Source organism: Paraburkholderia kururiensis JCM 10599 = LMG 19447, assembly GCF_003986935.1.
GTDB lineage: Bacteria > Pseudomonadota > Gammaproteobacteria > Burkholderiales > Burkholderiaceae > Paraburkholderia > Paraburkholderia kururiensis.
Genome location: NZ_RJZE01000008.1, coordinates 56,532 through 114,202, shown reverse-complemented (window position 1 = coordinate 114,202; position 57,671 = coordinate 56,532). Strand labels below are relative to the sequence as shown.

42 protein-coding genes, 1 tRNA gene and 4 pseudogenes (2 of these 47 cut by a window edge) are annotated in these 57,671 nt (G+C 63.6%); 17 read left to right on the top strand and 30 right to left on the bottom strand.

Translation table 11 applies throughout. The features are described 5' to 3' along the window. The 3 genes in view from PKKP23_RS11615 to PKKP23_RS11605 are tightly spaced (at most 58 nt apart) and all read left to right on the top strand, a layout consistent with a single transcriptional unit that may run on beyond the window. On the top strand, window positions 1–431 hold the end of the coding sequence (locus PKKP23_RS11615) for a methyl-accepting chemotaxis protein (RefSeq protein WP_126876992.1). 1,591 nt of this gene lie to the left of the window's left edge; 431 of the gene's 2,022 nt are visible here — the last part of the coding sequence; its start codon lies off the left edge, out of view; it ends in the stop codon at window positions 429–431. Between the two features lie 58 nt (window positions 432–489). Continuing rightward, window positions 490–1,299: a CheR family methyltransferase gene (locus PKKP23_RS11610; RefSeq protein WP_126876991.1), complete on the top strand. Its 810-nt coding sequence runs from the start codon at window positions 490–492 to the stop codon at window positions 1,297–1,299. 12 nt (window positions 1,300–1,311) lie between these two features. Next, window positions 1,312–2,388 carry a protein-glutamate methylesterase/protein-glutamine glutaminase gene (locus PKKP23_RS11605; RefSeq protein ID WP_126876990.1) on the top strand — a complete coding sequence of 359 codons (1,077 nt, stop codon included), beginning with the start codon at window positions 1,312–1,314 and terminating at the stop codon, window positions 2,386–2,388. Window positions 2,389–2,477: 89 nt separating this feature from the next. Here PKKP23_RS11605 and PKKP23_RS11600 read toward each other — a convergent pair whose 3' ends face one another. Continuing rightward, complete coding sequence (locus tag PKKP23_RS11600; RefSeq protein ID WP_126876989.1) at window positions 2,478–3,020, bottom strand: chemotaxis protein CheW; 543 nt, start codon at window positions 3,018–3,020, stop codon at window positions 2,478–2,480. A 16-nt stretch (window positions 3,021–3,036) separates the two neighbouring features. Then, window positions 3,037–4,710 (bottom strand): methyl-accepting chemotaxis protein, encoded by a 1,674-nt coding sequence (locus tag PKKP23_RS11595; protein ID WP_126876988.1) that lies wholly within the window; start codon window positions 4,708–4,710, stop codon window positions 3,037–3,039. Window positions 4,711–5,696: 986 nt separating this feature from the next. Here PKKP23_RS11595 and PKKP23_RS11590 point away from each other — a divergent pair. Both PKKP23_RS11590 and PKKP23_RS11585 read left to right on the top strand, forming a co-directional pair. Further along, on the top strand, window positions 5,697–6,026 hold the full coding sequence (locus PKKP23_RS11590; protein WP_126876987.1) for an EAL domain-containing protein: 330 nt from the start codon (window positions 5,697–5,699) through the stop codon (window positions 6,024–6,026). Window positions 6,027–6,162: 136 nt separating this feature from the next. Then, complete coding sequence (locus tag PKKP23_RS11585; protein ID WP_240658919.1) at window positions 6,163–6,816, top strand: protein phosphatase CheZ; 654 nt, start codon at window positions 6,163–6,165, stop codon at window positions 6,814–6,816. 89 nt (window positions 6,817–6,905) lie between these two features. Here the strand turns inward: PKKP23_RS11585 and PKKP23_RS11580 are convergent. Continuing rightward, window positions 6,906–7,031, bottom strand: a pseudogene (locus PKKP23_RS11580) (MBL fold metallo-hydrolase); the annotation flags it as partial. Window positions 7,032–7,216: 185 nt separating this feature from the next. Here PKKP23_RS11580 and metC point away from each other — a divergent pair. The 4 genes from metC (at window position 7,217) to PKKP23_RS11560 (ending at window position 12,037) form a co-directional block, all read left to right on the top strand. Next, window positions 7,217–8,488 (top strand): cystathionine beta-lyase, encoded by a 1,272-nt coding sequence (gene metC, locus PKKP23_RS11575; RefSeq protein WP_275094568.1) that lies wholly within the window; start codon window positions 7,217–7,219, stop codon window positions 8,486–8,488. Between the two features lie 115 nt (window positions 8,489–8,603). Continuing rightward, window positions 8,604–9,923, top strand: a complete 1,320-nt coding sequence (locus PKKP23_RS11570; RefSeq protein ID WP_126876985.1) for an NAD(P)/FAD-dependent oxidoreductase — start codon at window positions 8,604–8,606, stop codon at window positions 9,921–9,923. 9 nt (window positions 9,924–9,932) lie between these two features. Beyond that, complete coding sequence (locus tag PKKP23_RS11565; protein ID WP_126876984.1) at window positions 9,933–10,775, top strand: VOC family protein; 843 nt, start codon at window positions 9,933–9,935, stop codon at window positions 10,773–10,775. A 110-nt stretch (window positions 10,776–10,885) separates the two neighbouring features. Next, window positions 10,886–12,037, top strand: coding sequence for a branched-chain amino acid ABC transporter substrate-binding protein (locus PKKP23_RS11560; RefSeq protein ID WP_168724557.1), 1,152 nt, complete (start codon window positions 10,886–10,888; stop codon window positions 12,035–12,037). Between the two features lie 370 nt (window positions 12,038–12,407). Here PKKP23_RS11560 and PKKP23_RS11555 read toward each other — a convergent pair whose 3' ends face one another. From PKKP23_RS11555 to PKKP23_RS11545, 3 genes and pseudogenes are all read right to left on the bottom strand, one after another. After that, complete coding sequence (locus PKKP23_RS11555; RefSeq protein WP_126876982.1) at window positions 12,408–13,595, bottom strand: porin; 1,188 nt, start codon at window positions 13,593–13,595, stop codon at window positions 12,408–12,410. Window positions 13,596–14,075: 480 nt separating this feature from the next. After that, window positions 14,076–14,213 (bottom strand): annotated as a pseudogene (locus PKKP23_RS35080) (IS5/IS1182 family transposase); the annotation flags it as partial. A gap of 177 nt (window positions 14,214–14,390) precedes the next feature. Then, complete coding sequence (locus PKKP23_RS11545) at window positions 14,391–16,088, bottom strand: methyl-accepting chemotaxis protein (RefSeq protein ID WP_126877086.1); 1,698 nt, start codon at window positions 16,086–16,088, stop codon at window positions 14,391–14,393. A 460-nt stretch (window positions 16,089–16,548) separates the two neighbouring features. On the opposite strand from PKKP23_RS11545, the gene PKKP23_RS11540 reads away from it, so the two are divergent. Together PKKP23_RS11540 and PKKP23_RS11535 are read left to right on the top strand one after the other, a co-directional pair. Continuing rightward, a complete protein-coding gene (locus PKKP23_RS11540; RefSeq protein WP_126876981.1) occupies window positions 16,549–17,676 on the top strand; it encodes a sensor histidine kinase in 1,128 nt (375 codons plus the stop codon). Window positions 17,677–18,026: 350 nt separating this feature from the next. Then, window positions 18,027–18,632, top strand: a complete 606-nt coding sequence (locus tag PKKP23_RS11535) for a phosphatase PAP2 family protein (RefSeq protein WP_233411412.1) — start codon at window positions 18,027–18,029, stop codon at window positions 18,630–18,632. Window positions 18,633–18,704: 72 nt separating this feature from the next. Here the strand turns inward: PKKP23_RS11535 and PKKP23_RS11530 are convergent, their stop codons facing one another. The 9 genes from PKKP23_RS11530 to PKKP23_RS11490 all read right to left on the bottom strand — a co-directional run bounded on the left by PKKP23_RS11530 (window position 18,705) and on the right by PKKP23_RS11490 (window position 28,823). Continuing rightward, entirely contained in the window at window positions 18,705–19,073 is a 369-nt protein-coding gene (locus PKKP23_RS11530; protein ID WP_126876979.1) for a cupin domain-containing protein, read from the bottom strand. Window positions 19,074–19,106: 33 nt separating this feature from the next. Then, window positions 19,107–20,408 (bottom strand): NAD(P)/FAD-dependent oxidoreductase, encoded by a 1,302-nt coding sequence (locus tag PKKP23_RS11525; RefSeq protein WP_126876978.1) that lies wholly within the window; start codon window positions 20,406–20,408, stop codon window positions 19,107–19,109. 171 nt (window positions 20,409–20,579) lie between these two features. Continuing rightward, on the bottom strand, window positions 20,580–21,794 hold the full coding sequence (locus PKKP23_RS11520; protein ID WP_176048834.1) for a porin: 1,215 nt from the start codon (window positions 21,792–21,794) through the stop codon (window positions 20,580–20,582). A gap of 154 nt (window positions 21,795–21,948) precedes the next feature. Continuing rightward, window positions 21,949–23,397, bottom strand: coding sequence for an APC family permease (locus tag PKKP23_RS11515; RefSeq protein WP_126876977.1), 1,449 nt, complete (start codon window positions 23,395–23,397; stop codon window positions 21,949–21,951). Window positions 23,398–23,784: 387 nt separating this feature from the next. Continuing rightward, window positions 23,785–24,723: a helix-turn-helix domain-containing protein gene (locus tag PKKP23_RS11510; protein WP_017774996.1), complete on the bottom strand. Its 939-nt coding sequence runs from the start codon at window positions 24,721–24,723 to the stop codon at window positions 23,785–23,787. A gap of 99 nt (window positions 24,724–24,822) precedes the next feature. Continuing rightward, a complete protein-coding gene (locus PKKP23_RS11505) occupies window positions 24,823–26,322 on the bottom strand; it encodes an aldehyde dehydrogenase family protein (protein ID WP_126877084.1) in 1,500 nt (499 codons plus the stop codon). Window positions 26,323–26,547: 225 nt separating this feature from the next. Further along, complete coding sequence (locus PKKP23_RS11500; protein WP_126876976.1) at window positions 26,548–26,994, bottom strand: hypothetical protein; 447 nt, start codon at window positions 26,992–26,994, stop codon at window positions 26,548–26,550. A 41-nt stretch (window positions 26,995–27,035) separates the two neighbouring features. After that, window positions 27,036–27,773, bottom strand: a complete 738-nt coding sequence (locus tag PKKP23_RS11495) for a helix-turn-helix transcriptional regulator (RefSeq protein ID WP_126876975.1) — start codon at window positions 27,771–27,773, stop codon at window positions 27,036–27,038. A gap of 183 nt (window positions 27,774–27,956) precedes the next feature. Continuing rightward, window positions 27,957–28,823 carry a MoaF C-terminal domain-containing protein gene (locus PKKP23_RS11490; protein ID WP_126876974.1) on the bottom strand — a complete coding sequence of 289 codons (867 nt, stop codon included), beginning with the start codon at window positions 28,821–28,823 and terminating at the stop codon, window positions 27,957–27,959. A 211-nt stretch (window positions 28,824–29,034) separates the two neighbouring features. Here PKKP23_RS11490 and PKKP23_RS11485 point away from each other — a divergent pair. Together PKKP23_RS11485 and PKKP23_RS34510 are read left to right on the top strand one after the other, a co-directional pair. Beyond that, a pseudogene (locus tag PKKP23_RS11485) lies at window positions 29,035–29,355 on the top strand (transporter); the annotation flags it as partial. A gap of 22 nt (window positions 29,356–29,377) precedes the next feature. Next, window positions 29,378–29,578: pseudogene (locus tag PKKP23_RS34510) on the top strand (amidase); the annotation flags it as partial. Window positions 29,579–29,770: 192 nt separating this feature from the next. Here the strand turns inward: PKKP23_RS34510 and PKKP23_RS11475 are convergent. The 8 genes from PKKP23_RS11475 to PKKP23_RS11440 form a co-directional block, all read right to left on the bottom strand. After that, a complete protein-coding gene (locus tag PKKP23_RS11475) occupies window positions 29,771–31,882 on the bottom strand; it encodes an HlyD family efflux transporter periplasmic adaptor subunit (RefSeq protein WP_126876973.1) in 2,112 nt (703 codons plus the stop codon). A gap of 39 nt (window positions 31,883–31,921) precedes the next feature. Next, on the bottom strand, window positions 31,922–33,385 hold the full coding sequence (locus PKKP23_RS11470; protein WP_126876972.1) for an efflux RND transporter periplasmic adaptor subunit: 1,464 nt from the start codon (window positions 33,383–33,385) through the stop codon (window positions 31,922–31,924). A 14-nt stretch (window positions 33,386–33,399) separates the two neighbouring features. Beyond that, entirely contained in the window at window positions 33,400–34,245 is an 846-nt protein-coding gene (locus PKKP23_RS11465) for an efflux RND transporter periplasmic adaptor subunit (protein WP_033350876.1), read from the bottom strand. Further along, complete coding sequence (locus PKKP23_RS11460) at window positions 34,242–35,807, bottom strand: TolC family protein (protein WP_126876971.1); 1,566 nt, start codon at window positions 35,805–35,807, stop codon at window positions 34,242–34,244. The genes PKKP23_RS11465 and PKKP23_RS11460 overlap by 4 nt, the downstream gene beginning before the upstream one ends. A 50-nt stretch (window positions 35,808–35,857) precedes the next feature. Beyond that, a complete protein-coding gene (locus tag PKKP23_RS11455) occupies window positions 35,858–43,000 on the bottom strand; it encodes a DUF4347 domain-containing protein (protein WP_126876970.1) in 7,143 nt (2,380 codons plus the stop codon). 49 nt (window positions 43,001–43,049) lie between these two features. Beyond that, window positions 43,050–43,664: a phage tail protein gene (locus PKKP23_RS11450; protein ID WP_126876969.1), complete on the bottom strand. Its 615-nt coding sequence runs from the start codon at window positions 43,662–43,664 to the stop codon at window positions 43,050–43,052. 33 nt (window positions 43,665–43,697) lie between these two features. Then, a complete protein-coding gene (locus PKKP23_RS11445; protein ID WP_126876968.1) occupies window positions 43,698–44,012 on the bottom strand; it encodes a DUF6916 family protein in 315 nt (104 codons plus the stop codon). A gap of 162 nt (window positions 44,013–44,174) precedes the next feature. Beyond that, window positions 44,175–44,648, bottom strand: coding sequence for a GNAT family N-acetyltransferase (locus PKKP23_RS11440; protein WP_338120149.1), 474 nt, complete (start codon window positions 44,646–44,648; stop codon window positions 44,175–44,177). On the opposite strand from PKKP23_RS11440, the gene PKKP23_RS34305 reads away from it, so the two are divergent. Then, window positions 44,553–45,002, top strand: coding sequence for a hypothetical protein (locus tag PKKP23_RS34305; protein WP_205703002.1), 450 nt, complete (start codon window positions 44,553–44,555; stop codon window positions 45,000–45,002). The two genes, PKKP23_RS11440 and PKKP23_RS34305, sit on opposite strands and share 96 nt — an antisense overlap. A 387-nt stretch (window positions 45,003–45,389) precedes the next feature. Here the strand turns inward: PKKP23_RS34305 and PKKP23_RS11430 are convergent. Continuing rightward, window positions 45,390–45,485 (bottom strand) — tRNA-Sec (locus PKKP23_RS11430). A 206-nt stretch (window positions 45,486–45,691) separates the two neighbouring features. On the opposite strand from PKKP23_RS11430, the gene PKKP23_RS11425 reads away from it, so the two are divergent. Both PKKP23_RS11425 and PKKP23_RS11420 read left to right on the top strand, forming a co-directional pair. Then, the gene (locus tag PKKP23_RS11425; protein WP_126876965.1) at window positions 45,692–46,705 is read left to right on the top strand and encodes a metallophosphoesterase family protein; all 1,014 of its coding nucleotides are present in this window, start codon (window positions 45,692–45,694) and stop codon (window positions 46,703–46,705) included. A gap of 87 nt (window positions 46,706–46,792) precedes the next feature. Then, complete coding sequence (locus PKKP23_RS11420; RefSeq protein WP_126876964.1) at window positions 46,793–47,188, top strand: cupredoxin domain-containing protein; 396 nt, start codon at window positions 46,793–46,795, stop codon at window positions 47,186–47,188. Between the two features lie 3 nt (window positions 47,189–47,191). On the opposite strand, the gene selB is transcribed toward PKKP23_RS11420, so the two are convergent. From selB to fdnG, 6 genes are all read right to left on the bottom strand, one after another. Continuing rightward, on the bottom strand, window positions 47,192–49,114 hold the full coding sequence (selB, locus tag PKKP23_RS11415) for a selenocysteine-specific translation elongation factor (protein WP_126876963.1): 1,923 nt from the start codon (window positions 49,112–49,114) through the stop codon (window positions 47,192–47,194). Beyond that, window positions 49,111–50,589 (bottom strand): L-seryl-tRNA(Sec) selenium transferase, encoded by a 1,479-nt coding sequence (gene selA, locus PKKP23_RS11410; RefSeq protein WP_126876962.1) that lies wholly within the window; start codon window positions 50,587–50,589, stop codon window positions 49,111–49,113. Before selA ends, selB begins: the two co-directional genes overlap by 4 nt. Window positions 50,590–50,684: 95 nt before the next feature. Then, window positions 50,685–51,620 carry a formate dehydrogenase accessory protein FdhE gene (gene fdhE / locus PKKP23_RS11405; RefSeq protein ID WP_126876961.1) on the bottom strand — a complete coding sequence of 312 codons (936 nt, stop codon included), beginning with the start codon at window positions 51,618–51,620 and terminating at the stop codon, window positions 50,685–50,687. A 141-nt stretch (window positions 51,621–51,761) separates the two neighbouring features. Continuing rightward, window positions 51,762–52,388, bottom strand: coding sequence for a formate dehydrogenase subunit gamma (locus tag PKKP23_RS11400; protein ID WP_126876960.1), 627 nt, complete (start codon window positions 52,386–52,388; stop codon window positions 51,762–51,764). Continuing rightward, window positions 52,375–53,310, bottom strand: coding sequence for a formate dehydrogenase subunit beta (gene fdxH, locus PKKP23_RS11395; RefSeq protein WP_126876959.1), 936 nt, complete (start codon window positions 53,308–53,310; stop codon window positions 52,375–52,377). Before fdxH ends, PKKP23_RS11400 begins: the two co-directional genes overlap by 14 nt. A gap of 10 nt (window positions 53,311–53,320) precedes the next feature. Further along, window positions 53,321–56,392, bottom strand: a complete 3,072-nt coding sequence (gene fdnG, locus PKKP23_RS11390) for a formate dehydrogenase-N subunit alpha (RefSeq protein ID WP_138721036.1) — start codon at window positions 56,390–56,392, stop codon at window positions 53,321–53,323. Window positions 56,393–56,801: 409 nt separating this feature from the next. On the opposite strand from fdnG, the gene PKKP23_RS11380 reads away from it, so the two are divergent. Further along, window positions 56,802–57,671, top strand: the 5' portion of a protein-coding gene (locus PKKP23_RS11380; protein WP_126876956.1) for a YhjD/YihY/BrkB family envelope integrity protein. The gene runs 558 nt beyond the window's last position; 870 of the gene's 1,428 nt are visible here — the first part of the coding sequence; the start codon lies at window positions 56,802–56,804; the stop codon falls past the right edge of the window.

The following is a 57,671-nucleotide window of genomic DNA, read 5'->3' as shown; positions in this document are numbered from 1 at the left end:
GTGTCGAACTCGCGGAAAAGGCGGGACATCTGCTCGACCAGATGGTGCCGAACATCCGCAAGACGTCCGACCTCGTGCAGGAGATCACGGCATCGTCCGAAGAGCAATCCGCGGGCGTCAACCAGATCAACAGCGCTGTTGCGCAACTGAGTCAAACCACTCAGCAAAATGCTTCGAGCTCCGAAGAACTGGCGGCGACGGCGGAAACGATGAATACCCAGACCACGCAACTGCAGCAGACGATGAGCTTTTTCAAGATTCGTTCCGGTAAAACCATCCGCCCCGCTGCGGCACGCCGCACCCCGGCAGCGCCCGTCGCCACGATCGCCAAACCTCGCGCGTCGCTCCGCCAGATGCCGCTGCATGCGGCGCACGAGAGCGACGACGAGCCGGCGTTCCATCTCGACGAAGCGCAGTTCGTTTCCTACTGATCGGCGCCACCGGCATGCGCTCTGCCGCATGCCGGACGACGCGCAATAGCGAGGGCAGATGGAAACCATCACCGATTCCGAGTTCAGGCAGTTCCAGTCGTTCATCTTCGATGCAGCGGGAATCAGTCTCGCGCCGGCAAAGAAGGCCCTCGTCAGCGGCCGGCTGGCCAAGCGCCTGCGGGCCTGCCAGCTCGACAGCTACGGCGCGTACTTCGCCCTGGTTTCCAGCGACGCGCATCGCGCAGAGCGGCAGATCGCAATCGATTTGCTGACCACGAACGAAACCTATTTCTTTCGCGAACCTAAGCACTTCGACTTTCTGGGCACGGTTGCATCCGAAGTCCGGGCACCGGTGTTCCGCACCTGGAGTGCGGCCTGCTCCAGTGGAGAGGAGGCATACAGCATCGCCATGGTGCTGGCCGACCGGCTTGCGGGACGGCCTTTCGAAGTGGTCGGCACAGATATCAGCACACGCATGCTGCAGGCCGCGCAGCGCGGGCATTACCCCGATATTCGCGCGCGCCAGATGCCGGTCGATTACCGGAAACGGTTTTGCCTGCGCGGAACGGGTGCACAAGAAGGAACGCTGCTCGTCGAACGCGGGCTGCGCCAACAGGTGCGTTTCGCACAGGCCAATCTTGTCGCGCCATTGCCCGATCTGGGGCGCTTCGATGTGGTGTTCCTGCGCAACGTCATGATCTACTTCGACGCGGCGACGAAACGCGAGGTGGTTCAGCGCGTCTCATCGCTATTGCGTCCCGACGGATATCTTTGTATCGGGCACTCGGAAAGCCTGCACGATCTCGGGGTCGACCTGATCCCGGTTTCCCCTTCGATCTTTCGCAAACCCGGCCGCGCCGGGCATTGAGGGGAGGCAACGATGACTCGAATCCGCGTATTGATCGTGGACGACTCCGCTGTTGTCAGGCAGGTGGTTTCCGGCATGCTGACAGCGGCCGGCATCGAGGTGATGGACGCGGTTCCGGATCCGATCGCTGCGATGAGCCGTCTCGCGCACGGCTGGCCGGACGTGATCCTGCTCGACGTCGAGATGCCGCGTATGGACGGCATTACGTTCCTGAAGAAGATCATGGCGGAACGGCCGACGCCCGTCGTCATCTGTTCGACTCTCACCGAAAAGGGCGCCCGCACGACCATCGATGCAATGGCGGCAGGCGCCGTGTCGGTGGTCGCCAAGCCGCGGCTGGGTCTGAAGCAGTTTCTGCTGGAAGCCGCCGACGAGCTGACCACGACGATTCGCGCCGCAGCGCGCGTGAATGCGGCGCGGCTCGCCCGCCGGCATCCCCCGGCCGTGCCGGTCCCGAAACATACGGCGGATGTGGTGCTGCCGCCGGGCATGCCGGGCGCGCTGTCGCAAATGACCGAACGCATTGTGGCAATCGGCACGTCGACGGGCGGCACTCAGGCGCTCGAAGTCGTACTGACGGCGCTACCGCGCGTCTCCCCTGGCATCGTCGTCGTGCAGCACATGCCGGAAAAGTTTACGGCTGCTTTTGCCGAGCGTCTCAACCGGATTTGCGAGATCGAGGTCAAGGAAGCCGAGCCGAACGATCGCGTGACGCAAGGACGCGCGCTGATCGCGCCCGGCGGCAAGCATTTGACTGTGCGGCGCAGCGGCGCACAGCATTTCGTCGACGTCATCGACGGGCCGCTCGTCAATCGTCATCGCCCCTCGGTGGACGTGCTCTTTCGCTCGGTCGCCCGCAGCGCGGGCCGCAATGCGCTCGGAATCATCATGACCGGCATGGGCGATGACGGCGCGGCCGGGCTTGCCGAGATGCATGTCGCCGGCGCGCGTACGCTCGCGCAGGACGAAGAAAGCTGCGTCGTGTTCGGTATGCCTCGGGAAGCGATCAAACGCGGTGGCGTCGACAAGGTCATCCCGTTATCCGCGATCAGTCAGGAAATCGTGCTGGTGCAAGCTCACCGCGCTTGAGCGCGGCGCGACGCGGCACACCACTTCACCATGTAAACGCTTCGAGCCGCAACGGCATTCGCCGTTGCGGCTCGATGGCGCCTGCTATTTCAATGTGCGGTTTCGGCCGCGGTCTGGAGCGCTGCAATGTCGTTTGCCGACATCATGTGCTGCAAGGCGAGCAGGACGACGAACCGGCCGCGCACCTTGCCCATGCCTTGAATGAACTCGGTTCGGACAGACGAGCCAAACGCGGGCGGCGGTTCGATGTCCGAGGCCGGGATATCGAGCACCTCGTTGACAGCATCGACCACGATGCCGATGTCCTGCCGTTCGCCTTGAACCTGCACTTCGACAATGACGATGCACGTGCGTTTCGTCACCTCGGACGAGGGCTTGCCGAAGCGCGCCAGCAGATCCATGACCGGTACCACCGCGCCGCGCAGATTGATGACGCCGCGCGCGAACGCCGGCATCATCGGCACAGTTGTCATCGCCGTGTAGCTGATGATTTCCTTGATCGACAAAATGCCAAGCCCGTAGGCTTCGCCGGCCAGCATGAAAGTCAGCACCTGGGCCGGCTCGGCGATGTCCACGGTCTCGGGCGCGTTGACCTGCGCCCGTAGTTCGGCAGAAGCGGAAGTCTGATTCATGATCCGGCTCCCCCCATCAGAACTTCGCGAATTGTGATTCGTCGGGCATCTCCGTGCTGACGAACGCGAGCCCAGGCGCCAACGCCAGGCCGCCGGCCGGCTTTGCGGCGCTGCGCGCACGCGTGTGCGCCGTCGAGCTGCGGGCGCTGCCGGCATCGCTCGCGCGCGTCGTGCTGGCACCCGCTGCCAGGCGGAAGAACGTCATTGCCTGCCGCAACTGCTCCGACTGGCTGCTCATCTCCTCCGCGGTCGCTGCCAGTTCTTCGGAACTGGAGGCGTTCTGTTGCGTGGTCTGGCTCAACTGGCTGACCGCCACGTTGATCTGCCCAACGCCGGACGACTGCTCTTCCGACGCGGCAGTGATCTCCTGCACCAGTTCCGAGGTCTTCTTGATGTTGGGCACCATCGAATCGAGCAGTGCGCCGGCCTTCTCGGCCAGTTCGACGCTCGAGCCCGCCACAGTGCCGATTTCCTGCGCGGCCACCTGGCTGCGCTCGGCCAACTTGCGCACCTCGGCCGCCACCACGGCGAAGCCCTTGCCGTGTTCGCCCGCGCGCGCCGCTTCGATGGCGGCGTTCAGCGCCAGCAGATTGGTTTGATAAGCGATGTCGTCGATGATGCCGATCTTCTGCGCGATCTGCTTCATGGCGCTGACCGTTGCCTTGACCGCTTCCCCGCTGTGCGCGGCTTCTTTCGCGGCCTGCTGCGCCATACCGTCGGTCACTTTCGCGTTATCGGTGTTCTGTGTGATCGATGCCGTCATTTGTTCGATCGACGCGCTCGTCTCCTCGACGCCGGCTGCCTGTTCGCTCGAAGCCTGGCTCAGCGATTGCGCGGTCGCGCTGACCTCCTCGGCCGCGCCTGCCAGTGCTTCCGCCCCGCTATTGACTTCGCCAACCACGTTGGACAGCCTCGCGATCATGTTTTGCATCGCCCGCAGCAGTTGCCCGACCTCGTCTTTGTTCTTCGATTCGATGCGAACCGTGAGGTCGCCCTCGGCGAGCCGGTTGGCGGCCTCCAGCGCCTGCCCCAACGGCTTGCTGACGCCGCGACTGATGAGGAAGCCGAGCAGCACGCCCAACGCCAGAGCAGCCGCAATCGTGCCGATCATCAGCGAGCGGCTTTGCTCGTACAGCGCGGTGGTGTCTTCGGATGCCTGCTTCGCGGCGGCCTCTTTCACCTGAGCGAGGTCGGTCATTGTGTCGTCCAGCACGGTGGACTTTTCGCGCACCGTTGCCATCGCCGCCGTGAGCGCGGGATCGCGCGCGGTCAGTTTGCTCGCGTTGATCAGCGTGACGAGCGTCGCCTGGTCGCGCAGGTAGGCGTCCCAGGTTCGGGAAAAGCTGTCCAGCAGCTGTTTGCCCTTTTCCGAGGTCATGAGCGGGCGCGCCTTGTCCATGTTGTTTTTCAACAAGTCGACCGACTTGTTCATTACGTCGAGATACTTCGCGCGTTCTTCCGCCGTGGTAGCCAGCAGCGCGTTGCCGCGAGCTCGTCCGATGTAAATCAGGTCGATGTTGGCTTCCTTGATGTAAGACACGCCGAGCACTTCGTTGCTGTACATGTGATCGGCAAGATCGTTGATCTTGCCGGCGTTGCTGATGCCTACCATGCCAACGATACCGCTGGCCGAAGCGACGACGAGAAAGGCGGCTACAAGGCGGATGCCTATCCTGATATTGCCAAGCATATGAAAGTGTCCTTGGAAAAGGGATTCAGCAGGGCTTACGTCAGTCGCGACTTCGGGGACGGATTAAATCGCGAGCATCACGCTCATCTCGGTCATGCGAGCCCCGCCTATAAACGTGGATATCGGTTAGAGACAACTACGTCTTAATCCCTGATCCGGAAAATTCTTTGTAACGCCGGGAGGGGAATGATTTACCACCTGTGTTTGCGCAAATTCCCTGGCCGTTGCGTCAGAGGCGATCGTATTGACACCTTTTCCCCGCTCGAAATGCAATCTGCATCATTACGATTTCAATAAGGAAAATAATCAGGCGAGGCTGAAAAACGGCAAATTGGACGCGCGCTCCTTTAGTACGTCCTGTGCGGTCGCCTTTTTATTGAAAATGGCCTAACGGGTTAAAACAAGCGAGTTGCGGCAGCGTGCCGCCACGTTTGGCTTGCGCTGTTATGGACGGCCGCAAGATGGGTCCGCGACACAACCAGACCGTCTCTCAAGCTAATGCGCGAGAGGTTTCGGTTGGAACGTTCCGTGTCGAAAGTCCCTCCAGGTCGGCGAGGAGTTCGTCCGGTATGAAAGAGACAGCTAGCATCCGCCACTTACGTCAGCAACACCCGGAGCAATGAGATTTCGTGCCAGTTCACGCAAAAGGTGCTGTGTCTGCGTGCTCTGGAGTGCCGCTTCCCGGCTGGCCAGCCATCAGATGCCCTCCTGCGTCACGTTCGTCTCAATTGATATGCGTCAAGTTGTTTCCGAATGGTCTCCTGATAATCAGGTGCATCTGGCTGTGTGGGAGATTCCGATCCACCAGCGCTGCATCTTCTGAAGGGTTGTCTCCTCCATATCTCCATAGATATGGTTCGGCTCGCCACGGCGGGCTTTTTTTTGGGCTCCGCACGCTGCTGTCGATGTAAGCGCAAGCGCCGTTCTTCCAGGAATTGCTGAAGTGCCTGGCGGGTGGCGCTTCGAACAAGAGGAAGGCAAGTGTCATGCTAAAGATCGACCGGGCGTTCACGAGCGGGATTGAGCAGCGGCCTGAATCACTCGCCGTCGTACGCGCTGTCACGGGCATGTGCAGCAGTCTCGGCATAGGCAGCACGGCTGAAGGCGTGGAGACCATTGCCCAGTTTGGACTGCTTGGCATCGAACGATGCGACGAAATTCAGGGTTATCTGTTCAGCGAGCCGAAACCGGAGCGTGACCTCCACGGCGTTCTTGCGTCATGCAATCTCGTAGATGTCGTGCCAACGGGCATGCGTTCCGGAAAGCGCGACACGGACGAGGCGCAGGTAATGGCCGTTTCTTTCGCCGAGGGATAACGATGTGTTAGCGTCGAAATCCGCCAACCGCCATGGGCAAAGTCCAGACGCGGCGATGCCTGGGTGACAATCCGAAAAATTCTTGATGTCGCGGCGAAAGCGCGATGTAGAAATGAAACCGTCAATAGAGACTCATATGCAAGGCGCTGCCGATGCTCAAGCGAACGAACGGACGCTTTCCCGGGTTGGGCAGTTGACTCGCGTGCTGCACGATTCGCTGCGCGAACTCGGTCTCGACAGGCGCGTGCTGCTTGCCGCAGAGGTGGTACCCGAAGCCCGTGATGGTCTTCAATACGTGGCCTCTGTTTTCGAGCAGCGTGCCGATTGCACGCTGAACGCGATCGACTCGGCCAGACTGCTTCAGGATGAGCTGGAGAAACTGGCCGCAGCGCTGTGCGCCCGATGGGCGCAGTGGTACGCCGTGCCTGGCGGAGGCGACAAAGTGCCTCGTCTGTTGAACGACACGAGGGCATTCCTCTCGAAGGTGTCGGACACGGCCAGTTCGACCAATACCCAATTGCTCACAGTTCTCATGGCGCAGGACTTTCAGGATCTGGGAGGACAAGTGATCCGCAGAGTCCTGGACATCATCCTTGTGATCGAAAGGGAACTGCTTGCCGTGCTGCTCGAAAACGTGGCGCCTGAAACACTTGCGCGCATCGCCGCGTCGGGTGACGTTCAGCCATCGCCATCGATAGGGGGCGAACCATCTCAGCAACGTGAGCGCCCGGCGCTGGAAAAACTGAACGAATCCGAGGTTGACGATCTGCTCGCAAGCCTCGGGTTCTGACTGCCGTTACATGCGGCGCAATTCAAACGCAGAAGCGGCACTCACGCTCGCATCTTCCGGCATTGCCGAAACCGCAGTGCCATTCATGTGCGTTGCAAGAGGCGACCCTCGAACCATCGGTTTCGGTCCGCTTCGCTCACGTTCGCGGACAGGGTGGAGGTGGGCAACGGCGGAACGCCATCGCTGATCAGCACGACGTCGACGTCACTCGCCCTGCCCGTCGAGGCAGGCATCGCGTTCAGCAACAACGTGGGCGCCGCGTTTGGGACGACTGCATGTTGATCGGCGCGCCCAGCAGCTAGAAAAAAATTCTCCAAAGCGGCGAAGCTATAAAAAATATTGAAATTGGCTTCTCCTGTCAGAGCGATATGATTCCTCCATCGACCGCACTGTCCGATATGTGGGAGACGGGCGAGCACGGCTGCTGGCAGGCAGTCGCTCGCCGGTTGCCCGCCTGCGGGCTTCAGACTCAACAAGGAAACGCATGGCTGTCCACGCAAGCAAATCTTCTGTGCAAACCCGCCTCGTCCATGGCGGGCGGAATCCCGCCTGTTTCTCGGGGATGGTCAACACGCCGGTTCATCGGGGATCGACAGTGGTCGCCGCATCGCTTGCCGAATGGGACAGCCGCAAGGAGCCCGGCAATCCCACAGCGTCTTACGGACGTTTCGGCACGCCGACCACACGCTCCTTCGAGCAGGTGGTCGCGGACCTGGAAGGCGGCTATCGCAGCATCGTGTTCCCATCGGGATTGTCCGCGTGCGCCCTGAGCTTGCTGGCATTCGTCCGGAGCGGCGACCACGTGCTGATGAGCGACGCCGTATACGGACCGACGCGTCAGTTCGCGGAGAACGTGCTGACACGGTTCGGTATCCAAACGACTTTCTTCGACCCGCTGGCGGGCGCCGGTATCCGCGCAGACTTCAGACCGAATACACGCGTCGTCTTCGTCGAGTCGCCAAGTTCATGGACCTTCGAGGTTCTCGACATTCCGGCTATGGCCGAGGTCGCCAAGAGCGCGGGCGCAACGGTAATCATGGACAACACATGGGCTTCCCCGCTCTATTTCAACGCGCTGGGTCATGGCGTGGACGTTTCGATTCAGGCCGCAACGAAATACATCGTCGGCCACTCGGACGCGTTACTCGGTGTAGCGACAGCAACCGAAGCCGCATGGCCCACTCTGGCGAAGGGTGCGCACGACTGCGGCCAGACCGCAGGCCCAGATGATCTTTATCTCGCCTTGCGCGGCATCAGGACACTCGATGTGCGTCTGAGGCAGCATTGGGCCAATGGAGTGAAACTCGCACAGAGTCTGGTCGGGCATCCGTTGATCGAGCGCGTCATGCATCCTGCGCTGCCCGACGATCCGGGCCACAAGCTCTGGACGCGCGACTTCACGGGCGCGAGCGGACTGTTCGGCGTCGCGCTCAAGCCGATGCCACGTGCCGCGCTCGCGGCCCTGATGGACAGCTTCAGACTGTTCGGCATCGGGCTTTCGTGGGGCGGCTTCGAGAGCCTGGCGTTGTTGTCCGAGCCTGTCCTGCGCCGGTCGGTGCGCCCCTGGCCGCACCGCGGCCACGTGCTGCGGATCCACGCTGGCCTGGAAAACGTTGACGACCTCATCGCCGACATGCGCGAAGCGTTGCGCAACGCGCAAGCGCAGCTTTGAGTCTGCTGTAGCAACGGATGCGAACCGGCCTCACGAAAGTTCAGGGAAACGAACCATTTTCCGGAAAACATATTCATGCAAAAGCACCGGAACCCTTCCACACGGGGGATTTGCCATGTCTGACGCGAGTCTCGACCCGAGCCGCATGCCTCCATCGCTGTGGGCGGCCACATCTGCTCCCGCCGTGCCCACCACACCGCTGCCGGCTGGCACGTACTTCGCGGACCTGCTGGTCATCGGCGCGGGTTTCACGGGCCTCAGCGCTGCGCTGCATGCGGCAGAGCGTGGAGCCAGGGTCATCGTGCTCGAGGCAACGGAAATTGGATGGGGCGCGTCGGGCCGCAACAACGGGCAAGTGATTCCGGCCATGACGCGCGCCGATCCGGATGCGATCGTTGCGGAATACGGCGCGGACAAGGGCGAAGCACTCGTCTCGCTGATCGGCGAGTCTGCGAATACCGTGTTCGATCTCGTGCGTCGGCACCGGATAGCGTGCGCGGCCGTGCAGGCGGGATGGATACAGCCTGCACACCGCGCGAGCCGCCTCGGCCTCGCCCGCGCGCGCGTCGACCAGTGGCGGCGTCGCGGTGTCGATGTAGAACTGCTGGATCGCGACCGTACCGCAGAATTGACCGGCTCGTCGTTTTGGCACGGCGGCTGGCAGAACCCGACCGGCGGGCACCTGAACCCGCTCGCATTCGTCCGCGGACTGGCGCGCGCGGCGCAGGACGCCGGCGCTTGCATCCATACGCACACACCCGTGTCGTCGCTGACGCGGCAGGGTGCTCACTGGGTGGCGGCACACGGCGATGCGTCCGTGCACGCGAGCCGGGTCGTGATTGCCACGCACAGCTACAGCGGGCGCTCCACCCGCGCGCCGTGGCCAGGCATCGCGAAGGCACTGCTGCCGATGCGCTCGTATCAGATGGCGACCCAGCCGCTGCCCGCAGATGTGCGCGCCACGATCCTGCCGTTCGATCATGCGATGTCCGATACGCAGTCCGATCTTCACTTCGCACGCTTCGATCACGAGGGACGGCTTGTAACCGGAGGCGCGCTCGTCGTACCAATGGGTTATGAGCGCCGGCTGCCGCTGCGCATTGGTGCGCGAGTGCGACGGATGTTTGGCCAACTAAACGACGTGCCGCTTCGTTTCGAATATCTCTGGCATGGCGACTTCGCGGTCACCCCGGACCGGATGCCTCGCTTCGTGCGGCTCGATGATGGGCTGTACACGTGGTATGGCTGCAATGGGCGCGGCGTCGCACTATCGACCGCGGTCGGCCCCGAGCTTGCGGATGTCGCGCTCACGGGGGACGAGCGCGCATCGAAGCTGCCGTTTTCCACGCTGCGGACGATCACGGCGCACGCGCTCGTCAGGAGAGTTGCGATCGGCGCGATGCTCTATTACCGCTGGAAAGACCACCGCGATTAAGCACCTCCCATGACACGACATCTGTCCGGCATCGATCATTTCGTCATCGCCGTGCGCGATCTCGATGCCGCGCGCGACGACTTCGCGCGGATGGGGTTCTCCCTCACGCCGCGCGGTTACCACACCATGGGCTCTGAGAACCATTGCGCCATGTTCGCCGGCTGCTATCTCGAATTGCTGACGGTTCGCCGGCCACATCCTGTCACGGCGTTCTTCTCGGACTTTCTTGAGCGCGGCGACGGCGCCGCCGCCATGGTGGTCGCGACCGACAGCGCGGACGCGCTGTATCGCGACTGGCGTGCGGCCGGCGTTCCGGCAGAGCCGCCCGTGGGTTTTTCCCGGCCCGTCGCAACAGATAGCGGCACTGCGGATGCGAGTTTCCGGATCACGCAGGTCGACGTCGCATACACACCGGGCGGCCGCGTGTTTGCGTGCGAACACCTGACGCCGGAACTCGTCTACCCGCCCGGCGGCACACAGCATGAAAACGGCGTAACCGGTCTTGCGGGAATCACGATTTCGGTTGAGGCGGCCCAGCTTGCAATGACAGTCGATCGATACGAACGCGTGCTCGCGGCGAGCGCGATGCGCCTCGCCGATACGAGCTGCCTGATCCGCTGCGGGAATGTCGACGTTCGAATCGAACATGCCGCGCACGAAGACGCGTTCCGTGCAGGGCCGAAGTTCTCCGAGCTTGCGTTCACGGTCGAGTCGCTCGACCGGCTCGTCGATGTACTGCACCGTGCCGGCATCGAGTCCACGCGAAGCGCGCGCGATGTGGTGGTGGACGGATCTGTTGCGCACGGAGCGGCACTGCGCTTTGTCGAGCGCGGAAATGCAGCCCATGCCTGAATGACGCAATTCGCGCCCGGAATTCGATCCGGGCCTGGAACCGTTCGGCAGCAAACTCACGACAACAATTAGTAGTCCGATTCTTAACCACTCAAACGGAGTAGTCGACCATGTGTTTCAAACGAAAGTCACGGTTGCTGTCGTCCCTTTTGACGGGCTTTATCGTCGGCGTGTCGGGCAACCTTGCGTACGCGTCGCCCGTCACGGTCAAGATTGGCGTTGTCGGGCCGCTGACCGGCGAAGGCGCCGGCTACGGAAAAGACATCTTGAACGGCGTGACGATGGCGGTTGAAGAAGCGAACGCACGACACCTGAGAATCGGCGAAAACGACGTGCACCTGGAAATTGTTCACGAAGACGACCAGAGCGACCCTCGTACCGCCGTGCAGGTCGCGCAGAAGCTCGTCGATGACGGCGTGGCCGTCGTGATAGGCCATTTCAATTCCGGCACGACGTTGCCGGCCTCGACGCTATACGAACGTGCGGGAATTCCGATGATCACGCCGTCCGCGACGAATCCGGCGATTACGGGACGCGGCTATGCCAACGTGTTTCGCATCATCGCCACCGACGCCCAGAATGCCGGCAACGCGGGTGCTTATGCCGTGAAGGTAACGAAGGCGAAGCGCATTGCGGTGCTCGATGACCGGACTGCGTTTGGTGAAGGCGAAGCAGACGAATTCGTCCGCGCGGTAAACGCCGCCGGCGGCACGATCGTCGACCGCGAATACACGAACGACAAGGCGGTAGATTTCAGCGCGCAGCTCACCCACATCAAGTCATTCAACCCGGATCTGCTGTTCTTCGGCGGGCTCGACACGCAGAGTGCGTTAATCGTCAAGCGTATGAAGCAGCTCGGAGTGGATGCGCAGTTTCTGGCTGGCGGAGGGGTTGCGGACACCAATTTCCTGAAGTTGGCGGGAACGGCAGCCGACGGGGCAATGGCTTGGGAAAACGGGCCTTCGCTGCAAAGCCTGCCCGGCGGCAGTGGTTTCGCGAACGGGTACAAGGCGCGTTTCGGCAGCGACCCGCTTCCCTACTCGCCGTTCGCGTACGACGGCACACGAATGGCGATTGCAGCGATGCTGACAGCGAAATCCGTAGAGCCCGCAAACATCTCTAAGGCGCTGAAGGGGCTCGATTTCAACGGCCTGACGGGAATGGTCTCATTCGACCGCAAAGGCGACCTGAACCATGCGGTCTGCACCTTGTATCAGGTGAAGAACGGCGCGTGGCAAACGGTGACGAGTTCGGCACGCTGACTGGACAGCGCAGAGCCGTACGACCAGACGGCTGAGACGCCCTCAAGAAACGCTACCCGGTGGGGGAGCCTCGGCCTGAGACCGTGCATTTGCTGGCCCGCCTCAATGTCACTCGCCCAGTCGCACTTCGGCGCCAGGCGGAAACTGACGTGCCCTCCGGAATTACTACGCTAACCGCGCAGATCAGTTCCCGCGACGGGCAGTTCCTGGATAAATGCCGCCATTGCAGGCGCTACGATGCATCTGCCCACCGTTGAACGGGAGGTCAACAGGGAGCTGATGATGCAAAACGGGCACGTCTGCCGTGAACCTGGCTGACGTGCCCGTCGCAAGCGCTACGCCGACCCGGGGTAGCGCTGCTCACACCGGTTTAGAAGCGGTGGCGAATGCCGGTGGTCACAGCCACCTGGTTTTGTGTGCTCGAAGACGGAATGATGCCGCCGATCGAGGTCGGGACAGCAAACGAAACGCCGTTCACGTTCTCAGACGACGAATGCTGGTACACGCTCGCCAGATACACGTCGGTGCGCTTGCTCAGCGAATAGTCGGCGCCGAGTGTGACCGAATGCCATTTCGGACTGAGCCCCGTGTCGCCGGACGACAGGCGGCTCCACGTATACGTGTAGTTGCCCACGAGCGCCAGCGCCGGCGTCAATCCATAGGTGCCGTTCACCTCGATGTTGTCAAAGCGCATGTTCACGCCCGAACCGACGCTGCCAAGGTCCTGCAGGCGCGTGTGCGTCCACAGCAGCCCAACCGTTCCCGGACCATACGCGTAATTGGCGCCGACACCGACCGTGCGCTGCACGCCGGCCAGTTGCCCACTGCTCGTACCATTAACAGTGAACAGACCGGAATTGAGTACGGAATTGGATGCGATATTGGCATTGACGCCCGGGTTGCTCATCTGGCTATAAGCGGCGGCAACCTTCAGAGGCCCGCGGTTATAACCCGCGCCGACGCTCCACTGACGACCGTCGGCAAAGGCACCGGCCTGGTTGCTGAAGCTGTACATGCCGCCGAAGCTGAAGCCGGCGTAATTGGTGCTCTGATACTTGAGCGCATTCAGATACGAATACTCGGCACCGATATTGTCATTGTTGAACGGGTGGGCGGCGAGGTTGATGCCACCGGCCTGACCTGCGAGTCCAAGCGGCGACAGGTAGTCGGTGAAGGTGTCGTACTGGCGACCCAGCGTGACGGTGCCGTAGTCACGGCTTTGCACGCCGACGTAAGCCTGGCGCGTGAACATGCCCGAAGACTGACCCGTGAAATAGCCGGGGCTGAACTGGCCGTTATTCAGGTTGAATCCGGATTCCAGCTTGAAGATCGCGTTCAGGCCACCACCCAGGTCTTCCGCGCCCTTCAGGCCGAAGTACGTATTGGACATCAAGCCACTGGACTGCGCCCACAGGCTGTGCCCGCCCGCGTTATTCACATAGGCAAGACCCGCGTCGAGCGAGCCATAGAGCGTCACGCTGCTCTGTGCGTGCGCGGCCGCGCTGAATGCACCCAACACACCGAAGGCGACGAGGGTTTTTTTGAGGTTGCTTTTCATGGGGCTTTCTCCCTGTTATTGAAGTTTCATTGCGTCAACAACCGCATCGGCGGACGGCGAGTATGGTGGCATCGGAGCGGGATCTGTCGGTTGCTGCCGTGCAACGAGGCAGGGCTATCTCAGGCTACCTTGATAAATAGCAACCAATCTGTCGCGAGCGGGAACTTACTGGAAGGTGGGCGCATTGAGGCCATTGGCATATGTCGTGCTGACGACAATCGATGACCGGCAAATCAAGGCGCCACGAGGAACAACTCATGAAGTTTCTCTTCTGCATCGCCGCCCTCTTCCCAAGGCTGCGCCATGACGGTACCGAGCACGATGCCGGTACGGAGGTCGTCGTCGAACATGGGAATGGCGAGCAGCGCCGGCAGCGCTGCGAACGAAAAGACCAGCGAGAAAGACAGCCCATCATGGACAGAACGCGCACGCCGTCGGTTCACGGTCGTCGGTCATGGCGGCAGCGCGCACGTGATGCAATATGCGATTTGCTGCGGCCTGCTGAACCTGACGCGCACGCTCACCAACGTGCGCACGCTCCTGTTCGTTGGCAGGTGTCACATGCACAGCCGGCAATTGCCCCAAGGTATCAACCGCCAGCTGGCCCTGGCGGCGCCGCACGCACGATACAGCGCAACGCATTGAACATCTCGTGCAGTTCGCACTTGCACTGCGGTGCACTGATGTCCGTCAGCATCGGATAAGGTGCCGCGAAACCCCACTTTTTGTCGGACACATCAGTCGGGTAGCGCTGCGGTTGGCTCTTTTCATACCGCCAAAAGTGGCTAACGCACGCTAGAACGCCTGCCAGGCCGGCTTGCTTTCGTTCGCGACAAGCGGCGTCTCGCTTCTGTGCCGGACAGCGTTCCTCGCCGTCGATACCGGCCGCCGCTGTGCCACAGTCGCACGCACAGGCAGGCTTGCAGAACCTGCGATGGAGTCAGGCAGGCGGAAGATCGAAACGAGTTCGCGCAGGGTGCTCGACTGCGATGCCATCGACTGCGCAGCGGCGGAAGCTTCCTCGACAAGCGCCGCATTCTGCTGCGTGACTTCGTCCATCTGTATGACCGCCTGGTTGACCTGCTCGATACCGGTATGCTGCTCGACCGACGCGGATGCGATCTCCCCCATGAGGTCAGTGACACGTTTGACCGAGTCGACCACTTCCTTCATCGTGGCGCCCGCATTGTCGACGAGCGACGTGCCGGCCTCCACCTTGGCCACCGACTGGTTGATGAGCTCCTTGATTTCTTTGGCCGCCGACGCGCTACGCTGCGCGAGGCCGCGCACCTCGCTCGCCACGACGGCGAAGCCGCGGCCTTCCTCGCCAGCCCGCGCGGCCTCAACCGCGGCATTCAGCGCCAGGATGTTCGTCTGAAACGCGATGCCCTCGATGACCGCAATGATTTCGGAAACCTTGGCCGAACTGGCGGAAATGTCGTGCATGGTATCAACCACCTGTGCCACCACCTGCCCGCCTCTGGCCGCCACCTCCGATGCATTGCCGGCGAGCGCGTTGCCCTGACGGGCGTTCTCGGTATTCTGTTTGACCGTCGCAGTCAACTGTTCCATGCTTGCCGCCGTTTCCTCCAGCGATGCAGCCTGCTCTTCGGTACGCTGGCTCAGGTCGGTATTGCCTGCGGCAATCTGGGCGGAGCCGCTAGCGATGCTTTCGCTGCTTGAGCGGACGCGGCTCACAACGTCCAGCAGACGCTCGTTCATGTTTTTCAGCGCGTGCAACAGTTGGCTCGTTTCGTCGGTACCGGACACTTCGATGTCGGACGTCAGATCGCCCCGCGCAACGGTCTCAGCAATGCCGACTGCCCGACCCAGTGGCGTGACGATGGAACGGGTAATCAGCCATGCCACCACAACAGACAACAGCAGCGCAGCCCCGCACAGAACGCCCGTTAAAACGATCGTCGTATGGTAATTGACCTCCGCTTCTGCCTTGGCGTCGGCTGCGCCAGCCCGATTTAGCTTTACGTCCTGCTCGATCAGCCGCAGTGCCTGAGTGAAAAGCCTCGCCGACTCGCCTGTTGCAAGTGTTCTGGCCGCAGCGAACCCGGCATCGCCCGATTCGGAAAGCTCAAGCAGTTTCGCGTCAGACGTCATGTATGCGGACCACGCATTTTTTAGGTTGTCCGTAATTTGCTGTTCTTCGGGCGAGGACACCAGCTTCTCGTACGCGGCCATCGCGGCGTTAAAAGACGACAGATCAGCGTCATGCTGGGCGCGCTGACTTTGCTTTGCCGTTACATCGCTCTCCATAATCGATCGCAAGCTAGCCCGGCGTACGCCGTTCGCCAAGGCTCGGATATCGCCCAGCGTCTGAACACTGGGCAGCCAGTTTCCGGCAATCTCACGCGTCCCTCCGTAGATTCTTGAGGCCTGCAACATGGCGAGGCCGCCTGTCATCAGCAACAGAAGCAGGGCAATGCCAAAGCCCACTTTAAGGCGGGTGCCAATACGTAGCGAACCTAAATATTTCATGTTCATATCTCCAGGGTGACAGTCCATATATCGGTCCTGTCCGGTCTACCTGAACTGCTGCCAGGTTAAACCCTGGACGCCAGAGCGCTGTGCTCATTTACCAGAAATACGGAAGCGCCCGGTTGAAGCGCTGCAGCGGCGCCTGCTACCGATCAAGGCCCGCCAGTAAACGTGTCGGCGCCCAGTGTTCCGAAGACCTGTTCTGGCACTTATCCCACGCCGCAAACGGCGCTGCTGTCGCTTCGCCGCGTGGACGGCTATCGTCCGCGACAGGAAGCCGGCGCCGGCGCAGGCCATGCGATCTGCGGGCTCCGTCGCGCAGGCGTCACAAGCGGTGGCATATGCCGCAGCCGAATATAGGTAAACTCGTATCCCGGAACGGCACGGCTGGGTCGTCCCGAAACGCTCAACCGTGACGCACGACCGTTCGCAACGCGCGTACCTGTAGAGGGGCAGTCAAATGAAACTTGCAGACTTCATTGAGGCCGACCTTGACGGTTTGATCGACGCCTGGGCGGAATACGCCCTGGCCATCAGCCAGGAGGACACGCTTCTTTCCGAAAGCCAGTTACGAAATTCTGCTGCCGAGATTCTGACGGCAATTGCAGCGGACATGCGAACTGCACAGAACGCGGTGCAACAGGAAGCCAAATCCCGTGGCAACGATCGCGCCCCGCAATCGGAGTTCAACCGCGTGGCACACCATCACGCGGAGGACCGCCTGGCGCATGGCTTCGGTATCAACGACGTGGTAGCGGAATTCCGCGCCCTGCGCGCCACAGTGCTGCGTCACTGGCACACGACCTCGCCCGAAGGTGCCGCGGCGTTCCAGGAAATGATCCGCTTCAATGAAGCGATTGATCAGGTACTCGCTGAATCGGTGCGGCACCATGCGGCCCAGACCGAGCGCAGCCGCGACCTGTTTAACGGCGTGCTGGCCCACGACCTGCGCTCGCCGCTGGCGGCGATACTGAATGCAGGCGAAGTGCTGCTGCATGACAACGGTCTGTCTTCCAGCAGCGTACGGGCGATTGCGTTCGTCCAGCGCAGCGCAACGCGCATGAAGCAGATGATCGACGATCTGCTGATTTTCACCCGTGCACGACTGGGCTACACGCTGCCGATCAGTTTTGCGTCGCAGGATATTGGGCGTATCTGTGGCGACGCCGCGGACGAAGTGCGGGCGTCCTTCCCTGACGCCACCATCGACGTGCGTCTTGCGGGCGATCTGCGGGGCCGCTGGGACGGCGCCAGGATCGGCCAGTTGATGGTCAACCTGCTGACGAACGCAGCTCGCTATGGTTCTGGCGGAGTTGTCGTCGAAGCCGATGGCCGCGAGGGACACGTGACCATTGTCGTCTCCAACGAAGGCAACCCCATCCCGGAGAAAGCGCTGCCCACATTGTTCGATCCGCTCACGAGGGCGAATTCGCCGGAGCGGAGCGGAAGCGCTGCGGGCATTGGACTCGGCCTCTATATCTGCCGCTGCATTGTCAGGGCGCATCAGGGAACCATAGCCGTTGCATCATCGGAACGCGGAACCAGCTTCACCGTGCATATGCCGTGCTCGCCTTCGCTTTCCGGTTGAGGGCGATGATCCGACGCAGCGTGGAAGGTCGAGGCGATCCGGTGATGGAGGCGGCTTGCGCGTAAAAGCTTTGCGCGAGCTCGGCGGCCGAGGCGATGACCCGTGTGCCCCCGGTTTAAATGACAACGGGTGGGCACCTGCCTCCTGGAGTCGGTGAAGTCACAGACCAATGGAACGCAGAAAGGTCGCTCATTCGCGGGCGATGCGGCATCGTTGCCTTAATCCGTTCTTAAGGTACGCGCTGTAGGCTTGCCTTCTGTCCAGCGACGGCGCGCCAGGTGTGGACGAGGTTCATTGACCTCGCGATCACCCCAATGACGATGTTCCGTTAACGTATGCTGCGAGAGTCCATGACCGAACCGATCGAAGCATTTAATCGAGCGATTTTTCTTCGGCTCAACGCCACGCCAACCACCCCGCATTGGCTGACCGAAGCTGGTTTGCTGCTCGCCAACTACGCAATCTGGATCGTCCCGGTCACGCTCGCCTGCATGTGGCTGGCGGCAGGCAGCGAGAGGCGTGAAATAGCCGTGCGCGCGAGCCTCGTTGGCTTTGTCGCGCTGGGCATCAACCAATTGATCGGTATGGTCTGGTATCACCCTCGACCGTTCGTGACTGGATTGGGACACACGCTTCTGGCGCATGCGCCAGATTCGTCGTTTCCGAGCGATCACGTTACGCTGCTCTCAGCCGTGTCGTTCACTTTTCTCTACAGCGGGCTGCGACTACCTGGCTTGTTTATTCTTGCCGTCGATATCGCGGTGGCGTGGTCGCGCGTGTTTGTCGGCGTGCACTTTCCGTTCGACATGGTCGGCGCGGCCAGCGTGGCCTGGATCACATACGCTCTGAGTTCGGCACTCTGGAGCTCATGGGGATCGGCCTTTACGCGAGCATGCGTTGTGGTGTACCGCAAAACGCTCGCCTGGCCGATTGATCAAGGATGGCTGCGCCCATAACTGCGCGTCCACGCGAACCCGCTCACTACACTCCGTCATGAACAGGCCGGCCGCCCGCAAAGGCCTGCCCGATCACGAAAACGCCAGATAGTGCTTCGTAAAACTGTCGCTCAACACTTCCCACAGCGTAGGCGTTCCTTTTTCCATAAACCAGGAATCGCCCGCACCGAATAGCGCGCTTTGGCCGGTGGACTCGTCGGTGATACGCACTTCTCCCTGCAGGATCGTTGCCTGTTCGCTGAACGGGTACACAAGGCGGTATGTGCCCTTCGACGTACCGAAATAGCCCGCGTTGATGGCATCGGTGGGCGCGCCGTACGTCGCGTCGCCATACGCCTGCACATCTCCCCCTTCCAGAATTTCGGCACCGAGCTGGCTCAGACTGCCCCACGGATGAAGATGCGCGATCGTCATGTTGCGATCGATGATGGTCAGACTCATGATGAAAATCCTGTATCAGAACAAGGATGGAACTCAACGGCGTCCATTCCAGTAGCCGGACATCTGGTGAAGCGCCTTGCCCAGGCTGACGAGCAAGGCGCGATAGCGGTCTTTACCGCCAATTCCCGCGCGGCTTATTGCGCTGATCAGCCGATAACGCTCCGAGCCGCCCAGGATGCCCTCCGCCAGAATCTTGCAGATGATCTGGCTCGGCGTGACGCCGAAGCCGGAATAGCCCTGTACGAAGAACGCGTTGGCGTGTCCGGGCAGAGCGCCGATCTGCGGAAACAGGTTGCGCGTTGTAGCCATAGGACCGCCCCACGCGAGATCGATACGGACGTCGTGCAGGTACGGAAACACTTCAAGCATCAAGCGCCGGTTCCATTGCTTGAGATCGGTGGGGACGCGTTCGATCACCTGCGTCGACGAACCGAACATCAGCCGGTTATCGTTCGTCACGCGGTAGTAATTGATGATCGGCCGGATATCGCTATACGCGCCGCGAATCGGGCTGATCTGCTCGATCAGTTCCTGGCTCAACGGTTCTGTTACCGAGTTGAACGCGTACACGTTGATCGTGCTGCGATGCAGCTCCGGCTCGATCCGGTTATTGAATCCGTCTACGGCCCACACCAGCTTGCGCGCGCTTACCGATCCCTTTGCCGTTCTGACTCTGATCCGGTCGCCATAAGTCACTTCCAGCGCAGGGCTGTATTCGAAGATCCTCACGCCGTAGATCTCCGAAATCGCCTTCGCCTCGCCAAGCAGCAGATTGAGCGAATGCACATGCCCGCCGCCCATATGCAGCAGCGCAGCCTCGTAGACGTCGGAGCCAATGATCTGCCTGACGTCGCGCCCTTCCATAAAACGTATTTCGTACGGAGAACCGAGCGACTTGAATTCTTTCTCCCAGCTGCGCAAGGTCTTCGCCTGGCGCGCGTTATAGGCGAGATAGCCGTATCCGCTGCGGAAGTCCGCATCGATGTTGTATTTAGCGATACGGTCACGCATGATCTGCGGCCCGAGGTCGCTCAACGCGAATATCGCGTGCAGACCTTCTTCGCCCACGTCGGCCTTGATCGCGTCGAGATCGTGTCCGATCCCGGCCATGACCTGCCCACCGTTGCGCCCCGTGCCGCCATATCCCAGGTAGCGCCCTTCGAGAACGACCGTGTCGGTCACGCCCTGCTCCGCCAGTTCGAGCGCGGTGTGAATGCCCGAGAATCCACCGCCTACGATCACCACATCTGCTTCAATATCGCCCTCGAGCGACGGGAAACTCAAATCGTATTTCCTGGTTGCCGTGTAGTACGTCGGCGTTTCATCCGTGTGCATTGCGTGTCCCGTCTGTTTCGAAAACGTGCGGGCCTGCAATGACCCGCACAATCCTGGTGGCAAACGATCTTAAGCAGACAGAACGCGTGCCGTTATCACAAATCGGCAGCCGCTCGACCGAAACGAACGTGCTCTGCTCGCGTTGTTGTTTCCCGCGCAGGATCCGACGTCTCAGAACATCACCCTCAGTCCCGCCATTAACGCGAGCTGGCGATTCGAATTGCTGTTCACGAGATTCGGAATCTGGGCGTAATTTGCCGTGCCGCCCGTTGCAGGGTTGATGCCCAGTCCCTGCCCGGAGGCCACCTGCCCGATCGCAACGCCGTACAGTGCCGTGCGCTTGGACAGCGCGTAGGTCGCGCCCAGGTTGACCTGATGGAAGCGAGTCGAACCGCCGCCTTCAACGTGCGCACGGTTGAAGATGTACGCAGCCCCGAGCGTCCATGTCGGCGTGAGGTTGTATGTGGTGTTCAATTCGGCGATATCGAACGTCACGTCCGCGCCGTCAGGGCGGGCGCTGCTCGCGAAGTACGCACTGTTTTCAAGCTTCGTGTGCGTATAGACGAGCGCCACCATCGCGTCACCTAGCGTGATCGACCCACCGATACCTGCCGCCTTCATGGCGCGCGCATTCTGCAGGTTGCAGTACATGGCGGCCGCGTTGCTGCAGGCAAAGTCGCCAATGTAGCCGGAGGCTCCGCCCAGTGCCGCATCGAGCGGATTATTGAGATCGAGATAGCCGGCACTCACCGACACGGGACCATGGGTATAGGCCGCAGCAAGCGCGTAGCCGCGTCGTGCACTGAAGTCGCCGGCCTGGCCGCCAAGACTGAACGTGCCGCCGAACGTGAACCCGCTGAAGTCGACGCTCGTGAACTTCACCGCGTTGTTCATGTTGAACGCTTCGTTGAGGTTGTCGACGTCGCCGAAATGCGAGCCGTAGAGCGTCGACCACGCGTTGCTCGACGCATAGACGCCGAGAAAGTCGGAGTACGAATCGTATTGCCGCCCAAGACTAAGGGTGCCGTACCGGTCGTCTCGCAGACCCACCCACGCCTGGCGACTGAAGAGCGCGCCGTTCTGCAGCATCGCGCCGTTTCCGGTCAGGAACTGGTTCTCGAGTGCAAACGTTGCTTTAAGGCCGCCGCCCAGATCCTCGGTGCCCATGAGCCCCCACCTCGACGGCATCAGATAGCCGCCGCCAAGCTGCACGGCATGGCCGCCGTGCACGGTGCCGTTCGCGTCGGTGACCTGCTGGTTGGTCGAATACAGCACCCCTGCATCCACCGATCCATACAGCGTCACACTGCTTTGTGCGTGTGCCTCGTGAACTGCTGCGCCGAACAGCATGACGCACGCGGCGGCATATCTCGCTTTAACTTTCATTTGCTACCTCCTATGTCTTATCAAGAATCCTGTGACCGGGATGCACTGCGATCTGGAGCGTGTCGAACGTCGGGCAACACCCGTCCCTCTGAGCGGCGCAAAGCGCCCTCAGCCGGTGAGGAAAATGTGGGAATGAAACGCGGCTACGCGTGCGCTAGAGCCGCGAGTTGCCGAGTGCGTCGAACGCGCGTGGATTGCGCGCCTTGAGCCGGCGGGCGCTGACGATTCCAGCGACCGCGAAAACCGGCATCAACACGGTGAGCCCATACGAGAGCCCGACGCTTGCGCCCGTCAGAACCGGGAAGTTGATGATGGCAAGCACGAGCACAGCGAGGAGCGCAATGCCCGAAAGCACCGGAAACACGACGACGCGCAACGCGCCTTCCTCGTGCTGCGCCGTCCGTGCGAAGAAGCGGAGCACGGCCGCGGACGACAGCACCATCAGGGCGATGATGCAAAGCGTCGCAAGATTCGTGAGCCACGAGAACAACGTGAGCACAGGGTCCGACTTGCCGACGATGAACGCGATGACGACGCACGCGGCAATGACGGTCTGCAATACTGAGCCAACGTGTGGGCTGCTGTGCGAGGCATGCGTGTGCCCGAGCGATGCCGGCAACAGGCCTTCGCGTCCGCTTGCATAGAAGTAGCGCGCCGCCGAATTGTGGAAAGCGAGAAGACCCGCGTAGACGCTCGTGATGAACAGCACGCTCATCGCGTCGGTCAGCGCATGGCTGGCGTAGTGATCGGACAGCGAATAGAGAAACGTCGTCGGGTCGGACAGTGCGTTCAGGGTCTTCACGATCTCGCCGGCGCCCGCGCCAATCACCATGCACCACAGCGAGAAGGCGTAGAAGCCGCCGATCAGCAGCACCGAGATATACGTTGCAAGCGGCACCGTGCGGCGCGGGTCTTTCGCCTCCTCGCTATAGATCGTGGTGGCTTCGAAGCCGACGAAACTCGCGAAGCAGAACAGGAATCCGATGGCAGGCGTGCCGCTCAGAAATACGTGCGGCGTGAACGACGCAAACGTGATGCCGTGTGCGCCGCCCGACTTGAGGATCGCCACGTCGAGAATCAGCACGACAATGTATTCGCCGAACACGAGCAGCGACAGCAGCTTCGCCGACAGGTCGATTTGCCGGTAGCCCAGCACCGCTATGCTGGCCAGCGCGACGAGCGAACATGCCCACCACGGCACCGTGATGCCGAGCCGCGCAGACAGAAAGCCGGACGCCACTGCGCCAAACATGCCGTAGAGCCCGATCTGCATCGTGTTGTAGCCGAGCAGCGCGAGAAACGCCGCAGCACCGCCCGCGGTTGCGCCGAGCCCGCGGGCCGTGAAGGCATAGAAGCCGCCGGCGTTCGTGACGTAGCGCGACATCGCCGTGTAGCCCGCGGCGAACATCAGCAGGATCAGCACGGTAGCAATGAGCAGCGTCGGTGTGCCGGCCCCGTTGCCCAGCATGATGCCGATGGGGAAGCCGCCCGCAATCGCGACGAGCGGGCCCGCGGCCGAGATGACGAAGAAAACGATGAAGCCGAGGCCGAGCGCGCCCTTGCGTAGCTCGGTCGAAGGTGTAGGGTCCATTGCGACACTCATTTGATTCGCTCCCGATGGAATGGCCTGTCTGCTGTCGTGGTGCACGGCATCGGGGCCGCTCGTCAGCGGTCCGACTGGACCGGACGATAGCCCGCCGTGTGGATGGCAATGTATGAAGCCAAAAGTCGAGTCCGGCAGCACAGATTGGCAAGACGTCGCATGCCTGGGGTTTACGCGTTCCCATGCGAGCGGGCTGCACCATGCCGTAGCGTGATCGAGCGAGGGATGGGCAAGGCGACCCGGCATTCATACGAATGCCGGGCCATGTGAGAGCGCTGGGACACGACACCACATCGCGCCGCGCCAGATGCAATCTTGAAGAAGGGACACCTGGATCATGCAGCGCACTGCGCACGCAGCGTTTCGACGTGCACGCAGCACGTCGCGTCAATTCTTTCGCGGCGTCTGCGAGGGCAATTCGCCGAAGAGGTCGCGGTACTCCCGCGCGAAGTAGCTGAGATGCGTGAACCCCCAGCGGGCGGCGGCATCGCCGATCAGCAATTCGCCCGCCGCTGTCGAGCGCAACAACTGGCGCACCGCGTTGAGACGGATGGAGCGCAGGTATTCGACCGGCGTGACGTTCGCGACGCGCTGAAAGCTCGTTTGAAGCGTGCGGCGGCTACAGCGCAGATGGCGGCACAAGTCCAGCACCGTGAGAGGCTGGTCGGCCTGCTCCTGGATCAGGCGTTCGCAACGCCGCACGATTTCGCTGTAGGTGCTGTGCGTCAGGTCGCGTGTCTCCTCGGTGGCGGCTTCGAGAAGACCGAGCATGAGGCTCACCACCTCATCCTGAAAAAGTCGGGTGGCCGACGGGTTGACGAAGCCGGCCGGATTGCGTGCCGCGGCCTCGAAATAGCGCGTCAGACCTTCGCGCAGAACGGCAACGCGTTCGCCGGGCACGGGCAACACGTGCTTCCTCAACTGACGCACGGCAGCGTCGCCGACCGTGATCCCGACGAGTTCCTCCATCGTTCCGGCCGCCAGGCTGACGACAGCGTAATGCATCGACTCCGGGGTGTAGAGGCGAAACTCCTCGTGCGTGCCGAGCGCCATGATGGCGTAGCCATCGACACGCTGCCCCTGGAACGTGCCCTGCATGGGCGCGGTCAGCGGCACGGCTATAGACGAGAGGCCGTTCGGCGAAACACCCGCCTGCACGACTCGCCGGTTGGTCGCTTCCTGGAAGAACTGGAAGCCCGGGCTGTTCACCTGGAACAGCGTGCCTTCGAAGCGGCCGGGCGTAAGCTGGCGATAAACCTGCTCCCAACCGTTGACGGCATGTGATAGATCGTGGGCGTCGGCGAGGGCGGCAATCCGAAATTCCATCATCCTCTCCTGCGAAACACCAGGCATCGTGCCCGATCAAAATTCGGATTGCGACAAGGTCTTCAGGACTTTCGTATAGCCAATGCCGACGCGCTACGTTCAGTGCGCAATACAGACCGATTTCGTCTCGGTGAAACCCTCGATTGCATGCCGGCCAAACTCGCGGCCAATGCCGGACTGCTTGTAACCGCCAAACGGCATGGCGGGATCGAGCGGCACATGGCAATTCACCCACACGGTACCCGCCTCCATCTGCGGCACGAGGTTCATCGCCGCGCGCAGGTCGTTGGTCCAAAGGCTTGCAGCGAGGCCGTATGGGCTGTCGTTCGCCAGATGCAAGGCTTCGGCCACATCGTCGAACGGTGCGAGCGCCAGCACGGGGCCGAATACTTCGTCGCGCACGATAGCGGCGTCGGGCGGAACATCGGCGATTACGGCGGGCCGCACGTAATAGCCCGGCTCTTCGGCTCGCGCGCCGCCGGCCAGAAATCGCAGCCCCTCGGCGCGGGCGCGCGCAAGGTGGTCTTCCACGCGCGCGCGGTGGTGCGCGGAAACCAGCGGATTGATCTGCGCAGACGGGTCGAGGCCTGGGCCCATCGTCATGGCGTTCGCGCAGTCGGCCAGCCCTTCGGCCACCTGCCGATATTTGCTGCGATGCACATAGATGCGCGACACGGCCGCGCACACTTGCCCCTGGTTCAGGAACGCGCCCGCAAGTGCTCCTTGTACGGCCTGATCGACGTCGATGTCGGCCAGCATCACCGCGGGATTCTTGCCACCGAGTTCGAGCGAAAAACGCGTCATGTTCTGCACGGCCGCCGTGCCGACCCGCTTGCCGGTGGGCGTCGAACCGGTAAACGAAATCTTGTTGACGCCTGGATGCGCCGCAAGCGCCGCCCCGCATTCCGCGCCGCCTGTCACCACGTTGAACGCGCCCGCCGGGATGCCGGCGTCGATGGCCAGTTCGGCAAGCCGCAACGCCGTGAGCGGCGTTTCGGGCGACGGCTTGATGACGACCGAACACCCGGCGGCAAGCGCGGGAACGAGCTTCCAGACCGCGATCATCATCGGAAAATTCCACGGCACGATACCGGCCACGACGCCCACCGGCTCGTGCCGCGTGAACGCCGTATAGCGGGCGCCAGGGGGAAACGGAATCGACACGTCGAGCGTCTCGCCCACGATCTTGGTTGCCCATCCGGCCATATAGCGGACGTACTCCAGCGTGGCCCCCACGTCGATCGCACGGGCAACATTGATCGACTTGCCCTGGTTGAGGGTCTCCAGCTGCGCGAGTTCCTCGGCGTGCGCCTCCAGCACGTCTGCGAAACGCAACAGGATGCGCTCGCGATCGGCGGGCCGCAGCCCGCGCCACACGCGCGCCTCGAACGCGGCGCGAGCGCTCGCCACGGCCTGGTCCACGTCGGTCGCATCGGCATCCGGCACCGTGGTCAGTACATGACCCGTCGCGGGATCGAATACGTTTGACCGGCGCGGCGAATGGGCGAGGCCAATGGCGCCGTCGATGAAGAGGCCGTGTTCCCGTCCGACGAATGCACGGACGGCGTCGCATAGGGCGACTGTCGCATCGCTGCTCATATCGTTGATCTCTCGACTCTGGGGGTGAAGTGGCATGCCCGGTGTACGTTTGGCCCGCAGCGTTCGCGGATCGGACACCGATTGCAGCCCTCCGACTCTAAAGAGCCGGCGCGACGCGCGTTAGCGCAAATCGGCAGATACGCGGGAATTGCGGGTAAACCGCGACGGGCGGCGCGCCGGGGCGGGCCGGGCAACTCAACGATCTGCCCGGCGAGCGGGCCATACTCAACGATCGGCCCGGCGAGCGGGCCACACGCACCGTTCAAACGTGCGGCGCCCGCGGAACAGCCGGCGCGGCAATAACACCGAGTCTGCTGCGTTCACCTGCATGAGCAGGACGAACCGCGTGCCGTCGTCGTGGGCCACGATGGCGCAACTCGCATGCACCAGCCCGCGGCGAAAACGCGGATCGACAGCCAGCACGTCGATTTCGTCGTGCAGACCCTCGCAGCGTGCACCGTCTACGACATTCCAGCTATCCGGCAAGCGCAACAGAATGTCTGCCACGTCCTCCTCGTGAGAGATCACGGCGGCAAGCGCGCCGGGGCAGCGCCGGAACCACGCCGGCACGCCCGCCGGCCTGACCGCCACCACGGCCACCGCGTAGAGCAGCAGTGCCGACTCGTCTGGCCTCCGGCCAGCGGTCGGTTGCCGGGACGAGACGGGGTTCATTGCGCGCAACGCAGAAATACCGGCCGTCGCGGCGGGCTTCGTCAATGGAACAGCACACCGACCAGTTCGGTGCGACTCGATACGCCGAGTTTGCGGAACATGCGCAGCAGGTGCGTCTTGACCGTGGGCTGGGCGAGCGCTAGATCGCGGGCAATCTGCTTGTTCGAGAGACCGTTGCGCACCAGCCGCGCGACCTGTTCCTCGCGATGCGTAAGACGCGCCGCGCGGTCCGCCGCCTCGGGCCCGGCCTGGGAGAGACACAGCGCCGGTTCGCGACGCAGCCTGGACGCCAGTGCGACTTCGAGCAATGGCGCAAGCGCATTCGCGCTTTCCACCTCCCTTCGGGAAAAGGGCGCCTCGGGCGCGAAGCGCAGCAGCGAAAATGCGCCGACCACATGGCCGTCGGCTCGCAAGAGTACTTCCATCACGTCGACCACGTGATGCGGCCGCAAAAAGCGCTGCCAGTAGACAGACCTGCTGCGCAGCGTCTCGGGCAGTTCACCGGCGAGCGTGACCACGCTGCCTTGCTGTTGGACACAGCGCGATGGATGTAACGGGTCGAGCAGGCAATAGCGCTGCAGATAGGTGCGATGCATGCCCTCCGCCAGGCCGAACAGTTCGAAGCCCGATGGCTGGCGATCGCTGCCGATCCGGTAGAACACCGTGGCGCCGGGCCGCACGAGTCCGGCGAGTGTGGCCACGGCGGCTTCGAGCACATGATCCTCGCGCCTGACGTGGCGCACAGCGGGGTAGGGGCGAATACCGGGGTCACAGATCATGACGTCTCCTTCATGAGCCAGTCGAGGCGTTGCCCAACCGATAGTAGTGACCGGCGCCCCGAAGCCGTGAGCCTTAATTGGCAAATCCCCTTCCCTTCGCCAATGGATCGCCTCGCGCTGTGGCGGGTTTCGCGGGCCAGCGCGCGTACCGGCGCCCCTTGCCCACCGGTCAGGACGACGTGTTCATTCGGGATGCCGCGTGACGTTGAGCACCTGGGCGTGCGCACCGACCGGGAAATTGGAGAGCGCGTCGAAGCGGTTGCCGTGATAGCCGAAGATCTTGCCGTCGGTCTTCATGCGTTCGAGGTCGATCATCACGACGCCGAGCGTCGGCACGATCTTCTCGCGCCAGATGAACAGATACAGCGCGGTGTCGATACCGATCGTGTGGCAACGGTCAACATCGCCCAGCCCCGCCTCCACGCCAGACAGACACTGCCACGCGTAGAAGTTGTCGTTCAGATAGATGTGCTCGTAGCGCTCGGTCGCACTGTAGATATACAGGTTGCGCATGCCGATCAACTCCGCGGTGGGCGCATGGAGCGCGGCGCCGTGGGTGCCGGCATCGGTGCCGATGCGGCCATGACGTATCTGCGCCTGCACGCCCGTCAGTTCCATTGCGCGCTCGACGCGCGTGAATGCGTCGATCCGCGTTTCCTTTTCGCCCGGCAGCACGCCCACGACGACCGTGCAAAGCTGTTTGCTCAGGTCCAGCACATAGCTGGTGCTGGACGCTCGCGATTGGCCGTCCGCGTCCACGAGCGGCTCGTCGGCGCCGATGTAATCGACGAAGTAGATGCCCGCGCGCAACGAGGTCACGCGGCACGCATGCCGTTCGCGCGGTTGTGCCGGTTGCGCGGCCCCCGCCGGGACACGTTCGACCTCCACCGATTGCGCGGTGTCGAAATGCAGCGTGTCGACGCCTCCATCTGCGAAGGTCAACACCAGTGTGCGTCCTTCGAGATCGCCGACGGGTGCAAGAATGTGGCTATTGGGCGCAAAGCCGTCGGCGAGCGCGCCGACCTGGATGAACGCGGGTTGGGACGTCATGATGAAGCGGGCTCCTGTGGACGAAGGCTGAACACGCACCGCCCATTGAACGGCGGCACAGGCATCCACTCTACAGACGCGTCGCCGCGCGCGGCATCGACCAGAAGGATGACAACGGCTGCAACGCGCCGTCGATGCAGCCACGAAACGGCGTTCGTGTGTCCGGGGTAAAAACGCATTGCCAACTTTTTTTGTTTGCGCAAGATCGCCGGTGACCATCGCCGACGGCCCGAAAATCCATGCAGCGCACCCTCCTGCCCTACGCCTCGCCCATCGCAGCTGCCGCGCCCGGCCGACGGGCTCTTATCGCGCCACGCGCCTCTTCAACCCGGGCGTCAACCACTGGACCTTCTCGCCGATCATCGGCGCGACGTACATCACCAACAGCGGATTCGAAATCTCGACCAGCATCGAGATCGATCAGAACACGACGAACCACGCAACGAACTACCGCAGCGGCACCGGGTTCCGGCAGGAGTTCGCGATCGGCCAGCACATCGGCCCGTTCACCGCCGGCCTCGGCGGCTACCTCGAGCGGCAGCTGAGCAACGACCACGGCCTGGTTCATTGCGACGGGACAACCGGCGATGTCGGTGCCGCTTTACTGGGACGAAAAGGGGCTGCCCGTCGGCAGTCATTTCGCAGGTGCGTTCGCCGCAGAGTCGCTGCTGTTTTCGCTTGCGGCGCAGCTCGAGCGGGCTGCGCCCTGGTCCGATCGACGACCACCGATCTCCGTTGGCGGTCCGACGTCGTAAGCTATCCGAAGGACGCTCCACCGCGCCGGCATCGCGACGTATGCCGACGCTTCGTGATGATCCTAGCCATACTTCGCGTCAAAGCATCTGCGGCTACCTCGATAAACCGATCCCGGCGTTTACGGGGGAAACCGGGTACTGCATGACAGGCGTTCCGCGCGCCGTGCATCGCGCGCGAATCCTCGGAGGTGCTTACGCTCCCCCTTCCCGCTGAAACACCGACGCTAGATGCTTCAGCGCGCGCCATGCGAAGCTTTGGCGCGCCCCGCCGATGGTTGCCGTGCCGTCGATCTCGCGTGGCCAGGCCTCGTTGGCCGGACATTCGTCGATCCGCACCCGGTAGATGGCCGCGAGCGGCACCAGTTGATGCGTGCCGGGCTGCTGCTGTACGGGCAGCGGGCCGCCGTAGACGCTCGCGAGCGAAGGCGTGTCGAGTGTCGCCACGTTCACGCGGTCGACCGCCGTCACGCGGCAACGCACCGCACCGAGTTCCGGCAACGACGCCACGAAGTCGACGCGGTCGCCGGCCGCGACGCGCGCAGCGTCGTCTTCGCCGACGAATGCCTCCCCCTTCACGCCGATCGGCCCAACGACATCGAAAACGTGCTCACCGCGCGGCAACCAGGTGCCCGGCGCCAGTTCATCGTCGGTTTGCACGACGCCGTCGAACGGTGCGCGCAGCGTCAATTGCGCGACTTGCGCGGTAAGTCCCGCCACGGTTTCGCGCGCGGCGTCCCAGCGCCGTCGCAGCGCCACACCCTGCTCGAGCAAGCGGCCGTCGAACGATTGCTGCTCGACTTGCCAGTTGAGCAGCGCTTCATCGGTCCGCGCCGCTTGCAGCCGATGCGTCAGATCGGGCGACGCCAGCACCGCGAGTACATCGCCAGCATGAACGCGCTGCCCGTCGCGCGCGATCGGCGCCTGCTCCGTCACGTAAGCCGCTTCGGGGGCATAAAGCCCTTGCGCGCGCGACGGCCCGAGCACGGCCGGCGCGCTGACGCCGCCGTGCCACGGCAGCACGAAGAAGCCGAGAAGCAGCACGCCGATGAACGCGGTGCGCCGCGTCTCGCGCCGCCAATGCAGATCGGTGCGGCGACGCCAGCACGCCGCGATTTCGCGCACGATCGGGCGCGCAATGAACCAGCCGAATTCGACGAAGAACAACATCAAGCCCAGCGCCTTGAAAAACGCGTGATAGACAACGAGAGCGATCGAGAAGAACACGACCAGCCGATACAGCCAGGTCGCAAACGAGAAGGCAATCAGGAAGCGCCGGCGCTTGGGCGCGCACGGCTCGGGCTGCGGATCCCGAAAACCGAACAGCCGCTCGCGCATCCACCAGCGGCCGAACGCAAACGCCCTGTCGTGCAGATTCGGCATGTCGAGCCAATCCGACAGCAGGAAGTAGCCGTCGAAGCGCATGAACGGGCTTGCATTGATCGTCAGCGTGCCGATCCATGTCGTCGTCGCAAGCAGGAACGCGCCGGCGCGCAGCGGCCCGTCGGGCAGCACGCTCCAGGCCAACGTCGCCAAAGCGGCCAACGCCAGCTCCGTCAGCATGCCGGCCGCGCCGATCCGCAACCGCTCGGCGCGCCCCGGCACCTTCCACGCTTCGGTCGTATCGGTATAGAGCACCGGCACCATCACGAGCAGCGCGACGCCCATCGTCGGCACGCGGCAACCGTAGCGATGCGCCGTGAACGCGTGTCCGAACTCGTGCAGCACCTTGGCGCAGCCGATCGCCACACCAACCGCGATCAGCCCGCGCAGGTCGGCATACGCATGAAACGTGTGGATGAACTCGTCCCAGCGGCGCGACACGAGCACGAGGCCGGTCAGCGCTATCAGCATCACGGCCATCCAAAACGCCGGCCGATAGGCGATTTCGGCATAGCGAGCGAAGCGCCGCAGGAACGGCATCGGGCGCCAAAGCGGCACGCGGATCATCAGGTAATGCTTGAGCAGCCACATCGCGTGGGAGAGCTTATGCGCCGCGGCGGCGCTCGCGAGCCGGCCCGTATCGGCCGGGCTCGTCGCAACGAGCAAGTGCTGATGGTGCAGCATGCGCACGAGCGACTCGAAGTCGTCCATCGTCAGATGGAGCGTGGTCTCGGCGTTGACCGAAGCCACGATCGCCTCGGGGTCGTCGAGCGGCCAACGCGAGAGCATCTCGAACGCGGGCCAGCCGATCTGGAAGAAACGATTCCCCGCGGGGTCGTGGAGCATCCACGTGGGTGCGCCTTCCGGCGTGGCCGCACCGGACGTGAGGCTCAGTTCCTGGCGTAGGGACGGAAGGCGTGCCATTAGTGCGCTGCGTCAGTGAAAGCGGAGGCCGTGCGCGGCTTACCAGCCGAGCCACTGCCGCGCGGTCGCCAGCGGGCGGCGCAACAGATAGTAGGCGAGCGGCACCCATCGGCCGTGAATGCGCGCAGTGCCCATCACGCCGAGCGGCGGCTTGACGCTGCCCGTGAACGTCGCCTTGAGGCGATACGCGACGACACCCTCGGGCGTCGGCTCGGCGCGATAGGCCACCGTATCGATGCGCGCATCGTATGAGGCGAGCGGAGAGCTCTTCGGATAGAGCGTGACGCTCGCGCCCGGCACGACGTCGACATTGTCCGCGGCAGGCACGTAGGCCGTCAGCTCGACATGCGCCGGATCGGCCAGCAGCATCACCTTTTCTCCGATGGACACCGCCTTGCCGTTCCAATCGTTCGGATCGGAGAAGACGGCGACGCCGGCGCGCGGTGCATTGACGCTCACGCGCGCCAGTTCGCGCGCGGTGTAGTCGAGTTCGACCGCGCTTTGATCGAGCTTGCCCTTGCGCAGCGCCATGTCCAGCCGGTCCTTGTCGTCGGTGACGGCGAGCTGCGCGGTCTGCCGATATTCTTCCTGCGCCGTCGCGTAATTTTTATTCGCCAGCGCAAAGCGCGAAGCCAACGCGGTGGAATCGAGCGCGAACAGCGGGGCGCCGGCTGCGACACGCTGGTTCGGTTGCGCGAACAAATGGTCGATGACGCCGTCGAGCGGCGCGCGCACGACGAACGGGTCTTTCGCCGTGACCTCGGCGGGCGCGAGCACCGTGAGCGGCACCGGCACGACAAGCGCGCAGGCGAGCGCCACGAGCATGCGACGCCGGTATTTACCCACGCTCAGCGCCAGTTTGGCGCGCTGTATCCACGAAGCCCGGGGAGAAAACGCCGCGAGCGCATGCGACCAGACGCGCGCGAGTTCGGCGAGAAGCGCTTCGTCGACAGGCGTCCACGGTTCTTCGCGCGCGAAAACCACCCCACCGAACGAGCGGCCCGTCCGATCGACGAGCGGCACCCACAGCGCGTGCGTCGGCCACCAGGCGTCCCATTCGGCCGCAAGCGCATCGGGCAGGCTATCGGCCGTGAAAACGCGCGGCCATGCGGGCGGCGGCGAGTCGGCGCTCTGCGCCGGCGCGTCCGCGGCCACGTTCACGTGCGCTTCGCCACCGGCCGCCATCGCCGGGTCAGGTTGCGAGGTGGACGCCGCGGGCGACGCAGAATGCACACGCCGTTCCAGCGCTCGGCATACCTCGCCGAGCCATTGCACATACGGCGCGCCCGGATCGCTTTGCGGCAAGCCCGACACCGCGGCCACCGCGCCGGGCACAGGCGCCGGCGCGCGCCACCATGCCGCCTGCCGGTACGGTACGAGCGAAAGCGTTTCGTTGACGACGACGAAACCAAGCGTCTCCTCGCTCGACGCCTCGCGTGCGCGCGCCGACAATTGCCATAGGAGGGCGAGCGCGCTCGCTTCGATCCGCAGCGGGGCGTTCATCGCGCGGCTACCATCTAACGACCGGCGGCGGCAAACCGCGCCCAGCCACTCATGCCAGGCAACAGCTCGGGCGTGTGGGCAGCGAGCGCGGCCGTCACGTCTACCGTCTGCGTAACGGGATCGACGCGCGCGCCGATGCGGGCCACCGTGGCCGGATAGCTCTTGCCGACTTCATCGACGCTGACCGTCAGCGCGTGGCCGGGCTTGAGCCAGGCCAGCCACTTCGACGGCACGATCATCTTCAGTTCGAGGCGGCTCGTGTCGACGATCGTCAGGAGCGGCTTGCCCGGTTCGGCGAACTGCTGGGCCGAGGCGCTGCGCTTGACGACGCGTCCGTCGAACGGCGCGGCAATGCCGCACTTGCGCACCGTCGCCTGCATGTAGGCGACCTCGGCCGCGCTGGCCTTCGCTTTGGCATCGGCTTCCTGCACTTCGATCTCGCCGATCGAATGCAATTGCGAAAGGCGATCGTTGACGCGCTTGAGCTGCACGGCCGCTTCGGCTTCGGCCTGAGCCTTGCGCAGTTGCGCCGCGTAGAGCGAGCAATCGAGCGAGACGAGCGTCTGCCCCGCACGGAACGCGTCGCCGTCGCGAAACGGCATGGAGGCGATCTTCGCGCTGATTTCGCTCGACACGTCGACTTGATCGCGCGCGACCAGCTGAACGCGGATACGGCCGTCGTCGTCGGCGCGAGCGGCCGAGGAAACGCCGGGCGCCGCAGGCGTCGTCGACGCATTCGGCAACGCCGGCGCCGCGGTTGGGGCTTGCGGTCCTGCGGCTCGCGCACTACCGGCCAAACAGCTGAAACCCACTACCATCAAGGCCGCGCTGCGCAGCCCTGCCATGCACCATCGATTCATTGCGTTCTTGCTCCATCCGCGTGGCCGAATTGGGCCCAGCGCGTTTGCTCCTGGTCGATCGATTGCTCGATCGATTTCAAATCGCCCTGGCCGGCTTCGGTCGGCAGCGGGTCGAGGCCGAGCGTCGCCAGCATCTGACCGTAAGCGCTTTCCAGCTCACCGTAGCTTTGATACAGGCGCAGCTCCGACATCATCGCGGATGTCGCCGCTCGAATCTCCTCGAGCTTGCCTTGCGCATTGGCGATCGTGGCGTTGTGCGTGTGCTGCAGGATTTGCCCGTCGACGTCGTTGATCTGCTTGAACAGATCGAACTGGCGCTCTTTCGCGCTCAACTCCGCACGCGCGACATGCACTTGCGTGAGCACCGCCATCGACAGTGCGAGCTGCTGCGCCCGCGCAACGTCGCGCTGAGCGTCGGCCATGCCGCGAATGTTCCTGGCGTTGAGCAAGTTGAGCAAGTTCCAGCTCACGTTGATGCCGGCCGCGCGCCACGCGTGATAAGCAAGGAAGCTGTTGCTGTCGTAGTGCGCGCCCAGTTGGAATTCGATGCCGGGCAACAGCTTGGCGATTGCCTTGTGCGTCTCGTTGATGCTGATGCGTTCGTTGTAGCTCGCTTCGACCAGTTCCGGCCGGCGCTCGAGCGCCGTCTCTTCCATACGGTCCATCGGCATGTCGAACGTCGGAACCGAGAAGCCCTCGGGCGGCGCGAGCGTGATATCGGTGCCGGGGGCGATGTTCATCAGCGAGGCGAGCCGCGGCTTTGCTTCATCGAGCTGGTCGCGCACCGCTTCGAGCTGACGCATGATGTCGAGCAGCGCGTGCTGATAGGCGAGCGTGTCGAGCGGCGAACGCAAGCCTTCCTGCTGCGACTTGCGCGAGTCCTCGAGCGCTTGCCGGGCCTGGCCGAGCAGCGGCCCGACGCTTTTCTCGAGACGCTGCGCGCCTACCGCTTGCCAGTAGGCTTCGCGCACTTGCTGCATCATCAGTTGCACGACCTTGCGCCGGCGCTGCTCGACGACGAGCACGCGGTCGGCTTGCTCCTTGGCCTCGAAGTAGCTGACGCCGAAGTCCAGCACGTTCCAGGAGAAGGTCAGATCGGCGGTGCGGTCGTTCTGATCGGTCGAGTACGACGGCTCCAACGACACCTGGTGCGTTTGCAGCGAAATCGATTCGGAGGCGAGCGGATGATTTCGGTTCGTATAGCCGGCCGCCGTGGTCAGCCGGGGCAGCATGTCGAAGTTCGCCACGTCGAGCTGCTTCTGCGCCAGCGCCTCTTCCATCATCTTCAGGCGATGATCGAGATTGAAACGGATCGCGCGCGCCATGGCCTCTTCGAGCGTCACGGGCCCGGTGATCGGCGGCTGGTCCGCGAACATCGCCGTGCGATCGGCCTGGGCGCTTTGCGCGCGCTCGGCGTCGGTGAACGGCGTCGGTTTGATCGCGCAGCCCGACAGCCACAAAGCGGCCACCGAAATCGCGATCAGCGTCGGACGCATTGCGCGTTTGGAACGGGCTTCGCACGAGGCGTTTGCGGCGGGCGCCAACGCGGGCGTAGGCATCATTTCGGCAACTGTCGGTTGTAGTCTCATTGGTCTAGACGGATGACGGGAATTCATACGCGACGCGCGGCGTCGATCGGATTCGTAACATGCAGCGCCGCGCGCGCCTGCGCGAACTGCTGATCGAGCGAAGGCTTGCCGACGGGGCGCGCCGCACGTGCAACGGTCGGTTCGACCAGCGCTGCATGGCCAGGTGTCTTCGGATGGGCGACACCGTGCGGGCCGTGCGGCGCGAGCACGATTTCGCGGCGCGTTTCGTGGCCGGATGCGTCGCGCGTCTGAACGACGATATGCACGTCCTCGACGCCCGGCGGCAGCTCGCCGCGCAGCACGCCGTTCGCCGCGTCGTAGTGAATCCAACCGGGCAACGAGCGGCCGTTGGCGAGTTGCACCGTGACGTCGGAGCCGCCGTGCATCGCTTCGGACGGCGGCAGCAGCGTCGCGACGTCAACCGAGAACGGGTCGTTCGGCGCAATCGTGATCGAAACGTCGGGCAGTGCGAGCGGCGCGTCGACGGGCGAAATCGAAATCAAAGCGTTGAGCGCCGTCATATCGAAGCGCGGCACCGACGCATGATCGAGCGAATGCATATTCGCCGGCGCGTTCGGATCCATGAACGTCATGGTCGTGACGACCGGCACCGAACCGATCGGCAACGATTGATCGAACTCGTCCAGCACGTCTGGAGGCGCGGTATTGTCGTCGCCCGTGAACTGCGAAGTATGCGATGCCCCCGACGTATCGACGATCGTTGGCGGCGGGGAAGGCAGAATCGGCGGGAACAGGGGCGCGTTGGTGATCGCGATCGTATTGGAGGCCACCGCGCTCGACTTCACGCCGTCGTTGACCGTGAAGGTCACCGTCCGGCTGCTGCCTGCGTTTTGTGCTCGATCGGAGTACGTGACCGCTTGAAGGGCCGCGGTCCATTGCGCGATCGTCGCCGTGCCGCCGGCGGAAGTCAACGTGAGCACACCCGTCGCGGCGTTGTAGCTCGCCGCGATATTGCCCGTCGCCGCGTTGCCCGTGAAGGCAAGCGTATCGTTCGACGAATCGAATCCGCCCGTGATCGACACTTGAGCCGATGCAAGCGTCGTGTTGTCCAGATCGCTGATCGTGACTTGCGGGGCCACCGCCACCGGTGTCGAGCCGATGCCTCGCGCCGTGAACGACACGTTGCCGCTGACGGTCAAGACCGGCGTTTGGTCGGTATCGGTCACCGTGATCGTCCGTGTCGCCGCTACGCTCGTATTGTTCCCGCCGTCGATGGCCTGGAAGCTCACCGTGCGCGTCGTGCGGTCGGGTGTGAGCGCGGTATCGTCATAGGTCACCGACCGCAGCGCGCTCTGCCATTGCGCCAGTGTGGCCGTGCCGCCGACGGAGGTGAGCGTCATGACACCCGTCATCGCGTCGTACGACGCGTCGATGTTGCCCATGGTCGCGCCGTCGTTCGTGAATGCCAGCACGTCCTCGCCGCTATGCAACCCGCTCGAGATGCTGACCGTGACCGAGCTGAGGGTGTTGCTGCTGCCGTCGGTTATCGTCAGACCCGAATCGACGGCGACGGGTGTGGAGGCTGTCCCGTCGCCGGCCACGAAAGCCGCCGATCCGGCATCGGTCGTGATGACCGGCGCAGCGATGTGCACCGTATCGGATGCGACCGCGCTGGTCTTCGTGCCGTCGCTCGTCGCGAACGAAATCGTGCGGTCGCCCGAGGTCGTGTTCGGGCCGGTGGCAAATGTGACTGCCGACAATGCGCTCGCCCACTGGGCGTCGGTGGCGGTCGCACCGACCGACGAGAGTGTCAACACACCGGTCGCTGAGTTATACGAACCGACGATGTTGCCGAACGTCGTCGTGTTCGTATTGGCAAATGTCAGCGTGTCGCCGCTGTGGAAGCCCGTGCCGATCGAAACGGTTGCCGTCGATTGCGTCGTGTTGTCGAGGTCGGTAACCGAAATGCCGCCGTCGATCGTCGCGCCCGACGTGCCCGCCACGTAGTTCGTCGTGCCGCCTGTCGTGGTGACGATCGGCGTTTGATCGGTGTCCGTCACGGTGACCGTGCGCGTCGCCGTATTGCTCGTGACGCTGGCCGTGTCGACCGCCGTGAAGCTGATCGTGCGGGTGGCGGCGTTCGGCGTAACGGCCGTGTCGGTGTACGTCACGGCATCGAGCGCAGCCTGCCACTGAGCCAGCGTCGCCGAATGGCCGGAGGACGTAAGGGTCAACACGCCTGTGGCGGCGTTGTACGAGGCGGCGATATTGCCGTACGTCACCGCGCTCGTGTTCGAGAACGCGAGCACGTCTTCGCTCGACTGGAAGTTGCCGGTGATCGCAACGGTCGCCGAGGACAGCGTGGAGGCCGCGCCGTCAGTGAGTGTCAGCCCCGAATCGATCGCCACCGGGGTGGATGCCGTGTTGTCGCCCGCGACGAATGCGGCCGAGCCCGAATCGGTCACGATCGTGGGCGGACCCACCACGTCCACTGTGTGGGTCGCCACCGCACTGGTCTTCGTGCCGTCGCTCGTCGCGAACGAAATCGTGCGGTTGCCCAGCGTTGCGCTCGACCCTGCCGAGAACGTCACGGCCGACAGCGCGCTCGCCCACTGGGCGTCGCTAGCCGTCGCACCCGAGGAGCTCAGCGTCAGCACGCCCGTCGCTGAGTTGTACGAACCGACGATGTTGCCGAACGTCACCGAGCTCGTGTTGACGAACGTCAGCATGTCGCCTGCGTGGAAACCCGTGCCGATCGAGACCGTCCCCGACGATTGCGTCGTGTTGTCGAGGTCGGTAACTGAAATGCCGCCGTCGATCGTCGCGCCCGACGTGCCTGCCACGTAGCTCGTCGTGCCGCCTGTCGTCGTGACGATCGGCGTTTGATCGGTGTCCGTCACGGTGACCGTGCGCGTCGCCGTATTGCTCGTGACGCTGGCCGTGTCGACCGCCGTGAAGCTGATCGTGCGCGTCGCGTTGTTCGGCGTAACAGCCGTGTCGGTGTAAGTCACGGCATCGAGTGCGGCCTGCCATTGAGCCAGCGTCGCCGAATGGCCGGAGGACGTCAGGGTCAACACGCCTGTGCCCGCGTTGTACGACGCGGCGATGTTGCCGTACGTCGCTGCGCTCGTGTTCGTGAACGCGAGTACGTCTTCGCCCGAATGAAAATTGCCCGTGATTGCGACGATTGCCGACGATAGCGTGGAAGCCGCGCCATCGGAGAGCGTCAGCCCCGAATCGATGGCCACCGGTGTCGATGCCGTGTTGTCGCCTGCCACGAAAGCAGCCGAGCCCGAATCGGTCACGATCGTGGGCGGACCGAGCACAGCGACCGTGTCCGTTGCCGTGGCGCTCGTCTTCGTGCCGTCGCTCGTCGCAAAAGAAATCGTGCGGTTGCCCGGCGTCGCATTCGAACCCGCCGAGAACGTCACGGCCGACAGCGCGCTCGCCCACTGCGCATCGGTGGCCGTCGCCCCCGCGGAGGTCAGCGTCAGCACGCCTGTCGCCGAGTTGTACGAACCGACGATATTGCCGAACGTCACTGAACTCGTGTTGACGAACGTCAGCGTGTCGCCTGCGTGTAAACCCGTGCTGATCGAGACCGTCCCGCTCGCCTGCGTCGTGTTGTCCAGATCGCTGACCGAGATACCGCCGTCGATCGTCGCCCCCGAGGTGCCCCCGACATAGTTCGTCGTGCCGCCCGTCGTCGTCACAATCGGCGTTTGATCGGTGTCGGTGACCGTCACCGTGCGCGTCGCCGTGGCGCTCGTATTGCCTGCCCCATCGACGGCCGAGAAGCTGATCGTACGCGTCGCATTGTTCGGCGTGACCAGAGAGTCCGTATAGGTCACCGAACGCAACGCACTCTGCCATTGCGCCAGCGTTGCCGTCGCCCCCGATGAAGTCAGCGTCATCACACCCGTTGCCGAGTTGTACGACGCCGTGATGTTGCCCATCGTCGAACCATCGTTCGTGAACGCGAGCACGTCTTGGCCGCTGTGAAAGCCACCGGTGATCGCGACCGTCGTCGACCCAAACGTCGTCGCGCTGCCGTCGGTCACCGTCAAGCCCGAGTCGATCGCCACCGGCGTCGACGTCGCGTTGTCGCCCGCGACGAATGCTGCCGACCCCGAGTCGGTTGTGATGACCGGCGGCGCCGTCATGTTCACCGTGTCGGTCGCCGCGGCACTCGTCTTCGTACCGTCGCTCGTCGCAAACGAGATCGTCCGGCTACCGTACGTCGTACTTGTGCTCGAGAACGTGACGGCCTTCAGCGCTGCAGCCCACTGCGTCATATCGGCCGTGGCCCCGGCGGACGTCAACGTCAGCACGCCCGTCGCGGCGTTGTACGAGGCCGTGATGTTGCCCATCGTCGAGCCGTCATTGGTGAAACTCAGCGTATCGCCGCTGTGGAACCCCGCCGAGACCGACACCGTGCCCGACGATTGCGTCGTATTGTCCAAATCGCTGACCGAGATGCCGCCATCGATCCTCACGGCCGAGGACGCGCCCACGTAGCTCGTCGTACCCCCCGTCGTCGTCACGATCGGCGTTTGATCGGTCGCCGTCACGGTTACGTCGCGCGTGACCGTGCTGCTCGTGTTGCCGGCGCTGTCCACCGCCGTGAAGTTCACGGTGCGCGTAAGGGCATTAGGCGTCACCGCCACATCGGTGTATTTGATCGAATCGAGCGCGCTGCGCCATTGCGCGAGCGTTGCCGTCGAGCCGGCCGAAGTGAGCGTCAATGTTCCGGTGATCTGATTGAACGAGGCCGCGGTGATGTTACCCATCGTCGAGCCGTCATTCGTGAACTGCAGAAAGTCTTCGCCGCTCGTAAAGTTGCCCGAAATGGTGACGGTCGCCGATGACAGCGTACCGGTGGCCGAATCGGTCACGGTCAACCCCGGATCGACGACTACCGGCGTCGACGCGGTGTTGTCGCCGGCCACGAATGCGGCCGAACCTGAATCCGCCGTCAGTTGAAGAGGGTTCACGACATTGACCGTATCGGTTGCCGCTGTACTCGTCTTCGTGCCGTCGCTCGTCGCGAAGGAAATCGTCCGCGCGCCGAGCGTCGTGCTCGAACTCGAGAAGGTGACCGCCGACAGCGCGTGCCCCCATTGAGCATCGGTGGCCGTCGCCCCGGCGGACGTCAGCGTCAGCACGCCCGTCGCCGCGTTGTACGAGGCCGTGATGTTGCCCATCGTGGAGCCGTTGTTCGTGAACAAGAGCGTATCGCCGCTATGGAAGCCGCCGGAGATGGATACGGTGCCCGACGATTGCGTCGTGTTGTCCAAATCGCTGACCGAGACGGCGCTGTCGATCGTGACGGCCGCCCCCCCGTCGCCGTAGTTCGTCGTGCCGCCCGTCGTCGCGACGATCGGCGTTTGATCGGTTGCCGCGACGGTCACGTTCTTTGTGACCGTGTTACTGGAAGACGAATAGGCGTCACTCGTCAACGTGAAACTGACGGTACGTGTCGAAGTGTTCGGTGACACAGCCGTATCGGTGTAGGTGACCGCCCGGAAGGCGTTCTGCCATGCCGTGATGGATGCGGTGCCGCTTGCCGATGTAAGCGTCAGCACGCCGGTGCTGCCGTTGTAGGTGGCGGAAATGTCACCGTATAGCGCGGCGCTGGTGTTGGTGAACGCCAACACATCCTGACCGCTCGAGAAGTTGCCCGTAATGCCGACCGTGCCCTGCTTCGCGGTGGTCGCATCGCCATCGGTCAACGTCAGCCCGCTATCGACTGCCACGGGCGTCGATGCCGTGTTATCCGCCTCGACGAAAGCGGTGCTGCCGCCGCTAGCCGTCACGACCGGCGGCGACGACAGATCGACATAGGTGAAGTTGTTGAGTGTCGGCGACAGGAAAAAGCCGTCCGTCTCGCGCAATCTCAGGGTGGTAATACCGGCAAATCCCGCGTTGCTCGAAAGATCCACATGACTCGTGGAACCATTGATTGCCAATGATGCGACAACGGTACCGGACGAATTCAGTCCCTCGATAGTCACCGCTCCGCCGAACGTGTCGACATCGAAACTCTGGACAGCCATCTTGTCGCCGTTCGTCAACGTCATCGTCATCGACGTCAACTGGGTGTTCTGCACATTGCCGAACAGCACCCCATCGGTCGAACCCGTGCTCAACGGCGGCGTGCCGCCTTGATTGACGGTCGTACTGTCGACGGCAAACTCGACGGCCTGATCCATCGTGTACGTGAAGGCGCCGAGCGAAAACGACGTAACGCCCGATGCGCCGCCTGGCGTAACGTAGCCGAGTTCGCTGTCATACGTTTCATTCGCCACTGCTAACAATGCGCCATATTGCTGCTCAGCCGCCGATGAAAAAATCACCGACGTATGCACAGCGCCCGCATCATATTCGAGCGACCAATCGCCGCCCAACGCAGCTGCGCCTGTCGCATCGGTCGACGCCGCCACGTTCAGTCCCGTCACCGAGGCGATCTGCTGCACGAGCGCCTTGCCGTCCGCATTTTGAGCGACGTCGCAGCCGTAAATCAGAAAGTCACCGCCGGGCTTCATGGCTGCGCCGATCTGCGCAAGCTCGGCGCTATACGCCGATATGTCACCCGCGTTGAGCCACGTGCTGCCGATCTGCACGTTGCCGTCGGACCCGTGCGAGACGAGATGAATCGCACTGACGCCCGGGTGCTGCTGCAAGTATTGATCGATTTGCACGAGGCCATCCTTCGACGAATCGAGAACGACGACCTGCGTTCCTTGCGGCACGCCGGAGAGCAGCGTTTGATAGTTAGCGACGTTCGAATTGACGAAGACAACCTGACGATCCCCGGACTGCGCCGCCGTATCGGTGAAGCCATGCACGGCACGCATTGCGGCGGAATCGCCCGCGACGCCGTTCGACGCCTCGTTCATGTTGCCTTGCACGGCGCGCATCGACGCTGCCGCGTTGGACGCCGGCGCGTGGCCCGCCGCCCCTTCAGCGACGCCGGTCTGCGCGGACGCGTGTGCGGAACCGGCATCGCCGACATTCGCCTGCGCAGCCGGATGCTGAGCGGCCGTCACGGTCGCCCCGATCGCAACAGCGGACGCGTCATAGACGATGCGCGGCTCGAGCGCGACGATGAGCGGCGCGGGCAACGCAGGCTGTGCGCTGCGCGTGCTCGCGCCGGATCCGCGGATCGCGGCGAGAAGCTTCGTGAGGCTGGCGGCGAGTTTCATCGCTTGATGTCCTTTGAAGCGCGCCGCAGCGCGGCGCGCCCTTCCTCTGTTACCCGCGCGAGGGGAAGACCCCTTGTAGCGCAATGATGAAGTTGATGCCGAGATACGGATTACGCGACGCGAAGGGAACGCTGCCCCCCATGATGCTGTTTTGAACGGTGGACGCGCTGGCCTGCAGATTCACGTTGAACGGCTTCAGGCTGGTCACGTTGTCGGTCGCCGTGCTGTATAGCGATGCAGGCCGCCCCCCGGCATTGCATGGCCCGAGCACCGTGGTCGGCCCCGGAACACCGCCTTCGCCCTGGGTCGACGTCGTCGCCGGGATCGAAATCGCACCCGTCACGGCGCCGCCGCCGGAGACCGTCGCCACGTGCGTGTGCTGCGGCATGTTCTCCGTCGTGAGCGCGATGTTCTCCGTCCCGCCGACTTCGCCGATATCGATATTCGACAATCCCAACCCCTGCCCGACGCCCACGGGCGTGCGCCCTTGCAGGTTCGGCAACTGGTAATTCGACACGCCGTTGCCGCCGTAGTACGTGCCGAGCAGCCCGAACAATGCCTGGTTTTGCGAAATGGGCAGCAATTGCCCCTGGCACTGAGCCCAACCGGTCGGCGCAAAGTTGAAGCCCACCATGCGGATCTCGCCCAAATACGGATCACTCATCGAACGCCTCCTGTCGAAGAAAGGTAAATCGTCTTACGTCACGTCCGATGAGCCGGCCGCCTTGGCCAGCTCGTCGGCACGAGCGTACACAACGACAGTGAGCGTCGATCGTCCGTCCTCGGTGGGCCGCGTCGGCGTGGCGAGCAAATCCCACGCTCGGCCAGCGGGTGAACCGATGCGATAAACGTCCTGCGAAAGAGAAATGCCCGCGGGAAGTTCGAACATCGCCGCGTAGCAGACAAAACTGTCATTCATGGGAATGCCGGCGTTCGCATGCAACAGCACCGCGTCGACGGTTTGCCCGTCGGCGGCGCCAAACGTGAAACGCTGCCCGATGGCATCGAGCAACTCGGCATGGGTAGGGATGGACAGCAAACAAGCCCTCGCTCGTTGTTCGTTATGTATCTGGCCGGTATTGCCGGCCGTGTTCTATGTTGTTACCGTCGCATCCTTCACTTCATGCAGCCGTCCGCAAGCGAGCCGCTCATCGAACGCTGAAACGCATACGCGCTAGCTCACATCGCCTTGCGCGAGTCCTTCGATGTCCGTCACATCCGCATCATCGAACCGCATGACGGGCCGCCGCATCTGCATGTAAATCCCGTTCTCGCCCGTCGGCTCGAACCCGAGCCGACGATAAAGCCCTCGCACCGGATTGTTCATCTCGACGTACAGCATCACGGGCATCTCCCGTGCCGCCGCCTGCGCCACGAACGCGCGCATGAGCCGCGTGCCGATGCCCGCGCCGCGATGAACGGGCAACAGTGCGATGTCGACCAGGCGCGCTTCGCTGCCGCCCCAATGGTGATAAAGACGCCCGATCGGATTCTCGCCAAGCATGATGACGTCGAAACGGCAGTGCGGATAATGCTGCCGGTAATACCTGTCTTGCATCGAGAACTGATCGGCAAGCAATGCCGCGATTTGCTCCGCACTCCAGCCTACGTGGGCGAATTCCTGCGCGCGCGTGCTTTCGAAAACGATATACAGAAAGGCACGGTCACGATCGTTCGCAGGCCTGATGCGCACACGATCAGCATCGTCCACGCCTTGTTGCGTGGCGGCCAGAGCGCCATCGATGCTATCGGCCATCTGATATCTCATTTCCTTGCACGGACAAACTCAACCAATCGATGGAAAGACTGTGTCGACCGGCCCTGGAAAACTGATAAAGGCGATGTGGATATTAGTCTAGAGATACTACCGTCGCAACCGCGCCGATACGACGTCTCCTACGTGAATACCCTGATCGACATTTACGGCCTTTCGATGAAAAGGGCCTATATGCGTTATCGGCCGCTGCGACGATTAATTGAATGTTTTTTTGCTCTTAAATAGGGGCGTGTTGCTGCGTTTTCGTGGCGCACCAACATTGTCGCGACATTCCGCCCAATTCGGGCGTCCGACGAAGAAGAACCTTGGGAGAAGGGGCGCCGTCGTGGACGCGCGCCCTTAGAACCACACCTGCTTCACCAGCCTCGGCCCCGGCAGCACACCCGTATCAAACGATGCGAGAGTCCCTCAGCCATCGGGGCGGCGATCACGTTCATGCTGCGCTCAATGTGCCGGACAACATCGCCTCCAGTGACCAGCCTTCCGAGCACTGGACCGTCGGCAGCAACGCCGGCTCGGGAAAAAACCATGGAGAACGAAATTCTTCGTGAGGCGGTGCAGCCGCCTGGAGGACAACAGCGGAAGAGAGCGGAACAGGCTGGAAAGCCCATGTGGCGGAAGGCAGCAGGAGTCGAACCTACAAGGGAACGGCTGACGTCCCCTACTGGGTTTGAAGCCCAGCCGCACCACCGGATACGAATGCCTTCCTTCGGAGAGAACTGCAGGCGACGGTGGTCGAATCCGGTTCGGCCATAAGCCGCGCCTTGAATGCGGTCCGCCTGCGAGCGCCGAATTATCGCACGCTGCCTGTCTATGTGCGCGCCGGGAATAATCTGCGCGCACCTCCGGTATCACAGTCAGACGCCGCACACGCCGGCTGTCTCCCTCAACCGGAAAGACCGGAGGAAGCGACGATGAACGACGACAAAATGCCCGACCGCGCACCCGCTCGCATGGACGCGGGCCATGGCGACGACCTGGGAAACCCGCCCGGCGATCTCACGGGGCACGGCAAGGCGCGCCGCCGTGCCCTCACCTGCATGGCGTGGGCCGGCACAGGCGTCGCGTGGACCTTGAGCGGCGGTGTACCGCGAACGCTGGGCATCGTCGGCGATGCCTGGGGTGCCACCTCCGACGAGCGCGCCCTTACGTTCGTGCAGATCAGCGACAGTCATATCGGCTTCAACAAGCAGCCGAACCCGACGCCCGAGAAAACGCTTCAAGAAGCCATCGACAAGATCAAGGCCCTGCCTCGTCCGCCCGCTTTCATGCTTCATACCGGCGACGTCAGCCAACTTTCGAGGCCCGCCGAATTCGATACGGCCGAGCAGATCGTGCGTGGCGCAGGGCTCGACGTGCACTACATTCCCGGCGAGCACGACGTGCTGATCGACGACGGCCAGCCCTTCTTCGAGCGCTTTTCGAAGGGCACCGGCGGCAAGGGCTGGTACAGCTTCGATCAAAACGGTGTGCACTTCGTCGCGCTCGTCAACGTGCTGAACCTGAAGAGCGGCGGCCTGGGCTCGCTGGGCGCGGAACAGCTGGCGTGGCTCGAACGGGATCTTCGTGGCCGCACGAGCAGCACGCCAATCGTGGTGTTCACGCACATTCCGCTGTGGTCGCTATATCCGGAATGGGGATGGGGCACGGACGACAGCGCACAGGCGCTCGGCTACCTCAAGCGCTTCGGTTCGGTCACGGTACTCAACGGCCACATTCACCAGGTACTCCAGAAGGTGGAAGGCAACGTGAGCTTCCATTCGGCGATGTCGACGGCGTTTCCCATCGCAGCGCCTGGCGTCGGTCCCGGGCCGGGCCCGATGAAGGTACCCGAAGACCGCCTGCATGCGGTGCTCGGCGTACGCACGGTGAATTTCGTGCCGGGCCGCACGGACCTGGCGCTGGTCGATTCGCCGCTTGGGGCGTGAGCGTTACTCGCGTCGATATCGCCCTTATGTCGCATTGCCTTGAACGGCTACGTGCCGTCCATCACTCAAGAAATCCTGGAGAAACCCATGAAGTCCTTCGTGAAAGCCGTGGCGTCGCGCATGGTTCGGCGATTCAACGTCATGACGCCAGCCGTACCGCTCCTGTGCGCCGCGCTCGCGCTGCTTCCCGTCGCACCCGCGGCCTTCGCCGCAGACGCGGCCAAACCGTCGCCCAATACGGTGAATATCGACAATTTCGCGTTCAGCCCGGCCACGCTCACGGTGACGAAAGGCACCACCGTCACGTGGGTGAATCGCGATGACATTGCGCACACTGTGGTCAACGACGCGAACCCGCGCACGTTCAAGTCGCCGCCCATGGATTCGGACGACAAGTTTTCCTTCACCTTCAGCACCCCGGGCACCTACAAGTACTTCTGCTCGATTCATCCGCACATGACAGGCGTGATCGTCGTGAAGTAGGCATCAAAGCAGTTCGTGCAGGCGGCTGTCGGCGCGCAGCAGATGCAGATCGCGGTGAAAGCGCGTGTAGCCGATGCGGTCGAAGAATTCGAGGATCTGGATGGCGCGTTTGCGGCCCAGCCCGGTGGCATCGCGAAATGTCATCGCGCTCACCGCGCCTCCGTGTTCGCGCGCGAGTCCGGCAACGAGCCTGGCCAGTTCGAGTACCACGTCGCGATGGTAGAAAAGATCGCGCACCACCTGGTACACCTCGCCGAGCCGCGCCAGCTTGCGCAGCAGCGCGCGGACCTTTTCCTCGGGTTCGTTCGTTGTACGAGCCAGATCGCGTACCCAGGGCGGATCGAAACGACCGGCGGCGATCAGCGGTCGCAGCACGCCGGCAAGCCGTTCCTCGTTAGCATCCAGCGCCACGCTGTGCGAAGGCAGATGCAGCCACGGCCCGCTCCTCGCGATGAGGCCATCGCGTACAGCGGCATCGACGAGTGCACGCCACAGCGCATCGGTGGCGAGCGGCGCCGACATGCGCCGCAAACGCGCGCTGTCAGGGCCCTGTTCGTCGGGAAAGCGCGTGTGGAACGCCTCGAGCGCGGCCACCGTCTGCTCGCGCATGTGTGTCCAGTGGCCGCGCGTGATGATGACCGCGTCGTCGCCGTCTTTGCCCGCGAGCGGCACCTCGATGGCATGGACGGGTAACGTGAGCAGATTCGCGGGCAAACCCGTCAGACGCATCAGCATCGAACGCGTCAGGCCGCGCGGCGCGCAGTCGAGCAGCGGTTCGATCCGCCCGGTATCGAGCCAGCTACGCAATGCGTCGAGCCATGCCATTCGCTCAGGCGTGCGCCGCTTGCGCACCGGGCCGAACGGGTCGAGCACGCGCGCGCCGCCCACGGTTCGCGTGGCCTGTGCGTTGCGCACGATCAGGCGGTCACCCGGCAACGCGCAGACGGGTGTATCGAAGACGAGTTGCACGCGCGCGGTCTGCCCTGCCGCCAGGGTGTCGCCTTCGAGCAGTGCAACGTTTGCGACGCGATGCAGCGTGCCGAGATGCACGTGCAGCGGCGACCAGTGCCTGAGCGTGAGATCCGCATCGTCGAGCAACGTGAGTTCGACGTCGATGCGTTCGCACGCGCTGGCGAGCGCGCTATCCACGATCCAGTCGCCGCGCGCGATGGCATCTTTGTCGATGCCCGCCAGATTGAGCGCGCAACGCTGGCCCGCATGGCCCACATCCGCGGAGCGGTTCTGCGCGTGAATGCTGCGCACGCGCACGGCACGCCCCGCGGGCGCGAGTATCGGGGTATCGCCTACGCTTACGCGCCCCGCGAAGACAGTGCCCGTCACGACCGTGCCCTGGCCTGCGAGCGTGAACACGCGGTCCACAGCGAGGCGGAACAGGCCGTCGTCGCGACGCGCACGGAACGCGATGGCCGTATCGCGCAGATATACGTCGAGCGCTGCTACGCCGGGATCGTTCGGTATCGTCGCGCAGGTCTCGAATACGGGAATGTCCGCAAACGGGCCGCCCGCGAGCCACGCTGCGATTTCGGCGCGCACCTGCTCGCGTCTTGCGGCATCCACGCGATCCGCTTTCGTCAACGCCACTGCGCCGCGCGTTACGCCGAGCAGTTGCAGTATCGCGAGGTGCTCGCGCGTTTGCGGCATCACGCCATCGTCCGCGGCGATAACGAGCAGCGCGAAGTCGATGCCGCACGCGCCCGCCGCCATCGTGTGAATCAGTTTCTCGTGACCCGGCACGTCGATGAAGCCGAGCACGTCGCCGTTCGCGAGCGGCGTGTACGCGTAGCCCAGTTCGATGGAAATGCCGCGCGCCTTTTCTTCCTTCAGCCGGTCGGTATCCACGCCCGTCAGCGCACGCACCAGCGTGGTTTTGCCATGGTCGATATGGCCTGCCGTGCCGACAATCACAGACGCAACTCCACACATTGCGCGACGAACGCCGCCTCGTCCGCGGCTTCGAGGCAACGCAGGTCCAGATGCAACGCATCATCGGCAATGCGGCCGATCACCGGCCGCGGCAACGCGCGCAGCGCAGCTTCGAGCTTCATCAGCGCGCGGCCACGGCCTGGGCGCTTGCCTGCGGCTGGATGCGTTGCAGCCAGGACGCCGCCGCTACGCACAACGAGCCCGAAGCTCGGCAGCACATCCACGGGCAATGCGCCGCTGCCGATCTGGCTGAACATCGGCTCTACGCTCACGCTATACGCGTCGCCCAGCGCGCGTTGCAGCGCCGGCATCACGCGTTCCGCGCTCGCGCGCATCTCTTCGCCCGGCCGCGTGAGCAGGCGCAGCGTAGTGAGCCGCTCGCGCAGAAACTCCGGCGCGCGGTAAAGCTGCAGCACCGGTTCGAGCGCGGCGAGCGTGAGCTTGCCCACACGCAGCGCGCGCTTCAACGGATGCTTTCTGATCTTGCGGATGAGGTCGGCACGACCCACGATCAAACCGGCCTGCGGGCCACCGAGCAGTTTGTCGCCGCTGAACGTCACGACGTCGGCGCCGGCTTCGATGGTCTCGCGCACGGTAGGCTCCGCGGGCAGGCCGAACTGCGCGAGATCGACGAGCGTGCCGCTGCCCAGGTCGACCGCAACCGGCAACTCATGCTGGCGGGCCAGTGGCGCGAGTTCATCGAGTTCGACGCTTTTCGTGAAGCCCGAGATCGCGTAGTTACTGCAATGCACCTTCATCAGCAGCCCCGTGCGTGGGCCAATGGCTTCTTCGTAGTCGCGCAGGTGCGTGCGGTTGGTCGTGCCCACTTCGCGCAGCTTCGCGCCGGCACGACTCATGATGTCGGGAATGCGAAACGCCCCGCCAATCTCCACGAGTTCGCCGCGCGAGACGATGACGTCCTTCTTCGTGGCCAGCGCGGAAAGCGTGAGCAGCACGGCGGCCGCGTTGTTGTTGACCACGGTGGCCGCTTCAGCGCCGGTGAGTTCGCAGACAAGCGCTTCGATCAGGTCGTCGCGTTCGCCCCGGCGGCCGGTGGCGAGATCGAATTCGAGGCTCATGGGCTGCGTGAGCGCACGCACGACAGCGCGCACGGCTTCGTCGGGCAACAGCGCGCGGCCCAGGTTCGTATGCAACACCGTGCCGGTCAGATTGAAGACGCTGCGCAGACGGCTTTGCGCGCGTGCGGCAAGCACTTGCGCTGCCGCGGCTGTGGCGCGGGTCTCGTCGAATGGCGCATTGTCGGCGGCGGCCGGCTTGCCGGTCTGGACGTCGCGGCGCCAGCTATCGAGCGTCTCGCGAATCGCGGCAAGCACCTGCGTGCGGCCATATTCGGCAACGAGCGGCTGCGCCGCAGCCGACGCGATCACGCGCTCCACGGAGGGAATAGACGCGAGCCGCGCCTTGAGGTCACGGCCGCCGCTCGTGCAGCCGCTCATACCACCCTCATCCCGCTCTTCGCCCGATTGATGCTCTGCCACTTCGCCCACGCCCCGCCTCTCCGTGTTTTGTCTTTGCCCGCCCTGGCCCGCCGTCATTCGTCCGACGGCACTTCCGGCCACAGCAGCGGATTCGGCCCGCTGCGCCGGTACCCGGCCTCGTTCATCAGCAGATCGAGCGTGAGACTCGCGAGGTCGTCGGCGAGCGGCTCGAAGTCGAAGTCTTTCTCCTGATAGCCGATCTTGCGGTAGGTGTGGCATTCGTCACACGACTCGGCCTTCAGCGCCTCGCTCACGCCTTCGATGCCGTGATAAGCGATGCCTTTGGTCGAACCGCAGTTCGAGCACTTCACGCGCACCATGTGCGACTCGCTTGCGCACAAGCCGCACTGCAGGTAACGGTAGCCCTGGTAGCGGCCGCCCACGCGCACGACGCTCGCCACCGGCTGCCCACCGCAGACGGGGCAGACGCCGGGCGTATCGACATAGGGAATGTCGCGCTCGTCGAGCCGGCTCGCCAGATCGGTCCACACCACTTGCAGTGCGGCCATGATGAACGGCGCCGTGGCGGGCGCCACTTCGTTGAAGCGCTGCGCGAGCATCGCGTCGGCCTGGCGTTCGAGTTCGTCCGCGGGCATCGCGCGGAGTGCAGAGAGCACGCCGGCCAGCGTCGGCGTGACCTGGCCTGCCGCTTCCACGCTATCGAGCAATTGATGCAGCACGTCGTGCCATGCCGTATCGCGTTCCGGCGAAAGCGCGGGCACGAGCGGCATGCTGTGCTGCTGCGCCTGGGCGATGGCGTCCGCCGACGGCATGCGCGCCGAGAAGCCTTGTTCCAGCGTCTTTTGCTGCGCGTCGACCAGCACAGCCATCAAACGCACGTAGCCTGCAATGGGATTGCCCTCGGCAAGCTTGCGCAGACGCGCCGCGCGCGTGGCGAAGAGCGTGGCGCGTTCGGGCAAACGGATGCGGGCAATGGCGGTATGGTCCAGCGCTTCGATCTGGCCCGGCTCAAGAATGCGTTGAACCACAACAGTCCCTCTTCAAACCCTCTACGGCACGTGCGCGCCATAGAGTTCAAATGAAAAAGCCGCCGCCCTTGCGGGGGCGGCGGCCTACGATGCACCGGCCGGCCGCCTCTAGAAACCGGCGATACCGGCGCGGTGCCCGGCTTACTTGATGCTCTCGCGGAACCAGCGCGGATGATGCTTTCTCGCCCACCCGAGCGTAACCGTGCCGCGCACCATCGCCCCCAGCGAGCCCTTCACCCACAACGCCGCGTACACGTGCACGACGATGCCGATGATGAGGACGAACGCGCTCGCGGCATGCACGACAGCGGCAAGACGGATGACTTCGATCGGGAAGTAGAACGAGAAATAGCGCCGCCAGATCACGACACCGCTTGCAAGCAACAGCAGCAGGCAGGCCACCATCACGAAGAATAGCAGCTTCTGTCCGGCGTTGTAGCGGCCGATGGGCGGCAGCTTGTCCTCGCGATTAGCGAGCACGTCGTTCATCTGGCGCAGCCACTGGTAGTCGCTTTCGTCCAGATAGTTGTGGTGCCAGAAACGCAGCGCCAGCACCAAGAACGACACGAACATCACCACGCCGATGAACGGATGCAGAATGCGCGTCCACTGCCCGCCGCCGAGCAGCGCGGAGAGCCAGAACATCGACGGATGAAACATCGCGAGGCCCGAAATCGCCAGCAGCACGAACGAGATCGCGGTGATCCAGTGGTTGGTGCGCTCGTTCGGCGTGTAGCGCACGATCAGGTTGGGATCAGTTTGTTTCATCGCTACGCTCCCGTCGTTCGCCCCTCAACTGCTCCGCTTCCTTGCTTGCGGACGCTTCCTCTTCCGGCGTCACCTCGTTCGGACCAACACGCGTGTAGTGGAAGAACCCGGCCAGCGCCGCAATGGCCATACCGGCCACGGCGAGCGGCTTGGCCACGCCCTTCCACAACTGCACGAGCGGACTGATCTTCGGATTGTCCGGCAGGCCGTGATAGAGCGAAGGCTGGTCCGCGTGATGCAGCACGTACATCACGTGCGTGCCGCCCACGCCCTGCGGATCGTAGAGGCCCGCGTGCTCGAAGCCGCGCTCCTTGAGATCCTCGATGCGCTCGGCCGCGTGCTGCTTCATGTCTTCCTTGGTGCCGAACACGATGGCGCCTGTCGGACAGGTCTTCACGCACGCGGGCTCCTGGCCCACGGCCACGCGGTCGGAACAGAGCGTGCACTTGTACGCGCGGTTGTCCTGCTTCGAGATACGCGGAATGTTGAACGGACAGCCCGTTACGCAATAGCCGCAACCGATGCAGTTCTCCTCGTGAAAATCCACGATGCCGTTCGTGTACTGCACGATCGCGCCCGGCGAAGGGCAGGCCTTCAGGCAGCCCGGGTCCTCGCAGTGCATACAGCCGTCCTTGCGGATCAGCCATTCGAGGTTGCCGTTCGGGTTCTCGTATTCGGAGAACCGCATCACGGTCCACGAGTGCTCCGTCAGGTCGCGCGGATTGTCGTAAACGCCGACGTTGGTGCCTACCTCGTCGCGCAGGTCGTTCCACTCCATGCACGCCGTCTGGCAGGCCTTGCAGCCGATGCACTTCGAGACGTCGATCAGTTTCGCCACGGTGCCGGTAGCGGGCTCGCGCACAGCCGGAGGCTGCACGGTGGTGGCCGACTGGCGTTTGATATCGAGTGATTGCAGTGCCATGTCCGCCCCCTCAAGCCTTCTCAACTTTCACGAGGAACGACTTGAACTCGGGCGTCTGCGAATTGCCGTCGCCGACTGCCGGCGTCAGCGTATTCGCGAGATAACCCGGCTTCGCCACGCCCGTGAAGCCCCAATGCAGCGGAATGCCCACTGTGTGCACCTTGTGGCCGTCCACCATGAGCGGCTTGATGCGCTTCGTCACCACTGCCACCGCCTCGATATGACCGCGGTTGCTCGATACCTTCACACGATCGCCCGCCACCACGCCCACCTCGCTCGCCAGCTCTTCGCCGATCTCCACGAACTGCTGCGGCTGCACGATGGCGTTGAGCCGCGCGTGTTTGGTCCAGAAGTGGAAGTGTTCGGTGAGGCGATATGTCGTTGCGGCGTGCGGGAAATCCTTAGCCTTGCCAAACGACGCCCGGTCATCCGGGAACACGCGTGCGGCCGGATTGTTCGTGGCCTGCGCGTTCTGCGGATGCAACGGGTTGTAGCCGAGCGGCGTCTCGAACGGCTCGTAATGCTCGGGGAACGGACCTTCGTTCATGCCGTCGCGGGCAAAGAAGCGCGCCACGCCCTCCGGATTCATGATGAACGGACCCATGCCCGTTTCGGGCGATTCGTCGGCCTTGTAGTCGGGCACGTCGGCGCCGGTCCACGCCGCGCCGTTCCACGCAATCAGCTTGCGCGTGGGATCGAACGGCTTGCCGGTCGTATCGCACGATGCGCGGTTGTACAGAATGCGCCGGTTCGCGGGCCAGGCCCACGCCCAGTTCAGCGTCTGGCCGATACCGGTCGGGTCCGAGTTGTCGCGCCGGCCCATCTGGTTGCCGGCCTGGGTCCACGAGCCGCAGAAGATCCAGCAGCCGCTCGAGGTGCTGCCGTCGTCCTTCAGTTGCGCGAAGCCTGCCAGCTGCTCGCCCTTCTTCACGAGCACCTTGGTGGGATCCTTCGGATCCGGCAGGTCAGCAAGCGCCTTGCCGTTGAACTCCTTCGCGAGTTCTTCGGGCGTGGGGCTTGCCGGATTGGCGTAGGGCCAGCTCAGCTTCACAATGGGATCGGGCAGCTTGCCGCCGTCCTTGCCGTAGGCCGCACGCAGACGCAGGAACAGCCCCGACATGATTTCGAGGTCGCTGCGCGCTTCGCCCGGCGGCTCCACGCCCTTCCAGTGCCATTGCAGCACGCGGCCCGAATTCACGAGCGAGCCGTTTTCCTCGGCGAAGCACGTGGTGGGCAGACGGAAAACTTCGGTCTGGATGGCCGACGAATCCACGTCGTTGTACTCGCCGAAGTTCTTCCAGAACTCCGACGTTTCGGTTGCGAGCGGGTCCATGATGACGAGCCACTTGAGCTTGGCCAACGCCGCCGCGTTTTTCGCCTTGTTGGGCGCCGCCGCGAGCGGATTGAAGCCCTGCGCGATGAAGCCGTTCATCTTGCCCTGATGCATCAGCTCGAACGCCTGCAGCAAGTCGTAGGACTTGTCGAGCTTGGGCAGCCAGTCATAACCCCAGTTGTTTTCGGCCGTGGCCGCGTCGCCCCACCACGACTTCATGAAGCTCACGAAGAAGGCGCGGTAGTTCTTCCAGTAGCTGAGCTGGTTCGGACGCAGCGGCTGCTGCGCACGCTTCTTGATGTACGCCTCGTAGTCCTGCTCCGCTTCGGTGGGCAACGTCATGTAGCCGGGCAGCAGGTTCGACATCAGGCCGAGGTCCGTCAGGCCCTGGATGTTCGAGTGCCCGCGCAGCGCGTTCATACCGCCGCCCGCAATGCCGATGTTGCCCAGCAGCAATTGCACCATGGCGCCCGTGCGGATCATCTGCGCGCCCACCGAGTGGTGGGTCCAGCCGAGCGCGTAGAGCACCGTGCCGGCGCGGCCCGGCTGCGCCGTCGTGGCGAGCATCTCGCACACCTTCAGGAACTTGTCCTTCGGCGTGCCGCAGACCTTCTCCACCATCTCGGGCGTGTAGCGCGAGTAGTGCTGCTTGAGCAGGTTATAGACGCAGCGCGGATGCTGCATCGTCTCGTCGACCTTCACGAAGCCGTCGTCGCCGCGCTCGTAGTCCCACGACGATTTGTCCGCGTAGGCGTGCTTCTGCGCGTCGTAGCCGGAATAGATGCCGTCGTTGAAGGCGAAGTCTTCGCGCACGATGAACGTGAAGTCCGTGTAGTTCTTCACGTACTCGTGCTGGATCTTGTCGTTCGTCAGCAGGTAGTTGATGACCCCGCCGAGGAATGCGATGTCCGTGCCGGTGCGAATGGGCGCGTAGTAGTCCGCGACCGACGCCGTGCGCGTAAAGCGCGGGTCGACCACGATCAGGCGCGCCTTGCGGTGCGCCTTCGCCTCGGTGACCCATTTGAAGCCGCACGGGTGCGCCTCGGCTGCATTGCCGCCCATCACCAGGATTACGTCTGCGTTCTTGATGTCGACCCAATGGTTCGTCATCGCGCCGCGGCCAAACGTCGGGGCAAGACCTGCCACCGTCGGGCCGTGTCAGACACGCGCCTGGTTGTCGAACGCGAGCATCCCCAGACTGCGGATCGTCTTGTGAGTCAGATAGCCCACTTCATTGCTGCCCGCCGACGCGGCCAGCATGCCGGTGGTGAGCCAGCGATTCACCTTCTTGCCATCCGCGGTGGCCTCGACGAAATTCGCGTCGCGGTCCGCCTTCATGAGCTTCGCGATGCGATCGAGTGCGTCTTCCCACGAAATGCGCTGCCACTTGTCCGAACCGGCGGCACGGTACTCGGGGTACTTGAGACGGCTCGGGCTGTGGATGAAATCGATGAGGCTCGCGCCCTTCGGGCACAGCGTGCCGCGATTGACGGGGTGGTCCGGGTCGCCCTCGATGTGGATGATGCTCGCGGTGGCGTTCTTGGCGCCGTCCCCGAGACCGTACATCAGGATGCCGCAGCCCACGGAGCAGTACGGGCAGGTATTGCGGGTTTCAGTGGTACGCGCCAGTTTGTACTGACGAACCTCCGCAACCGCGCGCTCTGGGGAGAAGCCCATAAGCGCAAGACTCGATCCGGCGAGCGTGGTTGTGGTGATCTTCAGAAACTGGCGCCGGGACATTTGCAACATGTCGTCCTCGGCTTCTGGTTATTGAGTGTGAATCAAAAGTATAGGTCGTCTCTTACAGGAGCGTCAGGAACGCGGCACGCGCGAAGCGGTGCGGCGGCCAGGCGAGACGGGCCGAACGATAGCACGACACAAAGACACACGTGTTTTCACCGGCACGCCCGCTGGGCGGGCGTGGTGCGTGCTTCGCGCAGGCCGCTGCTGTCGTGCAGCAAAATGGCTGGAGCGCGGGACGGGCGGCGCAGATCATCGGTCTAGGCTGCTGCGCGGCGTGCATGCCTGCATGGCATCAAGGCGGTGCTCCTGCCGCTTATATACAGTGGAGTGTGCGGACACCCTTAGGTCTCCGCTTTGCTCTGGACTCGTGCAAGACCATTGGACGGCGCGCCCTGACTCGCCGTGAAGGAGCACCATGGACACGCTTTCCCCGGACCGGATTCAGTCCGCCGCGCGCAAAGAAGCCTCGTGGGCGATCGGCGCGTTCAGGAAGTTCTCCGACGACCGCTGCACCTCCCTTGCGGCCAGCATCGCGTTCTACTCGGCCTTTTCGCTCGCGCCCACCCTCGTGATGGTGATTGCGGTGGCAGGCTGGTTCTTCGGCACCGATACCGCCCGCAGCGAACTCTTCGACCAGGTGCGCATGGTGCTCGGCAACGACGCCTCCGCGGCCATCACGACCATCGTCGAGAACGCTCATCGCAGCAAGAGCGCGGGCGACGTGGCGGCCATCATCTCGTTTTCGATGCTGGCCATTGGCGCCTCGGCCACCTTTTCGTCGCTCAATACGGCGCTCAACATCGTATGGCCGCCGCCCGTCGGGGCGCGGCCTTCGACGGTGCTCGCCCTCGTGCGCGTGCGGCTCATCTCGTTCAGCCTCGTGCTCGGCGTCGCATTTCTGCTGATCGTCTCGCTCGTGCTCGACACGGCCATCACGTTCGTCGGCGAGATGCTGTGGGCGGCTTCGCCGTATGTCGTGATCGGCGATCTGCTGCAGCTCGGCGTGGGGCTGCTCGTGCTCGCAGTCGCCTTCGCCGCGCTGCTCAAGTTTCTGCCCGACGCGCCGGTGCGCTGGCGCGACGCGATTGTGGGGGGTGCCGTCGCCGCCGTGCTGTTTTCGGCGGGCAAGAAGCTCTTCGCGCTGTATCTCGCGCACGCGGGCATGGCGAGCGCGTTCGGCGCGGCGGGGTCGCTCGCGGTACTGCTCATGTGGCTGTATTTCTCGGCGGCTGTGCTGCTGCTCGGCGCCGAGTTCGCGGCGGCACGCGGACGGCTGCACGATCCG

Bases quoted from the DNA above. Each gene is read 5' to 3' on its own strand.
- PKKP23_RS11515 (WP_126876977.1), bottom strand. From the start codon at position 23,397: ATGAGTGTCGCAATGGACCCTACACCTTCGACCGAGCTACGCAAGGGC.
- PKKP23_RS11460 (WP_126876971.1), bottom strand. From the start codon at position 35,807: ATGATGCCTACGCCCGCGTTGGCGCCCGCCGCAAACGCCTCGTGCGAA.
- PKKP23_RS11600 (WP_126876989.1), bottom strand. From the start codon at position 3,020: ATGAATCAGACTTCCGCTTCTGCCGAACTACGGGCGCAGGTCAACGCG.
- PKKP23_RS11595 (WP_126876988.1), bottom strand. From the start codon at position 4,710: ATGCTTGGCAATATCAGGATAGGCATCCGCCTTGTAGCCGCCTTTCTC.
- PKKP23_RS11535 (WP_233411412.1), top strand. From the start codon at position 18,027: ATGACCGAACCGATCGAAGCATTTAATCGAGCGATTTTTCTTCGGCTC.
- PKKP23_RS11465 (WP_033350876.1), bottom strand. From the start codon at position 34,245: ATGAATCGATGGTGCATGGCAGGGCTGCGCAGCGCGGCCTTGATGGTA.
- PKKP23_RS11475 (WP_126876973.1), bottom strand. From the start codon at position 31,882: ATGGCACGCCTTCCGTCCCTACGCCAGGAACTGAGCCTCACGTCCGGT.
- PKKP23_RS11530 (WP_126876979.1), bottom strand. From the start codon at position 19,073: ATGAGTCTGACCATCATCGATCGCAACATGACGATCGCGCATCTTCAT.
- PKKP23_RS11520 (WP_176048834.1), bottom strand. From the start codon at position 21,794: ATGAAAGTTAAAGCGAGATATGCCGCCGCGTGCGTCATGCTGTTCGGC.
- PKKP23_RS11585 (WP_240658919.1), top strand. From the start codon at position 6,163: ATGCAAGGCGCTGCCGATGCTCAAGCGAACGAACGGACGCTTTCCCGG.
- fdxH (WP_126876959.1), bottom strand. From the start codon at position 53,310: ATGGCACTGCAATCACTCGATATCAAACGCCAGTCGGCCACCACCGTG.
- PKKP23_RS11505 (WP_126877084.1), bottom strand. From the start codon at position 26,322: ATGAGCAGCGATGCGACAGTCGCCCTATGCGACGCCGTCCGTGCATTC.
- PKKP23_RS11420 (WP_126876964.1), top strand. From the start codon at position 46,793: ATGAAGTCCTTCGTGAAAGCCGTGGCGTCGCGCATGGTTCGGCGATTC.
- PKKP23_RS11525 (WP_126876978.1), bottom strand. From the start codon at position 20,408: ATGCACACGGATGAAACGCCGACGTACTACACGGCAACCAGGAAATAC.
- PKKP23_RS11455 (WP_126876970.1), bottom strand. From the start codon at position 43,000: ATGAAACTCGCCGCCAGCCTCACGAAGCTTCTCGCCGCGATCCGCGGA.
- PKKP23_RS11570 (WP_126876985.1), top strand. From the start codon at position 8,604: ATGTCTGACGCGAGTCTCGACCCGAGCCGCATGCCTCCATCGCTGTGG.
- selA (WP_126876962.1), bottom strand. From the start codon at position 50,589: ATGAGCGGCTGCACGAGCGGCGGCCGTGACCTCAAGGCGCGGCTCGCG.
- PKKP23_RS11495 (WP_126876975.1), bottom strand. From the start codon at position 27,773: ATGATCTGTGACCCCGGTATTCGCCCCTACCCCGCTGTGCGCCACGTC.
- PKKP23_RS11425 (WP_126876965.1), top strand. From the start codon at position 45,692: ATGAACGACGACAAAATGCCCGACCGCGCACCCGCTCGCATGGACGCG.
- PKKP23_RS11590 (WP_126876987.1), top strand. From the start codon at position 5,697: ATGCTAAAGATCGACCGGGCGTTCACGAGCGGGATTGAGCAGCGGCCT.
- PKKP23_RS11510 (WP_017774996.1), bottom strand. From the start codon at position 24,723: ATGGAATTTCGGATTGCCGCCCTCGCCGACGCCCACGATCTATCACAT.
- PKKP23_RS11610 (WP_126876991.1), top strand. From the start codon at position 490: ATGGAAACCATCACCGATTCCGAGTTCAGGCAGTTCCAGTCGTTCATC.
- PKKP23_RS11450 (WP_126876969.1), bottom strand. From the start codon at position 43,664: ATGAGTGATCCGTATTTGGGCGAGATCCGCATGGTGGGCTTCAACTTT.
- PKKP23_RS11500 (WP_126876976.1), bottom strand. From the start codon at position 26,994: ATGAACCCCGTCTCGTCCCGGCAACCGACCGCTGGCCGGAGGCCAGAC.
- PKKP23_RS11490 (WP_126876974.1), bottom strand. From the start codon at position 28,823: ATGACGTCCCAACCCGCGTTCATCCAGGTCGGCGCGCTCGCCGACGGC.
- PKKP23_RS11555 (WP_126876982.1), bottom strand. From the start codon at position 13,595: ATGAAAAGCAACCTCAAAAAAACCCTCGTCGCCTTCGGTGTGTTGGGT.
- PKKP23_RS11565 (WP_126876984.1), top strand. From the start codon at position 9,933: ATGACACGACATCTGTCCGGCATCGATCATTTCGTCATCGCCGTGCGC.
- PKKP23_RS11400 (WP_126876960.1), bottom strand. From the start codon at position 52,388: ATGAAACAAACTGATCCCAACCTGATCGTGCGCTACACGCCGAACGAG.
- PKKP23_RS11560 (WP_168724557.1), top strand. From the start codon at position 10,886: ATGTGTTTCAAACGAAAGTCACGGTTGCTGTCGTCCCTTTTGACGGGC.
- PKKP23_RS11605 (WP_126876990.1), top strand. From the start codon at position 1,312: ATGACTCGAATCCGCGTATTGATCGTGGACGACTCCGCTGTTGTCAGG.
- PKKP23_RS11470 (WP_126876972.1), bottom strand. From the start codon at position 33,385: ATGAACGCCCCGCTGCGGATCGAAGCGAGCGCGCTCGCCCTCCTATGG.
- PKKP23_RS11540 (WP_126876981.1), top strand. From the start codon at position 16,549: ATGAAACTTGCAGACTTCATTGAGGCCGACCTTGACGGTTTGATCGAC.
- PKKP23_RS11545 (WP_126877086.1), bottom strand. From the start codon at position 16,088: ATGAAATATTTAGGTTCGCTACGTATTGGCACCCGCCTTAAAGTGGGC.